The organism is Streptomyces sp. NPDC017890 (assembly GCF_044328675.1).
Classification (GTDB): Bacteria; Actinomycetota; Actinomycetes; order Streptomycetales; family Streptomycetaceae; genus Streptomyces.
In genome coordinates this window covers 170,355-226,945 of the sequence record NZ_JBIRHU010000002.1, presented here as the reverse complement: position 1 = coordinate 226,945, position 56,591 = coordinate 170,355, and the positions used below count along the sequence as shown (strand labels likewise).

Here is a 56,591-nt window from a genome sequence, read left to right as displayed (position 1 = left end):
CGGCGAGGACGACGAGGGCGTCCAACGGCCAGAGCAGGAAGGCGAACAACAGGGCGTAACCGAGTTCCTGCCAGGTCGACCGCTCCCGCAGCCGGGTCGTCAGCCAGGCCCACAGGCCCGCGGCATCGGGCCGCCGGTGCCGGCCGGGTGCGGGATCGCGGTCGACCAGGCGCAGCCGGTGTCGTTCCAGCTGGGCGACGGGTATGCCCGCCAGCGCGGTGAGGACCAACAGCGGCAGCCCCACCACGACGACGGCGAGGACACCGCCCGCGGCCACCGCGGCCACGACCCCCACCAGGGTCACGGCACCGGCGACCACGCCGGTCACCAGGTAGGCGGCCGCGCGCCACGGCCACGCCGACAGCAGGAAACCGGGGCCGGCCATGGCCTGCCACACATTGCGAGGGTGCATGCGGATCACCGTAGAACTCCCGCGTACGGCCGGGCCATCGGTCCAGTGGGCCTCCCCGGGGTATGGCCTGCCCTACCCCGGTTCTCGCCTCTGCCGCACTGCGCCGGGGTGGTCGCAGGCGGTTTCGTGGAGTCACCAGCCCGGCAGCCGACGTAGTGGGGACAGATGAACGGTCAGATGAGCGACGGAGCGGTGCAGTTGCGTTCCGTCAGCAGGCGGTACGGGGCGGGCGACAGCACCGTGACGGCCCTCGACGAGGTCTCCCTCGCCTTTCCCGAGGGGACGTTCACCGCCGTGATGGGCCCCTCCGGCTCCGGCAAGTCGACCCTCCTGCAGTGCGCGGCCGGCCTGGACCGGCCCACGTCGGGGTCGGTGGCCGTCGGCGGCACCGAGCTGACCGGGCTGAGCGAGAGAAGGCTGACCCTGCTGCGCCGTGAGCGCATCGGGTTCGTGTTCCAGGCGTTCAACCTGCTGCCGTCGCTGACCGCCGAGCAGAACGTGGCGCTCCCCCTGCGCCTGGCCGGCCGCCGCCCCTCCCGGGCCCGGGTACGCGACGTACTCGCCCAGGTCGGCCTCGAAGACCGGGCCCGGCACCGGCCCACGGAGATGTCCGGTGGCCAGCAGCAGCGCGTCGCCCTGGCCCGCGCGCTGATCACCCGCCCCGACGTGCTGTTCGGCGACGAACCGACCGGCGCGCTCGACTCGGAGACCGGCCGCGAGGTCCTGACCCTGCTGCGCGGCATGGTCGACCGCGAGGGCCAGACCGTCGTCATGGTCACGCACGACCCGGTGGCCGCCTCCTACGCCGACCGCGTGGTCTTCCTCGTCGACGGCCGGGTCAACGGCGAACTCACGGGAGCCGGCGCCGACACCATCGCCGCCCGCATGACCCGGCTGGAGACCGTTCCCTGCTGAGCACCGCCCCGTGCAACCCGCGCACCCGCCGGGCCACGAACGCCGGCCACGCGGCCGACGCCGACGGAGACCCGACCGGCGCCCCCGACACCACCCCCGACACCGTCCCCACCCGCACGCCCCGGCTGGAGGCCACCCCGTGCTGAGCACCGCCCTGCGCACCCTGCGCACCCGCTGGGTCACCTTCGTCGGCAGCTTCGTCGCGCTGACGCTGGGGGTCGCCCTGCTCACCGTGACGGGGCTGGCCCTGGCCTCCTCGCTGGACGCGCCGGACCGCGCGCCGGAGCGGTTCGCCGCCGCGCCGACCGTGGTCCGGGGACAGGACACCCTGCGGGTGCCGACACCGATCGGCGACCGCACGGAGGAACTCGCGCAGCCGCGGGCCGTGCCCGCCCCTGTCGTGGCGGAACTGGCTCGGCTCGGCACGGTCGTCGAGGACCGGTCCTTCCCCGTACGGGTCCACGGCGGGGCGGCCGACACGGGCGGAACGGCCGACTCGGGCGGAACGGCCGACTCGGGAAGAACGGCCGACTCGGGCGACGCGGCCGACGCCCGCGGGCCCGGTGTCCTGGTGGGTCACCCCTGGTCCACCGCCGCGTTCGCCCCGTATGCCCTCGACGCGGGCCGCGCGCCGCGCACGGCCGACGAGGTCGTCGTCACCGGCGGCTGGGCCGCACCGGGCGAGCGGGTGCGGACCGACCGGGGCACCGTGCGGGTCGTGGGCACCGTGCCCGACCGCGGGTTCGAGGACGCCGTCTTCTTCACCGACGCGCGTGCCGCCCGGCTCGCACCGGTCAGCGTGCAGCTGGTGGTGGCCGACGCGGACCCGGCCGCCGTACGGGACGCGGTGCGCGGCAGCGCGGGCGTCCAGGTGCTCACCGGGGACGACCGGCGGTACGCCGACGCCGACCCCGACCGGGACAGCGAGGCGCTGACCGCGATGAACGCCCTGTTCGGCACGGCCGGTGGCGTCACCGCCTTCGTCTCGGTGTTCGTCGTGGCCTCCACCTTCGCCTTCGCGGTCGCCCAGCGGCGGCGCGAGTTCGGGCTGATGCGCACGGCCGGGGCCACGCCGGGGCAGATCCGCCGCATGGTGATCGCCGAGGCCCTCCTGATCGGTGTGCTCGCCTCGGCCGCGGGATGCGCACTCGGCTCGTACGGTGCGCCGAGGCTGGCGGCGTGGGTGGTCGACGCCGGGCTGGCGCCGGCCTGGTTCGCCATCGGCGACCACACCTGGCCGTACCACATGGCCTTCTGGACCGGGCTCCTCGTCGCCCTGTGCGGCGTGGTCGCGGCGTCCTGGCGGGCAGGCCGGACCGGCCCCACCGAGGCGCTGCGCGAGGCGTCCGTGGACGCCGGGCCGATGACCCCGGGCCGGCGGCTGTGCGGTCTCGGGCTGCTGCTGACCGCCCTGGTGACGCTCGGCATCGCCCTGACCGGCGACCCCGGCGACCTGCTCCACCGCAAGACCTACGTGAGCCGGCCGATGCTGGTGATCACCGCTATGGCGCTGCTCGCACCGGTCGTGGTGCGTCCGCTGACCCGGCTGCTGGCCTGGCTGCCGTCCCGGCTGCCGGGCGCCGCGGGCATGCTGGTGCGCGAGAACGCGGCCGCCGGCGTGCGCCGTACCGCCGCCGTCGCCGCGCCCGTGCTGGTCACGGTCGCCCTCGCGGGCTCGCTGCTCGGCGCCACCGCGACGCTCAACGAGGCGAAGGCCGCCGAGACCCGCGAGCGGACCACCGCCGCCTTCGTGGTCACATCACCGGACGGCGGCACGGGCTTCGACGCACGGACCGTGGAGCGGCTGCGCGCCGTGCCGGGGGCGGAGATCTCGCCGAGCTCGTCGAGCGCGGTGTACGTCCTGGAGGAGGGCGTGGCGCTCATCAGGTCCGACGCGCGCGCCGTCGGCAGCCCCCCGGCCCTGGCCGCCACCACCCGGCTGCCGCTCGCGGCGGGGAAGGCGACCGACCTCGACGACCATTCGATCATCGTCAACGAGGAGTGGGAACGGCACTCCGTCGGCCAGAGCGTGCGGGTGTGGCTCGGGAACGGCACGGAGAAGACGCTGCGCATCGCAGCGGTGATGCACACCGGCACCGGCGACAACGGCGTCTACGTCACGCCCGCCAACGCCCCCGGCGCCGCGGTCGACCGGGTGGACGTCGCCCTCGCCGACGGCGCCGACAGCGAGGCCGTGGCCGCCGGACTGCGCGAGGCGGCGCGCTCCGCCGGCGGGCAGGTGCTCACCGAGGACGAGTGGGTCGCCGCCACCTACCCGCAGACCAACCGCGCGACCCGGCTCGGCCTCCTCCTGGTCCTCGGGATCGCCCTGCTCTACACCGGCATCTCCCTGATCAGCACGATGGTGATGGCCACCTCCGACCGGGTCCGCGACCTGGCGGTACTGCGGCTGGCCGGCGCCACCAACGGGCAGGTACTGCGGCTGGTGGGCGCCGAGTCACTGACGGTCGTCGCCGTCGGCGCGCTCCTGGGGCTGCTCGCCGCCGGGCTCAACCTGGCCGGGATGTGGGCGGCGCTCGGACTGCTCTCGGTACCCGTCACACCCGCACTGCCGTGGGCGACGATCGGTGCGGTCGTGTCCGCCTGCGCGTTCCTCGCGGTGCTCGCCTCGGTCGCTCCCGCGGCCCTGACCCTGCGGCGCCGTCCGGCGGAGCCGGCGGGCGTACGCGAGTGACCTCGCACCGGCGCTTCACAGACCCCCCTCGACCGCCCCGCCGACGCGGCCGCTCACTCCCCGGCCGACGTGAACACCTCAGCCGCCGACACAGCCGTGATCGCCCGAGCGAACCAGACACTCAGGACATCGAGATCCTCACAGCCGACGATGCGCGCGCGCTCCTCCTCGGACACCTCGACGCCACGACCGTCCAGCAGAAACAGGATGTCCTCGGCACGTCCCTCGGCACGTCCCTCGGCACGAAGGCTCTGAGCAGTCTGCGACTGGAAAAAGGAGAGGTCGGCGGCCATGATGTGCCTCCAGAGGTCTGCGGCCGGCGTCTTGCCGAGGCCTTGTTCCGTGAGCTCGATGAAGATGCTTGCGGTGTTCTCGTCGTCGGCCGACAGATCTTTCAGTGCCGTCGCCAGCGCTTTCAGTATGGCATCGGCGTCCGGGTCCCGGCGGTGCAGAGCCGCGGAGAGCACCGTCAGCGGAATGTCACGCGCGGCCTCGTCGGGGCTGTCGATCACGGGCAGGCTGTCCGGCCCCAGCACCAGGGGGCGCACCGTGAGCGAGGGCCACTGCGGAGGCCCGATGTCGACGTGCCGGGCCGCCCAGGACGCGGTGCGGCGGTCGGCACAGACGACCAGGAGGATCGGCGGCAGGCCGTACTTGGCGTGAAGGTGCGACAGGTAGTACGCCCAGCTCGCCGGCTTGTCGGGGTCCGGCTTTCCCTGGGATTCCACAGCGAGGAGGAAGCTCTCGCCGTCCCTGGCGTCCATGCGCAGCAGCGTGTCCAGACGCCGGTCGACGGGGCGGTTCTCGGTGAGGTCGGTGGGGAGGGGCTCCCCGGAGAGCGGGCCGGCGAAGGTGATGCCAAGGCCCTTGACTGCACGGGCGAAGAGAGCCGGATCCTCCTGGAAGATCCGATGCAGCGCCTCATGGGATGAGCTGACCATGCGCCGAACGTAGGCCGATCGGGGGCAACCAGCGTCGGCATATGCCATTGATTGCCGCGATCGAGTGACGCCCGGCCAGAGGCATTGACGCGCGACCGCGGCCGGCCACCGTCCGCCCACGCGAGAGGGGCCCGTACGACCGAAGTCGTACGGGCCCCTCTCAGGCATCAGCCCATGTCAGGTCGGTGGACCGACAAGCAAGCGGAGCTTACTTGTTGATCTTGGTGACCTGGCCGGCGCCCACGGTCCGGCCACCCTCACGGATGGCGAACTTCAGGCCCTCTTCCATGGCGACGGGCTGGATGAGCTCCACCTTCATCTCGGTGTTGTCACCCGGCATGACCATCTCGGTGCCCTCGGGGAGGGTCACGACGCCGGTCACGTCCGTCGTACGGAAGTAGAACTGCGGGCGGTAGTTGTTGAAGAACGGGGTGTGACGGCCACCCTCGTCCTTCGACAGGATGTAGGCCTGGGCCTCGAACTCGGTGTGCGGCGTGACCGAACCGGGCTTGATGATGACCTGGCCGCGCTCCACGTCCTCGCGCTTGATGCCACGGAGGAGCAGACCGACGTTCTCACCGGCCTGGCCCTCGTCGAGGAGCTTGCGGAACATCTCGATGCCGGTGACCGTGGTGGTGGTCTTCTCGGTCTTGATGCCGATGATGTCGACGGTCTCGTTGACCTTGAGGACACCACGCTCGATGCGGCCGGTGACGACGGTGCCACGACCGGTGATCGTGAAGACGTCCTCGATCGGCATCAGGAACGGCTTGTCGACGTCACGCTCGGGCTCCGGGATGGCCTCGTCCACGGCCTTCATGAGCTCGAGGACCGAGTTGCCCCACTCCTTGTCGCCCTCGAGGGCCTTCAGAGCGGAGACCTTGACGACCGGCAGGTCGTCGCCCGGGAACTCGTACTCGGAGAGGAGCTCACGCACCTCGAGCTCGACGAGCTCCAGGATCTCCTCGTCGTCCACCATGTCGGCCTTGTTCAGGGCGACGACGATGTACGGAACGCCGACCTGGCGGGCCAGGAGCACGTGCTCCTTGGTCTGCGGCATCGGGCCGTCGGTGGCGGCGACCACGAGGATGGCGCCGTCCATCTGCGCGGCACCCGTGATCATGTTCTTGATGTAGTCCGCGTGACCGGGGCAGTCGACGTGGGCGTAGTGACGCGTCTCCGTCTGGTACTCGACGTGCGCGATCGAGATCGTGATACCGCGCTGGCGCTCCTCGGGAGCCTTGTCGATCTGGTCGAAGGCCGAGGCCTCGTTCAGGTCCGGGTACGCGTCGTGCAGCACCTTGGTAATGGCGGCCGTGAGGGTCGTCTTACCGTGGTCGATGTGACCGATGGTGCCGATGTTGACGTGCGGCTTAGTCCGCTCGAACTTCGCCTTCGCCACTGGGGTCCTCCTGTGGAGTGGTTCTGTACGCCTTACTCATCGGCGCCAGGTGATCTTTGCTGGAAAGCCCGGGTGCCGGGGGCATTCCACCGGGTTCACGGCGGAATGCCCCATGCAGGCTCCGGGGTCAAGCCTAAAGCGTGAGAACGGGGTCCGTTAAACGGAGTAGCCCGTTACTCGCCCTTGGCCTTCGCGATGATCTCCTCGGCGACGTTCCGGGGAACCTCGGCGTAGGAGTCGAACTGCATCGAGTAGCTTGCGCGACCCGACGTCTTGCTGCGGAGGTCGCCGACGTAGCCGAACATCTCCGACAGGGGCACGAGGCCCTTGACGACGCGGGCGCCCGCACGCTCCTCCATGGCCTGGATCTGGCCACGGCGGGAGTTGATGTCGCCGATGACCTCACCCATGTAGTCCTCGGGCGTGGTGACCTCGACGGCCATCATCGGCTCCAGGAGCACGGGCGAAGCCTTGCGCGCGGCCTCCTTGAACGCCTGCGAACCGGCGATCTTGAAGGCGAGCTCGGAGGAGTCGACCTCGTGGTAGCCACCGTCGATGAGCGTGACGCGGACGCCCGTCATCTCGTAGCCCGCCAGGATGCCGAACTGCATGGCCTCCTGCGCACCGGCGTCCACCGAAGGGATGTACTCCTTCGGGATACGGCCACCGGTGACCTTGTTCACGAACTCGTACGAGGCGTCGCCGCCCTCGATCGGCTCGATCGCGATCTGCACCTTGGCGAACTGACCGGTACCACCGGTCTGCTTCTTGTGGGTGTAGTCCACGCGCTCGACGGTCTTGCGGATCGTCTCACGGTACGCGACCTGCGGCTTGCCGACGTTGGCCTCGACCTTGAACTCGCGCTTCATGCGGTCCACGAGCACCTCGAGGTGAAGCTCGCCCATACCGCCGATGACGGTCTGGCCGGTCTCCTCGTTGGTGTGGACCTGGAAGGACGGGTCCTCCTCGGCCAGGCGCTGGATGGCGACACCCAGCTTCTCCTGGTCGCCCTTGGACTTGGGCTCGATCGCGACCTCGATGACCGGCGCCGGGAAGTCCATGGACTCCAGGATGACCGGGTTCTTGTCGTCGGACAGCGTCTCACCGGTGGTGGTCTGCTTCAGGCCCATGACGGCGACGATGTCGCCGGCGCCCACCGACTCGATCTCCTCACGCTTGTTGGCGTGCATGCGGTAGATCTTGCCGATGCGCTCCTTCTTGCCCTTGACGGAGTTCAGCACCGCGGTGCCGGACTCCAGGCGGCCCGAGTAGACCCGGACGAAGGTGAGCTTGCCGAGGTGCGGGTCGCTCATGATCTTGAACGCGAGCGCGGCCAGCGGCTCGTCCTCGGACGGCTTGCGCTTGATGACGACCTCGGGGTCCTTGACGTCCTGGCCCTCGATGGCCTCGACGTCGAGCGGGGTCGGCAGGTAGCGCACGACCGCGTCGAGCAGGGGCTGGACGCCCTTGTTCTTGAACGCGGTGCCGCAGAACACCGGGGTGACGGTGGTCTCGTCGGACTTGCCGGACGCGATGGTGATACGACGGATCGCGGCGTACAGCTGCTCCTCGGTGGGCTCCTGGCCCTCCAGGAACAGCTCCATGATCTCTTCGTCGTTCTCCGCGACGCCCTCGACCAGCTTGCCGCGCCACTCATCGGCGGCCTCGGTGTGCGTGGCCGGGATGTCCACGGTCTCGTACATCTCGCCCTTGGCGGCGTCCGCGGACCACACGAGCGCCTTCATGCGGACCAGGTCCACGACGCCCTTGAAGTCGGCCTCGGCGCCGATCGGGAGCTGCATGACGAGCGGCTGGGCGCCCAGGCGGTTCGAGATCATCTCCACGCAGCGGTGGAACTCGGCGCCGGTACGGTCCAGCTTGTTGACGAAGCAGATGCGCGGCACGCCGTAACGGTCGGCCTGACGCCACACCGTCTCGGACTGCGGCTCGACACCGGCGACACCGTCGAACACGGTCACGGCACCATCGAGCACGCGCAGGGAGCGCTCCACCTCAACGGTGAAGTCGACGTGCCCCGGGGTGTCGATGATGTTGATCGTGTAGTCGTTGTCCTCGAGCGGCCAGTGGCAGGTCGTCGCAGCAGACGTGATCGTGATGCCACGCTCCTGCTCCTGCTCCATCCAGTCCATCGTGGCGGCGCCGTCGTGGACCTCACCGATCTTGTACGACACGCCCGTGTAGAACAGGATGCGCTCGGTGGTGGTCGTCTTGCCCGCGTCGATGTGGGCCATGATCCCGATGTTGCGGACCTTGGCCAGGTCAAGTGAAGTGGTAGCCATAAGGCTTCAGTCTTCTCTCGGTCTCGATGTGGGTAGCGACTACCAGCGGTAGTGCGCGAAGGCCTTGTTGGACTCGGCCATCTTGTGCGTGTCCTCGCGCTTCTTCACAGCGGCACCGAGGCCGTTGGAGGCGTCGAGGAGCTCGTTGAGCAGACGCTCGGTCATGGTCTTCTCGCGACGGGCGCGGGAGTAGCCGACGAGCCAGCGCAGCGCGAGGGTGTTGGCGCGACCGGGCTTGACCTCGATCGGCACCTGGTACGTCGCACCACCGACACGGCGGGACTTGACCTCGAGGGTCGGCTTGATGTTCTCGAGAGCACGCTTCAGCGTGATGACCGGGTCGTTGCCGGTCTTCTCGCGCAGGCCCTCCATGGCGCCGTAGACGATGCGCTCGGCGGTGGAGCGCTTGCCGTTCAGCAGCACCTTGTTGATCAGGGAGGTCACCAGAGGAGAACCGTAGACCGGGTCGATGATGACCGGGCGCTTCGGGGCGGGGCCCTTACGAGGCATTCTTACTTCTCCTTCTTGGCGCCGTAGCGGCTGCGGGCCTGCTTGCGGTTCTTCACACCCTGGGTGTCAAGCGAACCGCGGATGATCTTGTAGCGAACACCCGGCAGGTCCTTCACACGGCCGCCGCGCACGAGCACGATGGAGTGCTCCTGCAGGTTGTGCCCCTCACCCGGAATGTAAGCGGTGACCTCGATCCCGCTGGTCAGACGCACACGCGCGACCTTACGCAGGGCCGAGTTCGGCTTCTTCGGGGTGGTCGTGAACACACGCGTGCAGACGCCGCGACGCTGGGGCGAACCCTCGAGTGCGGGCGTCTTGTTCTTCTCGACCTTGTCCTGCCGGCCCTTCCGGACCAGCTGCTGGATCGTAGGCACTACTTCTCCGGTTTCTGTGTGCCGAATGGTGAAGCTAACCTGGAACGTCACCGACCCACGCGGTCGGGTGTGTCGAAGCCGCGGACTTTCGCCGCTAGGCGAAAGGGGCGCGGATCACGGTGGCCGGTCAGGACCCCACAGCGGTTGAAGGCACGCACGAGGGCCAGGGCACACCCCAGGCACAAGGCTTGAGCGTACCTATCGCATTCGCTGCGGTCAAAACAAATGCGCGGGACCGGCAGTAGCACCCGATTCGTCCCGCCGTGTCCGGATCGGCGCGGGTGCCTCAGACCCGCGGCACGGGAACGCGCGGCTCGCGCGCCTCACCGGCGTCCGCGCCGGCCCGTCCGTCGGCGGGCGGGGGCGCGTCCGCCGTGTCATGGCGGACGAAATACGTCGGGCGGTTCTGGACAGCCGTGTATATCCGGCCGACGTACTCGCCGAGCAGGCCGACGCAGATCAGCTGCACGGCGCCGATGAAGACGATGCCGGTGAACAGCGACGTCCAGCCCGGCACCGTGGCGCCCATGGCGAACGCGACCAGCGTGTAGACCAGCAGCCCCAGGCAGACGACGAAGGCGCCGGCGCCCAGCCAGGTCGCCAGCCGCAGCGGGGCCGCGGAGAACCCGGTGACGCTGTCGACCGCGAGCCGGATCATCCGGCCCAGCGGGTACTTGGTGCGGCCCGCGGTGCGCGGAGCGCGCTCGTACGTCACCCGCCCGCTCGGGAAGCCCAGCCAGGGCACGAGGAGCCGGTAGACCCGCTGCTGGTCCGGCAGCGCCTTCAGCGCGTCCACGGCGGCCCGGCTGAGCAGCCGGAAGTCGCCCGCCTGCGCGGGGACGGACGGGCCCGCCAGGCGCCGCATGAGCCGGTAGTAGACGCCCGCCGACCACCGCTTGAACCCGGAGTCGCTGCTGCGGTCGACGCGGACGCCGTACACGATGTCGAGCCCCTCCGCGCGGGCCAGGGCCAGCATGTCGGGGATCTTCTCCGGCGGGTCCTGGAGGTCGGCGTCCAGGCTCACCACGTACGCGCCCGACGCCCGGTCCAGGCCGGCGGTGAGGGCCGCCTGATGGCCGGAGTTGCGCCGCAGCGCGACCACGCGCAGTTCCGGCCAGCCCAGCCGGAAGGCGGCGAGCAGCTCCGCCGTACGGTCTCCGCTGCCGTCGTCCACCGCCACGACCTCGTGGGCGACGCCCAGCTCCGCCAGTACCGGCCGCAACCTGCTGACCAGCGCGGGCAGGACCTCTTCCTCGTTGTACATCGGAATGACGACCGACAGCACGATCGCTTCGTGCAGTTCCCCGTCCCGTCCCTCGGGCACCGCGCCTCCCCTCCCCCGAACATCGAGCACAGATGTGCGACTCTTGTGCGATCTTATGGCAGCAACTGACGGTTGAGGGTGGACTGAGGGGGATGACAGCCATGGACACGGCTGCCGACGAAACGGTGACCGACGAGTCGGCGGGCGCACCGGAACGGCTGCCCGGCGAAAGCCGGAAACGCTCCTGGCGGACCTGGCCGCCGACCCTGCCGGACGGCGCGCGCCCCTACCTGGCCCCGCTCGTCCTGTACGGCGTCACGAAGCTCGTCGGCCTCGCGGTCTTCGCCTCCCTGCTGGAGTACGCCGGGGACTACAAGGAGAAGAACCCGCGCTTCGGCGGCGGCGCCCACTGGTGGGACGTCCTGGCCACCTGGGACGGCTGGTGGTACCTCCAGGTCGCCGAGCACGGCTACAGCCCCTCCCTGGTACGGCTCGACTCGGACGGCCTGTTCACGGTCCAGCAGAACTCGGTCGCCTTCTTCCCGCTCTATCCGTCCCTGATCCGCATGGTCTCGGAGACGACGGGTCTCGGCCTGTACGGCTCCGGGATCCTGGTCTCCGTCGTCTTCTCGTTCGTCGCCGCGGCCGGCATCTACGCCGTGATCTCCCTGATCGCCGGTGCCCGGGCGGGCACCATCGCCGCGGGGCTGTGGGCCGTGGCCCCCGGCGCGGGCGTCGAGTGGGCGGTGTACTCCGAGTCGCTGTTCGTCGCCATCGCCGCCTGGGCCTGCTACGCCGTCATGACCAAGCGCTGGGTGGCGGCCGGCCTGCTGGCCTTCACCGCCGGCCTGAACCGCCCCACGTCCGCCGTCCTCATAGGCGCCGTCGGACTCGCCGCGCTGGTGACCCTCGCCCGCCCGGCCACCCGGCGCGAACACGGCATACGCGGCCCGGTGTACGCCATGGTCGTCGCCCCCCTGGGCCTGCTCGCCTACATCGCCTGGGTCGGCTACAGCATCGGCGAGCCCACCGCGTACTTCACGCTCCAGCGCGAGGGCTGGGCGCACTTCTTCGACTACGGCGCCCACACCCTGGACGTGCTGCGCAACATCGCGGTGGGCCGCGGCGACTACCCCTTCGCCTTCTACACCCCCGACGTGCTCTCCGTCCTTCTGGTCCTCGCACTGCCCTTCCTGATCGCCCTGATGTGGCGCCGGCGCCCCCCGCTGGTCCTCGTCGCGTACACCCTGGCGACGATCATCACCGTCCTCGGCACCCAGCAGATGTTCGGCAACACGATGCGCTACCTGCTGCCCGCCTTCCCGCTCCTCCTGGCCCCCGCGGCAGCCCTCGCCCGCCAGAAGCTCCCGGCCCTGACGGTCTTCTTCACCACGGCCGCCCTCGCCTCCGGCTGGTACGCGCACTACGTCCTGTTCGAACTGGGCGTGCCCTAGCAGACCTCGCCGCTCGCCGGCCTCACGGCGAGCGGCGCTTGCGCCGGCACGGCCACCTTTCCCGTCCCGGTCCGTGGAGGGGCCGGCACCCGCGCGGTCTTCCCGGCCGGGGCGAGCGGCGGCGAGCCGCCCGCCCGCACGCCGCCGCTCGAGAAGGGCCCGGCCCGGCAGGACCGGTGTCCGAAAGGCACGCCTGCCCGGCGCCGACCGGACGGGGCCGAGGACATCGGCGTCGTCCGGCGCCGTGAGGACCCGCGCCACCGCCTCCGGCACGCGGACGCCGCTTCCCGTACGCCGAAGGGCGGCCACCCCCGCAGGGATGGCCGCCCTTCGATCAGGCGATCACTCGCTCACTGGTTGTACGGACCGTAGTCGTAGTCCTCCAGCGGAACGGCCTGGCCGGAGCCCGTGCCGAACGGCGAGTAGTCGATGTCGTCGTAGCCGACGGCCGAGTACATCGCGGCCTTGGCCTCCTCGGTCGGCTCGACCCGGATGTTGCGGTAGCGGGACAGGCCCGTACCGGCCGGGATGAGCTTACCGATGATGACGTTCTCCTTGAGGCCGATGAGGCTGTCGGACTTGGCGTTGATCGCCGCATCCGTCAGGACTCGGGTCGTCTCCTGGAAGGAGGCGGCCGACAGCCAGGACTCCGTCGCCAGCGAGGCCTTGGTGATACCCATCAGCTGCGGACGACCGGAGGCCGGGTGACCGCCCTCCTGGACCACGCGACGGTTCTCGGTCTCGAACTTCGTGCGCTCCACGAGCTCGCCGGGCAGCAGCTCGGCGTCGCCCGACTCGATGATCGTCACGCGGCGCAGCATCTGCCGGATGATGATCTCGATGTGCTTGTCGTGGATCGACACGCCCTGCGAGTTGTAGACCTTCTGGACTTCGCCGACCAGGTGGATCTGCACCTGACGCTGACCCAGGATGCGCAGCACGTCGTGCGGGTTGGTGGCACCCACGGTGAGCTTCTGGCCCACCTCGACGTGATCGCCCTCGCCGACCAGCAGACGGGCACGCTTCGAGATCGGGAACGCCGTCTCGTCGCTGCCGTCGTCCGGGGTGACGACGATCTTCTTGGTCTTCTCGGTCTCCTCGATCCGGACGCGGCCGGAGGCCTCGGAGATCGGGGCGACACCCTTCGGGGTACGGGCCTCGAAGAGCTCGACGACACGCGGCAGACCCTGGGTGATGTCGTCACCGGCCACACCACCGGTGTGGAAGGTACGCATCGTCAGCTGGGTACCGGGCTCACCGATGGACTGGGCGGCGATGATGCCGACCGCCTCACCGATGTCGACCAGCTTGCCGGTGGCCAGGGAGCGGCCGTAGCACATGGCGCAGGTGCCGACCTGGGACTCACAGGTCAGGATCGAACGGGTCTTGACCTCCTCGACACCGTGGCGCACGAGCTGGTCGATGAGCACGTCACCGAGGTCGACGTTGGCCGGCGCGATCACCTTGCCGTCGATGACGACGTCCTCGGCGAGCATGCGGGCGTAGACGCTGGTCTCGACGTCGTCCGTCTTGCGCAGCGTCCCGTCGGCCTCGCGGACGGCGATCGGCAGCTTCAGACCGCGCTCGGTGCCGCAGTCCTCCTCGCGGATGATGACGTCCTGGGAGACGTCGACCAGACGACGCGTGAGGTAACCCGAGTCGGCGGTACGCAGAGCGGTGTCCGCCAGACCCTTACGGGCACCGTGCGTGGAGATGAAGTACTCCAGCACGGACAGGCCCTCACGGAAGGAGGCCTTGATGGGACGCGGGATCGTCTCGTTCTTCGCGTTCGACACCAGACCACGCATACCGGCGATCTGACGCATCTGCATCATGTTGCCTCGTGCGCCCGAGTTCACCATCATGAAGATCGGGTTGGTCTTCGGGAAGTTGTCGTTCATCGCCTCGGCGACCTCGTTGGTCGCCTTGGTCCAGATCGCGATGAGCTCCTGCGTGCGCTCGTCCTTGGTGATCAGACCGCGCTCGTACTGCTTCTGGACCTTCTCGTCCTGCGCCTCGTAGCCCTTGACGATCTCCTTCTTCGCCTCGGGAACGACGACGTCGGAGATGGCCACGGTGACACCGGAACGGGTCGCCCAGAAGAAGCCGGACGCCTTCAGGTTGTCGAGCGTCGCCGCCACGATGACCTTCGGGTAGCGCTCGGCGAGGTCGTTGACGATCTCGGAGAGCTGCTTCTTGCCGACCTCGTAGTCGACGAACGGGTAGTCCTCGGGCAGCAGCTCGTTGAAGAGCGCGCGGCCCAGCGTGGTCTTCAGGGTGAAGGTGTCACCCTGCTGCCACTCCGGCTCACCCTCCTCGCGGGCCGGGGGCTCCCAGCCGCGGGGCGGGATGGTGCCCACCGGGAAGCGGATGTCGACCTTCGACTGGAGCGACAGGTCGCCCGCGTCGAACGCCATGATCGCCTCGGCGGCGGAACCGAAGGCACGGCCCTCGCCCTTGAGGTCGCGGCCCTCGCCGTCGGTGGTGAGGAAGAACAGACCGAGGACCATGTCCTGGGTCGGCATCGTCACCGGACGGCCGTCGGCCGGCTTCAGGATGTTGTTCGAGGACAGCATCAGGATGCGGGCCTCGGCCTGCGCCTCCGCGGAGAGCGGCAGGTGGACGGCCATCTGGTCACCGTCGAAGTCCGCGTTGAACGCGGTGCAGACGAGCGGGTGGATCTGGATGGCCTTGCCCTCGACCAGCTGCGGCTCGAAGGCCTGGATGCCGAGGCGGTGCAGCGTGGGCGCACGGTTCAGCAGAACCGGGTGCTCCGCGATGACCTCTTCCAGCACGTCGTACACGACCGTGCGGCCGCGCTCGACCATGCGCTTGGCGCTCTTGATGTTCTGCGCGTGGTTCAGGTCGACCAGGCGCTTCATCACGAACGGCTTGAAGAGCTCCAGCGCCATGGCCTTCGGCAGACCGCACTGGTGCAGCTTCAGCTGCGGGCCGACGACGATGACGGAACGCGCCGAGTAGTCGACTCGCTTGCCGAGCAGGTTCTGACGGAAGCGGCCCTGCTTGCCCTTGAGCATGTCGGACAGCGACTTCAGCGGACGGTTGCCGGGGCCCGTCACCGGGCGGCCGCGACGGCCGTTGTCGAAGAGCGCGTCGACGGCCTCCTGGAGCATGCGCTTCTCGTTGTTCACGATGATCTCGGGCGCGCCGAGGTCGAGAAGCCGCTTCAGGCGGTTGTTGCGGTTGATCACACGGCGGTACAGGTCGTTCAGGTCGGAGGTCGCGAAGCGGCCACCGTCCAGCTGCACCATCGGACGCAGGTCCGGCGGGATGACCGGCACGCAGTCGAGCACCATGCCCTTGGGGCTGTTGCTGGTCTGCAGGAACGCGGAGACGACCTTGAGGCGCTTGAGCGCACGGGTCTTCTTCTGGCCCTTGCCGGTACGGATGATCTCGCGGAGGCGCTCGGCCTCCTCGTCGAGGTCGAAGGACTCCAGGCGCTTCTGCAGGGCAGCCGCACCCATGGAGCCGTCGAAGTAGGTACCGAAGCGGTCGCGCAGCTCGCGGTAGAGCAGCTCGTCGCCCTCCAGGTCCTGGACCTTGAGGTTCTTGAACCGGCTCCACACCTCGTCGAGGCGGTCGATCTCGCGCTGCGCACGGTCGCGCAGCTGCTTCATCTCACGCTCGGCACCCTCGCGCACCTTGCGGCGCACGTCGGCCTTGGCACCCTCGGCCTCGAGCTCGGCCAGGTCGGTCTCGAGCTTCTTGGCCCGGGCCTCCAGGTCGGCGTCACGACGCTGCTCGACCTGCTGGCGCTCGACGGAGACGTGGGCCTCCAGCGAGGGCAGGTCGCGGGTGCGGCGCTCCTCGTCGACGTACGTGATCATGTACGCCGCGAAGTAGATGACCTTCTCCAGGTCCTTCGGGGCGAGGTCGAGCAGGTAGCCCAGCCGCGACGGAACGCCCTTGAAGTACCAGATGTGGGTGACGGGGGCGGCGAGCTCGATGTGGCCCATCCGCTCACGGCGCACCTTGGCGCGCGTGACCTCGACGCCACAGCGCTCACAGATGATGCCCTTGAAGCGGACACGCTTGTACTTGCCGCAGTAGCACTCCCAGTCCCGGGTCGGACCGAAGATCTTCTCGCAGAAGAGTCCGTCCTTTTCGGGCTTGAGCGTGCGGTAGTTGATCGTCTCGGGCTTCTTGACCTCGCCGTGGCTCCACTGACGGATGTCGTCAGCGGTGGCCAGACCGATCCGGAGCTCGTCGAAGAAGTTGACGTCGAGCACTATGCGTCAATCCCTCTCAGGGTTGTAAGTCTTGGGGTCTGAAACGGGGGTCCTGGGGCCGGCCGGAGGCTCAGGGATCTTCATCGCTGAACCTCCGGGCCGGACTCCCGTCAGACCTCTTCGACGCTGCTCGGCTCGCGCCGGGACAGGTCGATGCCGAGCTCCTCCGCTGCGCGGAAGACGTCCTCGTCGGTGTCACGCATCTCGATGGACATGCCGTCCGAGGACAGCACCTCCACGTTGAGGCACAGGGACTGCATCTCCTTGATGAGCACCTTGAAGGACTCGGGGATGCCGGGCTCAGGGATGTTCTCGCCCTTGACGATGGCCTCGTAGACCTTCACGCGGCCGGTCACGTCGTCGGACTTGATGGTCAGCAGCTCCTGGAGGGCGTACGCGGCGCCGTAAGCCTCCAGCGCCCACACCTCCATCTCACCGAAGCGCTGGCCACCGAACTGGGCCTTACCACCCAGCGGCTGCTGGGTGATCATCGAGTACGGGCCGGTCGACCGGGCGTGCAGCTTGTCGTCGACCAGGTGGTGGAGCTTGAGGATGTACATGTAGCCGACCGAGATCGGCTCCGGGAACGGCTCGCCGGAGCGGCCGTCGAACAGCCTCGCCTTGCCGGACGGGAGCACCATGCGCTCGCCGTCGCGGTTCGGGATGGTGTGCTGGAGCAGGCCGGCCAGCTCGTCCTCACGCGCACCGTCGAAGACCGGGGTGGCGACGTTGGTGCCGGGCTCGACCTTGTCGGCGCCGATGACCTGGAGGCGCTGCGCCCACTCCTCCGCGAGGCCGGAGACGTCCCAGCCACGGCTGGCGAGCCAGCCGAGGTGGATCTCCAGGACCTGTCCCGGGTTCATTCGGGACGGGACACCCAGCGGGTTGAGGATGATGTCGACCGGGGTGCCGTCCTCCAGGAACGGCATGTCCTCGATCGGGTTGATCTTGGAGATGACGCCCTTGTTGCCGTGACGGCCGGCGAGCTTGTCACCGTCGGTGATCTTGCGCTTCTGCGCGACGTAGACGCGGACCAGCTGGTTCACGCCCGGCGGCAGCTCGTCGCCCTCTTCGCGGTCGAAGACGCGGACGCCGATGACCTTGCCGATCTCACCGTGCGGCACCTTCAGCGAGGTGTCACGGACCTCACGGGCCTTCTCACCGAAGATCGCGCGGAGCAGGCGCTCCTCCGGCGTCAGCTCGGTCTCGCCCTTGGGCGTGACCTTGCCGACGAGGATGTCGCCGGCGACGACCTCGGCACCGATGCGGATGATGCCGCGCTCGTCGAGGTCGGCGAGGACCTCCTCGGAGACGTTCGGGATGTCCCGGGTGATCTCCTCGGGGCCGAGCTTGGTGTCACGGGCGTCGACCTCGTGCTCCTCGATGTGGATCGAGGAGAGGACGTCGTCCTGCACGAGGCGCTGCGACAGGATGATCGCGTCCTCGTAGTTGTGACCCTCCCACGGCATGAACGCGACCAGCAGGTTCTTGCCGAGCGCCATCTCGCCGTTCTCGGTGGCCGGACCGTCGGCCAGGACCTGGCCCTCGATGATCCGGTCGCCCTCGGCGACGATGACCTTCTGGTTGACCGAGGTTCCCTGGTTGGACCGGGAGAACTTGGCCAGGCGGTACGTGATGTACGTGCCGTCGTCGTTGGTGGTGGTGATGTAGTCCGCGGAGACCTCCTGGACCACACCCGCCTTCTCGGCCTTGACCACGTCACCGGCGTCGGCGGCGGAGCGGTACTCCATGCCGGTGCCGACGAGCGGGGACTCGCTCTTGATGAGCGGCACCGCCTGACGCATCATGTTCGCGCCCATGAGGGCACGGTTGGCGTCGTCGTGCTCGAGGAACGGGATCATGGCGGTCGCGACCGACACCATCTGGCGCGGCGAGACGTCCATGTAGTCGACGTCGTCACCGGGGACGTAGTCGACCTCGCCGCCACGACGGCGGACCAGGACGCGGGCCTCGGCGAACCGCATGTCGTCGCCCAGCGCGGCGTTGGCCTGCGCGATGACGAAGCGGTCCTCCTCGTCGGCGGTCAGGTAGTCCACGTCGTCCGTGACCTGGCCCTCGACGACCTTGCGGTAAGGCGTCTCGATGAAGCCGAACGGGTTGATCCGGCCGTACGAGGCGAGCGAGCCGATCAGACCGATGTTCGGGCCTTCGGGCGTCTCGATCGGGCACATGCGGCCGTAGTGCGACGGGTGAACGTCACGGACCTCGAAGCCGGCCCGCTCACGGGAGAGACCACCCGGGCCGAGGGCGTTCAGACGACGCTTGTGCGTCAGCCCCGACAGCGGGTTGTTCTGGTCCATGAACTGGGACAGCTGGCTGGTGCCGAAGAACTCCTTGATGGAGGCGACGACCGGCCGGATGTTGATCAGGGTCTGCGGCGTGATCGCCTCGACGTCCTGGGTCGTCATGCGCTCGCGCACGACGCGCTCCATACGGGCGAGACCCGTACGGACCTGGTTCTGGATCAGCTCGCCGACGTTGCGGATGCGGCGGTTGCCGAAGTGGTCGATGTCGTCGGTCTCGACGACGATCTCCCGGCCCGACTCGCCGACCGTCTCGGTCTCACCGGCGTGCAGCTTCACCAGGTACTTGATGGTGGCGATGACGTCGTCGGTGGTGAGCACGCCGGCGTCCAGCGGCTCGTCGGCGCCGAGCTTCTTGTTGACCTTGTAGCGGCCGACCTTGGCGAGGTCGTAGCGCTTCGGGTTGAAGTAGAGGTTCTCGAGCAGCGTCTGCGCGGCCTCACGCGTGGGGGGCTCGCCCGGACGCAGCTTGCGGTAGATGTCGAGCAGCGCGTCGTCCTGGCCCTGGGTGTGGTCCTTCTCCAGGGTGGCGCGCATGGACTCGTACTCGCCGAACTCCTCGAGGATCTGCTCGGTGGTCCAGCCGAGGGCCTTGAGGAGGACGGTCACGGACTGCTTGCGCTTGCGGTCGATGCGCACACCGACCATGTCGCGCTTGTCGATCTCCATCTCCAGCCAGGCACCCCGGGACGGGATGATCTTGGCGGAGAAGATGTCCTTGTCGGACGTCTTGTCGATGGAGGAGTCGAAGTAGACACCCGGCGAACGGACCAGCTGCGACACGACGACACGCTCGGTGCCGTTGATGACGAAGGTGCCCTTGTTGGTCATGAGCGGGAAGTCGCCCATGAAGACCGTCTGGGACTTGATCTCGCCGGTCTCGTTGTTGGTGAACTCGGCGGTGACGAAGAGCGGGGCCGCGTACGTGAAGTCGCGGTCCTTGCACTCGTCGATGCTGTTCTTGGGGGGCTCGAAGCGGTGGTCGCGGAACGTCAGCGACATCGACCCGGAGAAGTCCTCGATCGGCGAGATCTCCTCGAAGATCTCCTCCAGACCGGACTTGGTGGGGACGTCCTGACCGGACTCCAGCGCCGACTCGACGCGAGCCTTCCACGCGTCGTTGCCGAGCAGCCAGTCGAAGCTCTCGGTTTGCAGCGCGAGGAGGTTCGGAACCTCGAGGGGCTCCTTGATCTTTGCAAAGGAGATGCGCAGCGGGGCGGTGCTGGCAGCGTTGTTCGTATTCGCGGTCGAGGCATTGCGCGAGGCGGCCAAGAGGGGGTCCTTCCGAGGGCTCGGACTCACTACGCGCGTACCGGCCCCTCTTCCGTGCACGAAGACAGGGGGCGCCTGATGTGGCGAAAAGCCAGGTCAGGCATGCTCTGATCGTCGGTGCTCGGGCGAGGGCAGACCCCTGGTGACGGGCAGGGGGCAACTAACAGGCAGCGCAAAGGGTCAGTGTAGCCACATGGCACACTGATGTCCAGTGCGGGTCTCGATGACCGTGTTCGCTCCTCGTTGTTCTCACCACCTGCGGCAAGGCCTCACCCTCAACGCACCGTGATACTGCCCTCTTCGCCGTGGATCCATGCCTCGGATTCGGATCCTTGTGACGACGCGTCCTGAGAATCGCGCGCTGCGTGCGGTTCGTCAAGGCCCCCCTTGCCCGAACCGCCTGCCCGCCAGGGGCTCTCAGGGCTCCGGCGACGGCACGACGAAGATCACCTTACTCTCCGCCGTCACGCGTGCAAGGCAGCCGCCACCGGACCCCGCGTACGCCGAAGAGCGACCACCCGGATGGATGATCGCTCTTCGGCACTGAGGCGTTACAGGTTCTGACGGATCCGTGAGATCCATGAGACCTGCCAGGCCACTGAGACCAGTGAGGCCATCAAGGCCTGTGAGGTCACAGAGACCTGTGGGGTGTTACTTGACCTCGACGGAGGCGCCGGCGCCCTTGAGGGACTCGGCGGCCTTCTCGGCGGCGTCCTTGGCGACCTTCTCGAGGACGGGCTTCGGGGCGCCGTCGACGAGGTCCTTGGCCTCCTTCAGACCCAGGGAGGTCAGCTCGCGCACGACCTTGATGACCTGGATCTTCTTGTCGCCGGCACCGGTGAGGATGACGTCGAACTCGTCCTTCTCCTCGGCGGCCTCGGCGGCGGCGCCACCAGCGGCACCACCGGCGACGACGACCGGCGCGGCAGCGGCGGCGGTGACGTCGAACTTCTCCTCGAAGGCCTTCACGAACTCGGAGAGCTCGATGAGGGTCATCTCCTCGAACTGGGCGAGCAGGTCGTCCTGGCTGAGCTTCGCCATGATGGCGGTCCTTCCACTAATTCGGCAGGTGCCGGGTGTACGGGGTGAGGCGGGCGTACGTCGGGCCCGCAACGACCCTCACCTCATGCGGCGCACGCGGCGAGGATCGGAAAGCGAGCCGAATTACTCGGCACCGCCCTGCTCGTCCTGCTTGGCACGGAGCGCGTCCACGGTGCGGACGAGCTTCGACGGCAGCGCCTGGAAGACAGAGGCAGCCTGCGACTGCTTGCCCTTCATGGCACCGGCCAGCTTGGAGAGCAGAACCTCGCGGGACTCGAGGTCCGCAAGCTTCTTGATCTCGTCGGCGGACAGCGCCTTGCCGTCAAGGACACCGCCCTTGATGACGAGGTTCGGGTTGTCCTTGGCGAAGTCGCGCAGACCCTTCGCCGACTCCACCGGGTCACCGGTGACGAAGGCGACGGCCGTCGGACCAGCGAAGAGCTGGTCGTCGAGCGTGATCCCGGCCTCGTTGGCCGCAATCTTGGTCAGCGTGTTCTTCACCACGGCGTACTGGGCGTTCTCACCGAGCGACCGGCGCAGCGTCTTGAGCTGCGCCACGGTGAGACCGCGGTACTCGGTCAGCACAGCGGCGTTGGAGCTGCGGAACTTGTCCGTCAGCTCGGCAACCGCGGCAGCCTTTTCGGGCGTCGCCATAGAGCCTCGGCCTCCTTCCGGGTGATTCGGACCGCGCGGACCCGAAGGAGGACTGGGAAAAACGAAACGCCCCGGCGCAGGCGCACGGGGCGTGGCTCAACCGATTGCCATACGCACGAGGCGCGGCTCAAGGGAGCTCATCCACAGTCACCTGCGCGGGTCGTCCGCAGTTCAGCGGATCCTTCGGCCACCGTGTCTCTCGCGAGCGCACGGCAACGACCAGCGGTCTTTGGCTTCCTCAGGAAGGTACCCGAACCAATCGCCGTCAGGCAAATCCGGTCGCGGACCGACGGGCGGGACCGGAACTCAGACCCCGGAGCCGAGCTCCAGCGACTCCAGTTCGGCCAGCTCCTCGTCGAGGTCGCCCTCGCCGTCGGCGATCTCACCCAGCTTCTTGATCATCTCGAACAGATCGAAGGTGTCAGCGGCCGCCGGCACCTCGACCTCGGCCTTGGCTCCGTATTCGGAGAGCTTCATGCTCATGTCGACGGCGCCCTGGGGAGAGTCCATGACGACGTCCATGCGGACCGGCAGGTCGTCGTCGTTGACCCAGACCTCGGTGTCGTAGCCCTTGATGCCGGACTTCTCGACGTTCTGCAGCAGCTGCTCGCGCTCCTTGGGCTCGAGCACGTCCAGGCTCTCGTTGCTCTCCATCATCTCCTTGACGGTGAGCGTGCCCTTGTAGTGCCGGGCCGTCACGCCGCCGACCTTCTCGTCGCCGACGTGCTTGAGATTGGGCGACTCCAGGAGCAGGGCGAGCTGCTCGACCGGACTCTGGTTCATGTTCTCCAGGCCGGACAGCATCGCTCCTCCGGCCTCGGCGCCCGCGGACTCGGCGGCGGCCGCCAGGTCCATCTTCATCCAGCGCTTGCCGTCCATGTCCTTGGCCGCGGCCTCGCCCATGTCCGCGTACATCACGTTGTCCTGCCAGATCATCCGCATCTGCTCCGGGGCGTCCGGCTCGGTGGCCAGCATGGAGCCCTTCATGGTCACGTCCATGACCGTCGGATCCCAGCCCATGACACCGGTCATCGAGACATCGCCGCCGTCCATGGCGGCCGGCATCGACATGGTCATCTCGATCTTGGCGGACTTCGCCTCGGACGTCTTCTCGTACGCCGCGGTCAGAACCTGCTGGACGGTCCGCTCACCGCCGGACGCTCCGTCCTCCTTCTCGGCACCACAGCCGACGGCCCCACCGGCCAGCACCAGAACGGACACTCCGGCGAGGGCCGCCCCGCCTCGCGAGTACACGGAAAGCCTCATCGATTTCCCCCCAAGGAAACGTGACGAACTCATGGCCGAACATGAGAATTCCGTGTGAGCCTAACCGACGGTGTCGGACGGCAGTCCCGAATTACCCGCTCGTCCCTTCCAGCAGCTCCGTGAAGTCGGCGGTGTCCCCGGCCGGCGGGCGTTCGGCGGAGACTGCGACGCCGTAGTCGCTGTAGTACGCGGTCTGGGTCAGCTCCCCGGTCTCCGTCCGCCCCCGCTCGACCTTCTTGACCAGCAGGTCCCGGTCGTCGACCCAGATGTCGACGGTCTGCCCGGTGGCGCCGTCCACCGTGCCGGACCAGTGCGTGGTGCGCCGGCCGCGGGTCGTCTCCTCGCCGACCCTGCGCACGTCGTCGGAGGCCAGCAGCAGCTTCGCCGCGTGGTGGGGCGCGGTGCTGCGCATCTGCTCCGCGAAGCCGGTGCCCGTGTCGCCGTCGAGGTCCTCCAGGTCGGCGTAGACGTATCTGATCCAGTGTCTGCCGCCCGCCCGGTCGGCGAACTCGTCGCCCATCCTGGCGTAGTAGGCGTCGGGCAGGTACCGGGCCTCCATGGCGGTGGTCCCGAGCCGGCGCATGGTCTCGGCGGTCGTGCCGCCCGTGTACGTGATCGTCAGGGTGCCGGTGAGGCCGTCGCGCCAGGCGAGGGCACCGGCCGCGTCCAGGGACAGCTCGCGTCCCATGACGGTCGTGGACTCGACCCGCGCCGAACCCGCCCGTCCCGTGGCCCGCTGCACGGAGCGCAGGGACTGGGCCGATGCGTCGGCCGAGTCGGCGGGCGCGGCGGCCGAGGCGCAGGCTGTGACGCAGGCCAGCGCGGCCGTCGCCGCGATCGAGACGACCGTACGGCGTGCCGTCGTCCTCGTCATGCGTCCCACCCCCGTGCGAGCCCCGTGACCGCACGCTAACCCAGGCCACTGACATCCGTACGGGAAAAGGGGACGGGCCCCGCACCTCGGAAGGTGCGGGGCCCGTGAACCGGTTGGGCGAGCCGTGGCTCAGACCGCCGCCGGGTCCTCCTCGACGAGGAGGTTGCGGGTGCGGTTGGAGTCGACCGGAATGCCGGGGCCCATCGTGGTGCTGATGGCGGCCTTCTTGATGTAGCGGCCCTTGGCGGCGGACGGCTTCAGACGGAGGATCTCCTCCAGCGCCGCGCCGTAGTTCTCCACCAGCTGGGTGTCGTCGAAGGACGCCTTGCCGATGATGAAGTGCAGGTTCGAGTGCTTGTCGACGCGGAACTCGATCTTGCCGCCCTTGATCTCGGTCACGGCCTTGGCCACGTCCGGGGTCACGGTGCCGGTCTTCGGGTTCGGCATCAGACCACGCGGGCCGAGGACGCGGCCGAGGCGGCCGACCTTGCCCATGAGGTCCGGGGTGGCGACGACGGCGTCGAAGTCCAGACGGCCCTTCGCCACCTCGTCGATCAGTTCGTCGGAGCCGACGATGTCGGCGCCCGCGGCGGTCGCGGCCTCGGCACGGTCACCGGTCGCGAAGACCAGGACCCGGGCGGTCTTACCGGTGCCGTGCGGGAGGTTCACGGTGCCACGGACCATCTGGTCGGCCTTGCGCGGGTCGACACCCAGGCGGAAGGCGACCTCGACGGTGCCGTCGAACTTGGTCGTGGAGGTCTCCTTGGCGAGACGGACGGCCTCGAGCGGGGCGTAGAGCTTGTCCCGGTCGATCTTGGCGTCCGCAGCGCGGAGAGACTTGCTGCGCTTGCTCACTACTGCTCCTGTTGGCTTCTGAGGAGTCGTGGTGCGGGCCGAGCAGGCCCTGCCACTACTACTGCTGTCTTACGGGGGTGGAGGTCAGCCCTCGACCGTGACGCCCATGGAACGCGCGGTGCCGGCGATGATCTTCTCGGCGGCGTCCAGGTCGTTGGCGTTGAGGTCGGGCATCTTGGTGGTGGCGATCTCACGGACCTGGTCACGCGTGATCTTCGCGACCTTGGTCTTGTGCGGCTCGCCGGAGCCCTTCTCCACGCCCGCGGCCTTGAGGATCATCTTCGCGGCCGGCGGGGTCTTGGTGATGAAGGTGAAGGAGCGGTCCTCGTAGACCGTGATCTCCACCGGGATGACCCAGCCACGCTGCGACTCGGTCGCGGCGTTGTAGGCCTTGCAGAACTCCATGATGTTGACGCCGTGCTGACCCAGCGCGGGGCCGACCGGCGGAGCCGGGTTCGCGGCACCGGCCTGGATCTGGAGCTTGATGAGCCCCGTGACCTTCTTCTTCTTGGGAGGCATAGCTCTCCGGGTCCTTTCGATTCGGGTCCTGCCGGCATCCGGGGGCGACCCGGACACAGGCATACCGCACAACGATAACGGGTATGGATGTGCGGCTAAAAACCGAGCAGGTCAGACGGTCCCCCGCAAGCGGGAGGCGCCCCCCAGCGGGAGCCCGTCTGACCTGCTCGGAAGCAGTACGTCCAGAGAAGCTAGTTCTTCTGGATCTGGTCGAAGCTCAGCTCGACCGGGGTCTCGCGGCCGAAGATCTCGACGAGGCCCTTGACCTTCTTCGAGTCGGCGTTGATCTCGTTGATCGTGGCCTGCAGCGTCGCGAACGGGCCGTCGGTGACGGTGACCGAGTCGCCGACCTCGAAGTCCAGGACCTGGACCTCGACCTTGCGCTGCGGAGCCGGCTTGCCCTCGGCCTCGGCTGCCTCGCGGGCGGCCTTCTCCTCGGCCTCGGGGGCGAGCATCTTGACGATCTCGTCCAGCGTCAGCGGGTACGGGTCGTAGGCGTTGCCGACGAAGCCGGTGACGCCGGGGGTGTTGCGGACGACGCCCCAGGACTCGTTGGTCAGGTCCATGCGCACGAGGACGTAGCCGGGCAGCTTGTTCTGCCGGATCGTCTTGCGGTCGCCGTTCTTGATCTGGACGACCTCTTCCTGCGGCACCTCGGCCTGGAAGATGTAGTCCTCGACGTTGAGCGAGACGGCGCGCTGCTCGAGGTTGGTCTTCACGCGGTTCTCGTAACCGGCGTAGGTGTGGATCACGTACCACTCGCCGGGGAGGACGCGCAGTTCCTGACGGAGCTTCTCGATCGGGTCGAGCTCGGGCTCGGGCTCGGCGGCCTCGGCGGTCTCCGCGTCGGCGTCCTCGGCCTCCGCCTCCTCGGCCTCCGCGTCGTCACCCGCCGGCTCGTCGGTCTCGTCCTCGGCGTCGGCGGTCTCGTCCTCGGCGTCGGCGGTCTCGTCCGCGTCCGCGACGACGGCGTCGTCGGCAGCCTCGGCCTCGACGGAGGCCTCGGTGTCCTCGTTGTCGGCGCCCTCGAAGGTGCCGGGCTCGTCCTCGACGGACTCGACCGGCTCGATGGCGTCGTTCACGTTCGGGTCAGACACGGTGGCTGCTTCTTCCTGGATACATAGGGGTGGAACACGCGAAAGGGGCGCCGGGTACCTCGGCGCCCTTCGCTCTCGAATCAGCCGAAGACGTACTTGGCGGCGTTACTGAAGCCATAGTCAATCAGAGTCACCAGGCCGATCATGATGACCACGAAGATGATCACCACGGTGGTGTACGTCGACAACTGGTTGCGGCTCGGCCAGACAACCTTGCGCAGCTCCGCCACGATCTGGCGGTAGAAGAGCGCGAGGCGCTTCAGCGGGCCCTTCTTGGCACGCTTGCCGCCCTTGCGCGACTTCTTCTTGGAGTCGGGCGCTTCGTCCTCGGCATCAGGCATGTCGATGGAGCCCACGGCGTCCGTCACTCGTCCTCACCTGATTCCGGGTCGTGGCCGTGCCGCGCCCGGTCTGAGCCGCACGGCGGTGCATTGCTGTACGTACATGCGCACACATCCTGGCGAAGGTGTGTGTAGCAGGGCCGGAGGGACTTGAACCCCCAACCGCTGGTTTTGGAGACCAGTGCTCTACCAATTGAGCTACGACCCTTTGTGTGTCCCCAACGTACCGCATACGCCCGGATGCTTGGTGTGCACCGAGTGAGCGCGGGCCGCTGAAGGCCAACGAGGTGAGAGTGTACGTGCTCAGGCGCCGGGCGTCGAACAGAAAGGGCGTGCGGACTGATGTTCAGGGCTCCGCCCGGTCCGGTGCCGGTCCTGTTCAGTCCGTGAAACCCCGGTGCCCGGGAAGTTTCCTGTCTGGAACGATGGGTCCATGAGCGCTGCAACCCCTCCCACCGAGCGCCGGGTCTCCGCCCGAGTCGGTGCGATCTCCGAGTCCGCCACCCTCGCCGTGGACGCCAAGGCCAAGGCCCTCAAGGCCGCCGGACGTCCGGTGATCGGCTTCGGCGCCGGCGAGCCCGACTTCCCGACGCCCGACTACATCGTCGAGGCCGCCGTCGAGGCCTGCAAGAACCCGAAGTACCACCGCTACACCCCGGCCGGCGGGCTGCCCGAGCTGAAGGCCGCGATCGCCGCGAAGACGCTGCGCGACTCCGGCTACGAGGTCGACCCGTCGCAGATCCTGGTCACCAACGGCGGCAAGCAGGCCATCTACGAGGCGTTCGCCGCGATCCTCGACCCGGGCGACGAGGTCATCGTCCCGGCGCCGTACTGGACGACGTACCCGGAGTCGATCCGGCTGGCCGGCGGTGTCCCCGTCGAGGTCGTCGCCGACGAGACGACCGGCTACCGGGTGAGCGTGGAGCAGCTGGAGGCCGCGCGCACCGAGAAGACGAAGGTCGTCCTGTTCGTGTCGCCGTCGAACCCGACGGGTGCCGTGTACAGCGAGGCCGAGACCGAGGCGATCGGCCAGTGGGCCGTCGAGCACGGTCTGTGGGTGCTGACCGACGAGATCTACGAGCACCTCGTCTACGGCGACGCCTTCTCCGTCTCCATGCCCGCGCTGCTGCCCGAGCTGCGCGACAAGTGCATCGTGGTCAACGGTGTCGCGAAGACGTACGCGATGACCGGCTGGAGGGTCGGGTGGGTCATCGGCCCGAAGGACGTCGTCAAGGCCGCGACGAACCTCCAGTCGCACGCCACGTCCAACGTGTCCAACGTGGCCCAGGCGGCGGCGCTGGCCGCGGTCTCCGGTGACCTGGACGCCGTGGCGAAGATGCGCGAGGCCTTCGACCGGCGCCGCCAGACCATCGTGCGGATGCTCAACGAGATCGACGGCGTGCTGTGCCCGGAGCCCACGGGCGCGTTCTACGCGTACCCGTCGGTGAAGGCGCTCCTCGGCAAGGAGATCCGCGGCAAGCGCCCGCAGGACACGGTCGAGCTGGCCGCGCTCATCCTGGAGGAGGCCGAGGTCGCGGTGGTGCCCGGCGAGGCCTTCGGCACGCCCGGGTACCTGCGGCTGTCGTACGCGCTCGGGGACGAGGACCTCGTCGAGGGCGTGAGCCGGATCCAGAAGCTGCTGGCGGAGGCGCGGGACTGACCGCACTCCCGCGACAGGGCACCCCGGAACGTTCCGGGGTGCCCTGTTTCTTTGTGCGAGCAAGACCACGTCCGGGGAAAGTGCTGTCGGGCCGGGCGTGGCGTGGGGCAGGATCGGTGGATGGAGCGTGTACGTGATCTCTCTGAGCTGCCGAAGGCCCATCTCCACCTGCACTTCACCGGGTCGATGCGGCCCGCGACCCTGCTGGAACTGGCCGACAGACACGGCGTGCGTCTGCCCGAGACGCTGACCGAGGCGCTGGGCCGCGGGGAGTCCCCGAAGCTGCGGGCGACGGACGAGCGGGGCTGGTTCCGCTTCCAGCGGTTGTACGACGCGGCGCGGTCCTGCCTCCAGGAGCCGGAGGACATCCAGCGGCTGGTACGGGAAGCCGCCGAGGAGGATCTGCGGGACGGGTCGGGATGGCTGGAGATCCAGGTGGACCCGACGTCGTACGCGCCGCGGCTGGGCGGGCTGATTCCGGCGCTGGAGATCATCCTGGACGCGGTGGAGACGACCACGCGGGACACCGGGATCGGAATGCGGGTGCTGGTGGCCGCCAACCGGATGAAGCACCCGCTGGACGCTCGGACGCTGGCCCGGCTCGCGGTGCGGTACGCGGACCGGGGCGTGGTCGGGTTCGGGCTGTCCAACGACGAGCGGCGGGGCATGGCCCGGGACTTCGACCGGGCGTTCGCCATCGCGCGGGAAGGGGGGCTGCTGTCCGCACCGCACGGAGGTGAGCTGACCGGTCCGATGTCCGTACGGGACTGCCTGGACGACCTGGAGGCCGACCGGATCGGCCACGGAGTGCGGGCGGCGGAGGATCCGCGGCTGCTGAAGCGGCTGGCCGACCGGCAGGTGACGTGCGAGGTGTGCCCGGCGTCGAACGTCGCCCTGGGCGTGTACGAGAAGCCGGAGGACGTGCCGCTGCGGACGCTGTTCGAGGCCGGGGTGCCGATGGCGCTGGGCGCGGACGACCCGCTGCTGTTCGGGTCCCGGCTGGCCGCCCAGTACGAGATCGCCCGCGAGCAGCACGGGTTCACGGACGCGGAGCTGGCGGAACTGGCACGTCAGTCGGTGCGGGGGTCGGCGGCTCCGGAGGATGTGAAGGGAAAGCTGCTGGCGGGTGTGGACGACTGGATGGCCTCATAGGGGGCGGCGGCACGGGTGGGTGCGATGGGGCACGCCCCGCTCGAGCTGAGCCGGGAGCCGGGAGCCGGGAGCCGGGGGCGGCACCCCGCCTCGCGCCGGGCCGCGTCACCCGTCCCCGCCCGCGCCCAGGCCGGGCGACAGATCAGCAGACCCCCGCGAGCAGCGTCCGGGCCAGTCGCCGCGCGAAGTCGTCCATGGGCGGGCGGGCACCGCTCCGCGTCGCGTCGTACGCGAACGCCCGCTGCGCGCAGGCACCCAGCAGCAGCGACGCGGCGGCGAAGGTGTCCGCGTCGGCACGGACGCGCCCGGCGGCCTGTTCGGCGCGCAGGTAGGCATCGAGACCCTCGATCGGCAGGTGCGGCCCGGTGCCCAGTTCCCGCATCGCGTCGTCGTGCCGTCGCTTGAGCTCCGTCTGCGCGTACAGCGAGGCGGCGATCGGGAAGCTCTGCTCGTAGAAGAGCGCGGCCTGGCGGGCGATCTCCGTGACGTTCTCCTCGAGGGAGGCGCGGCCCGGCTCGGCGGCGAGCTCTCGCAGCAGCGGGGTCAGGCGCGGCAGCCGCTCGGAGAGGACGCGGATGAACAGCTCCTCCTTGCTCACGAAGTGCTTGTACAACGCGGCCTCGGAGCAGTCGGCTCCCCTGGCGATCTCCTTGGTGGTGGCGCGGGCGAGCCCGACGGTCAGCATCAGCTCGTGGGCGGCGTCCAGGATGCGCTCCCGGGCCGGCTTGGCGGGCGACATGGCTGCTCCAGGCGGGGGTTGACGAGTGGGTGAGTACTTACTCACCCTAGAGGAGGAAGGGGTGAGTAAGTACTCACCCACCCAGGTCGTCCACCAGCGCGCGGCCACGCCGCCGCGCGGAACGGAGTACGCCATGAAGCTCACCGTCTTCGGTGCCACGGGAGGCATCGGCCAGGAGATCGTCCGGCAGGCGCTCGACGCCGGACACCGGGTCACGGCCGTCGTACGGGATCCCGCGCGGCTGTCCGTGACCGGCGAACGCCTGGAGGTGTTCCGCGCGGACCTGGGCGACCCGGCGGCTGTGCGGCCGGCGGTGGCCGGGCGGGACGCCGTACTCTCCGGGCTCGGCGCCCGCCGCCGCGCCGACGCCGGGGTCGCGACGCGGCTGACCCGGACGGTGCTCGGCGCGATGGAGGCGGAGGGCGTGCGCAGGCTGCTGGTCGTCAGTGCCGCTCCGGTGGGGCCCGAGCCGCGGGACTCCGGACTGCTGGACCGAGGGGTGCGCGGCGTCGTCTCCGCCGTCCTCAAGGACATCTACGCCGATCTGCGGGCCATGGAGGCGGATGTGGCGCGCGGCGCGACCGACTGGACGGTCGTCCGACCGCCGCGCCTGCAGGACAAGCCGCTCTCCGGCCAGTACCGGACAGCGGTCGGCGGCTTCCCGTCCAAGGGCCGTTTCGCGGGCCGCGCCGACGTCGCCCACGCGATGCTCGCGATGATCGGGGACGCGGGGACCCTGAAACAGGGCGTGGGGGTCGCCTACTGAGGCGTGGCTCCTCGGCGTTGGGTGTCGGCTATCGGGCGTCGGTTGTGGGCGTCGGCGACGAGCTGAGGCTTCGGCTTCGGCTTCGGCTTCGGCTTCGGCTTCGGCTTCGGCTTCGGCTTCGGCTTCGGCTTCGGCTTCGGCTAGAGGCTGACGCCGACCGTCACCGGTTCGTTGACCAGCGTGATGCCGAAGGCCTCGCGGACTCCGGTGACGACCTCGCGGGCCAGGGCGAGCAGGTCCTCCGTGGTCGCGTCACCGCGGTTGGTGAGGGCGAGGGTGTGCTTGGTGGAGATGCGGGCGGGCCCGGTGCCGTAGCCCTTGGTGAAGCCGGCCTTGTCGATCAGCCAGGCCGCGGAGGTCTTGAGGCGGCCCTCGCCGGCAGGGAAGGCGGGCGGCTCGGCGCCTTCGCCGAGGCGTTCGTCCACGCGGGTGCGGAAGGCGGCGAACTCCTCGTCCGTGAGGATCGGGTTGGTGAAGAACGACCCGGCCGACCAGGTGTCGTGGTCCTCGGGGACCAGGACCATGCCCTTGCCGGCGCGCAGCTTCAGCACGGTGTCGCGGGCTGCCGTCAGCGGCACCCGCTCGCCCGCCTCTACGCCGAGGGCACGGGCCGTCTCGGCGTAGCGGAGGGGCGCGGAGAGCCCGTCGGCGTTCTCCAGCTCGAAGCGGACGCGCAGGACGACGTACCGCTCGGGCTCGGCCTTGAAACGGCTGTGGCGGTAGGAGAACCCGCAGTCGGCATTGGTGAGGGTGACCGTCCCGCCGGCTCTGCGGTCGTACGCGATCACCTCGGTGATCGTCGAGGCGACCTCCTGGCCGTACGCGCCGACGTTCTGGATGGGGGTCGCGCCCGCCGAGCCGGGGATGCCGGCCAGGCACTCGACGCCGGCGAGTCCGGCCTCGACGGTGCGGGCGACGGCGTCGGTCCAGATCTCGCCGGCCGCCAGTTCCAGCGTCGTGCCGTCGAGGGAGAGGCCGCGTGTGGCGATGTGCAGGGCCGTGCCGTCGAAGCCCTTGTCGCCGATGACCAGGTTGGATCCGCCGCCGATGAGCAGCAGGGGCGTGCCGGTGTCGTCGGCCTCGCGGACGGTGGCGATCACCTCGGCGTCGGTCGTGGCTGTGACCAGCCGGGTCGCCGGTCCTCCCAGCCGGAAGGTGGTCAGCGGGGCGAGGGGGGCGTCGTGGAGTTCCTGCACGCGCCCAAGAGTACGAGACGGCACCGGCACCCCCGGGCAGCGGGAAACGCCCCGACCGGCCGGCCGGGGCGTTCCTGTCCTCACTTCCGCCCTCACTTCCGTCCTCGTGTCCGTCCTTGAGGCCGTCCTTGAGGCCGTCCTTGAGGCCGTCCGTTCGACCGTCCTCACGTCAGACGGCGTCGCACCTCCGCCCAGCTCACCGGAAGCTCGTCGCTCGACGCCGGCCAGGAGGCGAACTTCGAGTCCCGCATCTCCCCGGCGAGTCCGCGGGAGGTGGGTGCGTGGGTGCCGGAGTGGGCGAAGGCCTTGAGGGCCTCCGGCGACTCCCAGGCGGACAGCGTCCAGAAGGTCCGCTTGAGAGGCTCCGCCTTCAGGGACGCGCCGTACGCTCCGGGCGCGCCCCTGACCTGCCTCCACACGCCGGGCGTGCGCGCCAGGAACTTCAGCGCTCCCCACAGGGTGCGGGTCTCGAAGCGGGAGGCGAAGACGTGAACCTCCGTGGCCTGCGGCGGCCGGTTCGGCACGGTCCAGGGAAGGGTGGGCATGCCGGGCTCCTTTCGTGTCTCGTGCGTCGCTTCTCGTACGACGCTTCTCGTGTGTCTCTTCTTGGATGTCGCTTCTCGGTTGTCGCTTCTCGCGGCGTCAGGCGGTCAGCGGGAGGCCGCTCCCCTTGCCTGGACGAGCTCCGGTCCGGCCGTCGGCTCCGGCCCGTGCTCCTCCCCGGATGCCTGGCCGCCTCGGCGGCGGGACGGGATCAGCAGGGCCGCGACGCCGCCGAGGGCCACCACCCCGGCGCCCACCGCGACCGCGGGCCGCAGCCCGTCGACGAAGGACTGCCCGGACTCGTAGCCGCCCTGCGCCGCGAAGATCGAGCCCATGACCGCGATACCGAGCGCGCCGCCGACCTCGCGCAGGGCGTTGTTGGCGCCGGAGGCGATGCCCTGCTCCTTCGGGGCGACGCTGGACATCACCAGGGCGGAGGCAGGGGCGAAGAACAGGGCCATGCCGATCCCGCTGAGGATCAGTCCGGGCAGCTGGACGGAGTAGGAGGCGTCGGCCGTGATCACGGAGGCGAGGTAGCCGAGGCCGGCCGCCTGGAGGAAGAGCCCTGCTGCGACGACCGGTCGCCCTCCGACTCGGTCGGACAGGATGCCGGCGATCGGCGCGACCAGCATCGGCATGCCGGTCCAGGGCAGCATGCGCAGGCCCGCCTCGGTGGGCGTGTATCCGAGCACGTGCTGCATGTACTGACTGAGCAGGAAGATCGAGCCGAACATCCCCAGGAACATCAGCAGGCTCGCCGCGTTGATGCCGGAGAAGGCCCGGGAACGGAAGAGCCGCATGGGGAGCATGGGGTTCTTGCCATTGCTGCCGTGATGGACGAAGCCGGCCAGCAACGCCACGCCGGCGAACAGGGCGGTCAGCACCACGGGGCTGGTCCAGCCGTCGACGGGCCCGCGGATCAGGCCGTAGACGATGCCGAAGAGTCCACCGCTGGCGAGCAGGGTGCCGGCGAGGTCGAGCGGGGCGCCGGTGCCGTACGACTCGGCGAGGCGGAGACGGGCGAGCGGCAGCAGGGCCAGCCCCAGCGGAACGTTCAGCCAGAAGATCCACTGCCAGGAGATGTGCTCGGTGAGGCTGCCGCCGACCAGTGGACCGGAGGCCACGGCGAGCCCGTTGACGGCACCCCAGATGCCGTACGCCATGCCGCGCCGTTCGGCGGGCACGGCGGCCGTCAGCAGGGTCAGGGTCAGCGGCATCATGATCGCCGCGCCGACGCCCTGGACCGCGCGGGCGGCGATGAGCGAGTCGATGCCGGGAGCCAGGGCCGCGGCGGCGGAGGCGCCGGTGAAGACGGTGAGGCCGATGACGAAGAGCCTGCGCCGGCCGAAGCGGTCTCCAAGGGCCGCGCCGAACATCAGCAGTACCGCGAAGGTGAGCGTGTAGGCGCTCACGGTCCACTCCAGGTCGTGCAGCCCTCCGCCCAGATCCTCACGGATGGAGGGCAACGCGGTGGTGACGACGAGATTGTCCAGGGCCGCCATGAAACCGGCGACGCTGGTGATGACGAGGGCCCAACCCGTTCCCCCGCGACGTGCGTTCTGCTGTGACATCTCTCCCCCAGAGGGTGTCCAGTACTGTCGCTTCACTGTGGTTAGTAATTAATGACTAACTTTCGCGGTCACACGGGGGCACACGAAAGCACGCAGCTCGCGAGCGTTCGCCCGCAAGCGTCCGTAAGCCCCTACGCGCCGCCCTGGCCCCGCTTGACCTGGGCCGAGACATGGAGCCCTTCCCAGATCCGGTGTTCGGCGGGGAAGCCCATGCCGGCCAGAGCATTGATGAGCATCCCGTACGCCATGAAGGTCGTCGTCTCGCCGACGTCGCCGCCGAGGGGCACGTGCACGGTGTCCCAGAGTTCCAGCCAGCCCCTGCGGACCATCTCACCGAACTCGTGATCCCCGGCCGCTTCCGCAGCCGCGACCGTGACGTACACCTGCAACTGCATCTGGAGGCGCTCGGGCTGCTCGGTGATCAGCCGCGTGTAGGCCTCGGCCATGGCATTCAGGGCCGCTTCGCCGCGCAGGCCCTCGGATGCCACCTCGAAGAGCCGGCGCATGTCCTGCAGGCAGCGTTCCGCCACCGCGAGGAAGATGGCCTTCTTGCCCGGGAAGAGGCGGAAGAGGTACGGCTGGGAGACTCCCACCCGCTTGGCGATGGTCTCCGTCGACGTGCCGTAGTAGCCACCCCGGGCGAACTCGCTCATCGCCGCACGGATGACGCTCTCACGCCGCTCCTCTGCGCTCATCCTGACCATGCAAGTAAGTTAGTACTCAATCACTAACTACGTCAAGAAGTGTTGCGGGATGCCTCGCCGCGGCGGTGAGGAGATGCGGCGGCAGGCGCGGGGCACCCTCAGCAGTACGTGAGGGGCGCCCTCCTGAGAGAGCACCCCTTACCTACCGCCGCCTGCCGGGTGGCCGCGGCGGACCCCGTCAGGCGAGTCTCACGATCGCCCGGGACATGCCGAGGACCTTCTGGCCGGCGCTGGTGGCCGTCAGGTCGACGCGGACGGTGTTGTCGTCGAGCTTGACCGCGACCTTGCCGCTGACCTCGATCACGGCACCCTGGTCGTCGTTCGGCACGACCACGGGCCTCGTGAAGCGGACGCCGTACTCCACGAGCGCGCCGGGGTCGCCGATCCAGTCGGTGACCACGCGGACCGCCTCCGCCATGGTGAACATGCCGTGCGCGATGACGTCCGGCAGGCCGACGTCCTTGGCGAATTTCTCGTTCCAGTGAATCGGGTTGAAGTCGCCGGAGGCACCCGCGTACCGCACGAGCGTGGCGCGGTTCACAGGGAAGTTCTGCGCCGGCAGCTCGGTGCCGACCTCGACGTCGCTGTAAGCGACCTTCGCCGTCATGGAATGCTCACGCCTCCTCGGCCGCGCGGGCCACGAGCTTGGTCCAGGCGGTCACGACGTGCTCGCCGGCTTCGTCGTGGACCTCTCCGCGGATGTCCAGGATGTCGTTGCCCGCCATCGACTTGATCGCCTCGATGGTGGAGGTGACCGTGAGCCGGTCACCGGCGCGGACCGGACGGACGTAGGCGAACTTCTGGTCGCCGTGCACCACCCGGCTGTAGTCCAGGCCGAGCTGCGGGTCCTCGATGACCTGACCCGCCGCCTTGAACGTGATCGAGAACACGAAGGTCGGCGGAGCGATCACGTCCGGATATCCGAGCGCCTTCGCGGCCTCCGTGTCCGTGTACGCCGGGTTGGCGTCCCCCACCGCCTCCGCGAACTCGCGGATCTTCTCCCGGCCCACCTCGTAGGGCGCGGTAGGCGGATAGGTCCGCCCCACGAACGACTGGTCGAGCGCCATGGGCTCGCAACCTCCTGCTGCTCTGCGGGCTGTGGGTGCCGCCTCCGGCACCGCTGACCGAAACGACACGAGGCCGCCCCCAAACCTCGGGGACGGCCTCGTGTACGAGCCTGATTTATCGCGTTTCGCGGTGCGCGGTGTGCGCGTTGCAACGCGGGCAGTGCTTCTTCATCTCCAGTCGGTCCGGGTTGTTACGCCGGTTCTTCTTGGTGATGTAGTTCCGCTCCTTGCACTCCACGCAGGCCAGCGTGATCTTCGGGCGGACGTCGGTGGCAGCCACGTGAGTGCACTCCTTGACGAACGGATTGATGGTATTAACGCAAGCAAGAGTAGCCGACTGAAGGACCGACCCCGCAATCGGCTACTTTGTGTAGCGGTGACCGGACTTGAACCGGTGACACAGCGATTATGAGCCGCTTGCTCTACCGACTGAGCTACACCGCTGTGATGCGATCGGATCCCGCCTTGCGGCGGGAACTTCTCACACCAGAGCCCCAAAACGGAATCGAACCGTTGACCTTCTCCTTACCATGGAGACGCTCTGCCGACTGAGCTATTGGGGCGAGCGATGAAGACATTACACGGTCGCCTGCCGTTCGCCCAAATCCGTTTCGCGGCCCCTGCCCCGTCCCGTCCCCCGGCCCGCCCCTGCGCCTGCTCCCCGGTCCCGCCCCGGACCGTGCCCGACCCGTCCCCGGGCTCATCGGCCCTCCGGCGCGCACGGCCCGGCGGCGTCCAGAGGGCTGGGGCCCGGCGTGGCGGGACCGCACCGGTACGACTATTGCGCTCCTCCGCGTCACGGACTGACCACCGTCCTAGGCTCGACTCACTCTGCGTGACCTTGCGTCCCCCACTGCGCAGCCCCGAGCCGGAGGAGTGCGATGCCTGACAGCCAGCCGCAGCCGCCCCACTCGCCCTCCCCCTCGGACCCCGCCGGCCGCGGCTCGCTCCTCCTGTCCGGGGCACGGCTCACCGACGGCCGGACCGTGGACGTACGGCTGCACGGCGGGCGCATCGAGGCGGTCGGCACGGCCGGCAGCCTGACAACGGCTGGAACGTCCGGCTCCGGCACCCGCGTGGACCTCACCGGCTACCTCCTCCTCCCCGCCCCCGCCGAACCCCACGTCCACGGCGACACGGCGCTGACGGCCGACATCCCGGGCCCCGTCTCCTACGATCCCCTGGACGTCCAGCGCCGGGCCACGGAGGCCGCCCTGCTCCAGCTGGGACACGGGGCGACCGCGCTACGGGCACACGTGCGCGTGGGCGACGTTCCGGGGCTGGGCTCGCTGACCGCCGTCCTGCGGGCGCGGCGCTCGCTGCGGGGGCTGACCGAGCTGACCGCGGTGGCGATGCCGAGGCTGCTGACCGGGGTGGCCGGGGCCGACGGGCTGGCGGCGTTGCGGGACGCGGTCAAGATGGGCGCGGACGTGGTGGGCGGGTGTCCGGACCTGGACCCCGATCCGACGGGGTACGTCGAGGCTGTCCTGGAGGTCGCCGCCGAACACGGCTGCCCGGTCGACCTGCACACGGACGCCGCCGCCCCGGCGCGGCTGGCCCGGATGGCGGCGATGGCGGGCGGACTGCGCCACGGGGTGACCCTGGGCCCCTGCGACGGGCTGGGCCGATTGCCCGCCGACGCCGCCTCCCGGGCCGCTGACCAACTCGCCGCGGCCGGGGTGACGGTGGTGTGCCAGCCGCAGGGCGCCTGTGGCGCGCTCGACCACCGCGACGGCACGGCACCGGTACGGCTGTTGCGGGCCGCCGGCGTGCCGGTCGCCGCCGGGAGCGGTGCGCTGCGGGACGTGTCCAACCCGGTCGGGCGCGGTGACCCCCTGGAGGGGGCCTACCTGCTGGCGTCACGCCACGGGCTGCGTCCCGAGGACGCGTACGACGCGGTGAGCGCTGCGGCGCGGGCGGCCCTGGGTCTGCCCGAGGTGCGGGTGGAGGCCGGCTTCCCGGCCGAACTGCTCGCGGTCCGCGGGGACCGGCTGGCGGGGGCGCTGTCCCTGGCGTACAGCCGGATCGTGGTGCACCGGGGGCGCGTGGTGGCACGGACGAGCGCTGTACGGGAGTACGGCGACTCGACGACCGGGAAGGACCTGGGGCTGCCTCGGCAGGGGCGTGGGGAGCGTGGGGAGGCGTCCTGACAGGGGGCGAGGAGCGACCTCGACGGGAGTGGGGGCCGTGTGCGCGCCCGCGTGTGCGCCCGATGAGGCCGTGTGCGCCTGGTGAAACCGTGTGTGCTCGATGAGGCTGAGGCCCTGTGCTCCCGGTGAAGCCGTGTGTGCCCGGTCAGGTTCGTGAGGCCGGACTGGGCCCCACGGGACACGGCCGGAGCCGTGCGGCGAGGGCGGCCGCCGGGGCGTACGGTCGAAGACATGCGCATTGTCATCGCTGGTGGTCATGGTCAGATCGCGCTGCGGCTGGAGCGGTTGCTCGCCGCGCGCGGTGACGAGGTGGCGGGCATCATCCGCAAGGCCGAGCAGGCCGAGGACCTGCGCGCGGCCGGTGCCGAACCGATCGTGCTCGACCTGGAGTCGGCGTCGGTCGAGGAGCTCGCCGAGCGGCTGCGGGACGCGGACGCGGCCGTCTTCGCGGCGGGCGCCGGCCCAGGGAGCGGGGCGGCCCGCAAGGACACGGTGGACAAGGCGGCGGCGGTCCTCTTCGCGGACGCGGCGGTCCGGGCGGGCGTACGGCGCTTCGTGGTCGTGTCGTCCATGGGCGCCGACCCGCACCACCAGGGTGACGAGATCTTCGACGTCTACCAGCGCGCCAAGGGCGAGGCCGACGCGTACGTGCGCTCGCTGGAGGAACTGGACTGGACGATCCTGCGCCCCGGCGCACTGACGGACGACGCCGGCACCGGCTTCGTACGCCTGGAGGCACACACCGGCCGCGGCCCGGTCCCGCGCGACGACGTGGCCGCAGTCCTGGCGGAACTGGTCGACACCCCGGCCACGAGCGGCCTGACCCTGGAGCTGATCAGCGGTTCGACGCCCGTGTCGGTGGCGGTGAAGTCGGTGGCCGGGAACTGAGGACGCGGGGCACCCGGAACTCTCGGGCGTACGGTCAGAACAACGGCAGTTGCCCAGGGAAACCGGGGACGGCGTAACCGTCCAGGGACGGCTGCACCGCACCGAGTTGCGCCGGTCGCCGCGAACCCGGGCAGGAGACGAGCTCGCCACTCGCCCGCGCACCGGAGGGGTCATGGCGCGCGTACCGCCCCGCGACGACGGCGATCTCGCGACGGCACTCTGGGCAGATTCTGCGACGGGAGGACGAGACCATGGGCACCAGTCTGCCCGCAGCGCGAGCACCCTTCGGGGCAACGCATGACGAAAGGCCCTGTGACCTGTCGTTTCAACAGGTCACAGGGCCTTTCGTTCCCGTGTGGCGGCGCCAGGATTCGAACCTGGGAAGGCTGAGCCGGCAGATTTACAGTCTGCTCCCTTTGGCCGCTCGGGCACACCGCCGGGGTTCGCTGCCCTTCGAACCGCCTTTGGCGGCGCTCCGTGGCAACGACGTAAACAATACCTGATGTGGAGGGGTGCTTCGCCACCCGATTGATCGCCGCTCGGGGGCGGCGGGTGGCTAGGCTTGTCCGGATGCGGCCGAGGGCGCCTACCGGGCTCGGCCGGCCGCCGTCGTATGCCGATGCGGGCCCGATACGCGGCCCGACACGCACCCAGATACCACGCACCCAGATACAAGGAGCCACAGGACATGGCCGACTCCAGTTTCGACATCGTCTCGAAGGTCGAGCGGCAGGAGGTCGACAACGCCCTCAACCAGGCCGCCAAGGAGATCTCGCAGCGCTACGACTTCAAGGGCGTGGGCGCTTCGATCTCCTGGTCCGGGGAGAAGATCCTCATGGAGGCCAACTCCGAGGACCGGGTGAGCGCTGTCCTCGACGTCTTCCAGTCCAAGCTGATCAAGCGCGGCATCTCGCTGAAGGCCCTGGACGCGGGCGAGCCCCAGCTCTCCGGCAAGGAGTACAAGATCTTCGCGTCGATCGAGGAGGGCATTTCCCAGGACAACGCGAAGAAGGTGGCCAAGCTCATCCGCGACGAGGGTCCCAAGGGCGTGAAGGCCCAGGTGCAGGGCGAGGAGCTGCGGGTCTCCTCCAAGAGCCGGGACGACCTGCAGACCGTGATCGCCCTGCTGAAGGGCCAGGACTTCGACTTCGCGCTGCAGTTCGTGAACTACCGGTGACCTGCTGAGCCGACGGTGTGACGACGCGTGGGCCTCGCCCGCTCACGAGGTCGGACGGGTGGGCACCCGGCGGTGCCCACCCTGCTCGTCCGCTGCTTCGTCCGCTGCTTCGTCCGCCGGCCTCGTCGGTCGCGTCATCTGCCGGCTCGTCGGCCGGCCCCGGCCCGGGCGCGTTCAGTCGCGCGAGTTGCCGAACAGGAGCCGGTAGCCGATCAGAAGCACCAGGGAACCGCCGATCGCCGCCGCCCAGGTGGCACCGTCGTAGAAGCCCTTGCTGACCGGGTGGTCCAGCCAGCGGGCCGATATCCAGCCACCGATGAACGCGCCCGCGATGCCTATGAGGGTCGTGCCGATGAGCCCTCCCGGGTCGCGGCCGGGCAGCAGAAACTTGGCGATGGCTCCGGCCAACAGTCCGAGGATGATCCAGCTGATGACGGTCATGCCGTGACCCTGCCCTTTCTCACTATGCCTACGCTGTCCCAGCCCTGTGGGCCCGTTCCTCCGCGCGTGTTCATTTCCTCTTGGTGGGGAGGACGTCCCGACCGCGCCCGGTGGTTGCCCTGATCAGTAGGGTGCGACGCATGACACCAGCGGGTTCGGAGTTGCGGCGCACCCTCGGCGTCGGCGACGCCGTGGTCGTCGGGCTCGGTTCGATGATCGGCGCCGGGATCTTCGCGGCCCTGGCGCCCGCGGCCCGCGCGGCCGGGTCGGGGCTGCTGCTCGGCCTCGCCGTGGCCGCCGTCGTCGCCTACTGCAACGCCACGTCGTCGGCCCGGCTGGCCGCCCGGTATCCGGCCTCGGGTGGCACGTACGTCTACGGGCGGGAGCGGCTCGGGGAATTCTGGGGGTATCTCGCAGGCTGGTCGTTCGTCGTCGGGAAGACGGCCTCCTGCGCTGCCATGGCGCTCACCGTGGGCGCCTACGTCTGGCCCGAACAGGCGCACGTGGTGGCGGTCGCGGCCGTGGTGGCGCTGACCGCGGTGAACTACGGCGGCATCCAGAAGTCCGCCTGGCTGACGCGGGCGATCGTGGCGGTGGTCCTGGCGGTACTCGCTTCCGTGGTGGCGGTGTGTCTGGGATCGGGTCGGTCCGATGCCGGAAGGCTGGACATCGGGCTGTCGGGCGGCATCGACGGGGTGCTGCAGGCGGCCGGTCTGCTGTTCTTCGCCTTCGCGGGGTACGCGCGCATCGCGACCCTCGGTGAGGAGGTGCGGGACCCGGAGCGGACCATTCCCCGAGCGATCCCGCTGGCCCTGGGCATCGCTTTGGCGGTGTACGGGTGTGTCGCGGTGGCTGTCCTTTCCGTGCTGGGCCCGGACGGTCTCGGGCAGGCGACGGCACCACTGGCCGACGCGGTACGGGCGGCCGGCGTGCCCGGGCTGGCGCCGGTCGTGCGGGTGGGCGCCGCCGTGGCCGCACTGGGCTCGCTGCTGGCGCTGATCCTGGGCGTTTCACGGACAGCGCTGGCCATGGCCCGGGACGGTCACCTGCCCGGCGCGCTGGCCGCGGTGCATCCGCGTTTTCAGGTGCCGCACCGGGCGGAAGTGGCCGTGGGCGCGGTCGTCGCGGTCCTGGCCGCCACGGTGGACGTACGGGGGGCGATCGGCTTCTCCTCCTTCGGTGTGCTGGCGTACTACGCCGTGGCCAACGCGTCGGCCTGGACGCTGGGCCCGTCGAGGACGGCGCGGGTCGTACCGGCGCTGGGTCTGATCGGGTGCGGGGTGCTCGCGGTCTTCCTTCCGGTGCCTTCGGTGGTCGTAGGCGCGGGTGTGCTGGTGGTGGGTGTGGTGACGTACTGGGCACGGGGGCGGAGGCAGGGGCGGGAAGGGCGGGTCTCGCGGTAAGGCGAAGGGCATCTCGCGGCTGACGCCCCCGAGTCTCGCGGCAGGAGCCTCGGATGAGGCGGGCACGGGTCCACGCTTGCGCGAGTTGACACGTCTGCGAGCCGATGCGGCTGCGCGTCTGCGCGGGCGGCTGCGCGTCTGCGCGGGCGGCTGCGCGTCTGCGCGGGCGGCGTTCGGAGGGCGCGGTCCCCGTCCGGGCGGTGGCGACGCGTGGCTCTGCGACAGGCGTTTCGTCCGGCGTCGGGCCACGTGCCTGGTGGGCCGCCGCAGACGGATCCCGCCGCCGGGTCCCGCCGTGCGTGGGCCCCGCCCTCAGGTCCTGTCCGGCAGGAGCCTCACTACGTGCTGCTCCCGCGTAGGCCTGCCGGGATGCGCGCCCTGTGCCGGCCGGGCTGTCCCGGTGGCGGCTCAGCCCGCCGGGAGCCTGCTGACCGTCTTGCCTCTCAGGATGCCCGGGCAGGCGTTGCACCGGTCGTCGTGGGCCTTCTCGACGTACGTATGGGGAAGCCTGCCCACCGGGCCAACTCCATCCCTTCGTTGGCCTCCTCGTACCAGCCCGTGCCGTCGGCCCAGGCCCGCAGCCAGTCCGCGAGGCTCGGTGCGTCGACGAACCAGGCGTGGTCGACGTCGCCTGAATTGGGCTCGAAGAGGAGGACCGTTGCCTGTGGTGAGCGGCAGTCCACGCACGCGTACATCGCGCAGCCCCAGTGGGATATCGGCAGGACGCCCTCGGGCCAGGGCCAGTCGGGGTCCTTCAGGGCTTCCTCGCGGTTGGCGAGGTATTGGGGTACAGCGGCGGGCTCGCCGGAGGGCGGGCTGTCGAGCAGGGGCAGGAGGCCGTACTCCGGGCCGAAGCCACCGTCCCCTATCCGCAGGTAGAGCTCGGCGAGCAGCGGCGGGAGAGCGAACCCGAGGGCAGCCTCGGCGCGTGACAGCGTCGCCCCGTCGAGGGGCTCGGGCAGGGAAGCCCAGCCCCACGGGCGGGTATTGCGTGCCTTGGCTGCCACCCGTGCCAGCAACTGCTCGTTCTCGGTCATGGGTTCATGATGCAGGCCGCCGCTGACAATCGAGCGGGCCTGTGGACAACCCGGCGGTTGTGGAGAACGACGGCTCCTACCAGCCGGTCCCCCGTGTGCCGGCGCTGGCCGTGAACGGCTGGTCCGTCCGCACGATCTCGCGTCCCAGAGGGAGCAGTGAGACCGGGATCAGCTTGAAGTTGGCGATGCCGAGGGGAATGCCGATGATCGTGACGCACAGCATGATGCCGGTGACGATGTGACCGATGGCAAGCCACCAGCCGGCCAGGATCAGCCACAGCACGTTGCCCAGGCATGAAGGTGCTCCCGCGCCGCGGCGCTCGACCACCGTGTACCCAAAGGGCCACAGGGCGTAGACGCCGATACGGAAAGCCGCGATGCCGAACGGGATTCCGATGATCGTGACACAGAGCAGCGCGCCCGCGATCACGTAAGCGAGGAACAGCCAGAAGCCGCTGAATACGAGCCAAATGACGTTGAGGATGGTCTTCACTGCTGACGACCTGCCATCTTTTCGAGTCGGGCGATTCGCTCCGCCATCGGCGGGTGGGTGGAGAACATCTTCGAAAGCCCCTGTCCCGGGCGGAACGGGTTGGCGATCATCATGTGGCTGGCGGTCTCGATCCGGGGCTCCGGTGGCAGCGGGAGCTGCTTCGTGCCGACTTCGAGTTTGCGCAGGGCTCCGGCGAGGGCGATCGGGTCACCGGTGAGCTGGGCACCGGAGGCGTCGGCCTCGTACTCCCTGGAGCGGCTGATCGCCAGTTGGATGACGGTGGCGGCGAGCGGACCGAGAATCATGATGAGGAGCATGCCCAGCAGACCGGGGCCGTCATCGTCGTTGGAGCGTCCGATCGGGATGAGCCAGGCGAAGTTGACCAGGAACATGATCACCGAGGCGAGTGCGCCGGCGACGGACGAGATCAGGATGTCGCGGTTGTAAACATGGCTCAGCTCATGGCCGATGACGCCGCGCAACTCGCGCTCGTCGAGCAGGCGCATGATGCCCTCGGTACAGCACACGGCCGCGTTGCGCGGGTTGCGGCCGGTCGCGAAGGCGTTCGGTGCCTCCGTCGGCGAGATGTACAGGCGGGGCATGGGCTGGCGGGCCTGGGTGGAGAGGTCGCGGACCATGCGGTACAGCGCCGGGGCCTCGAACTCGCTGACCGGACGGGCCCGCATCGCGCGCAGGGCGAGCTTGTCGCTGTTCCAGTACGCGTACGCGTTCGTGCCGAGGGCGACGAGGACGGCGACGACGAGCCCCGCTCGGCCGAAGAAGCTGCCGATGACGATGATGAGCGCGGACAGTCCCCCGAGGAGTACTGCGGTTCTGAGCCCGTTGTGCCGGCGGTGCACGGTACGCCCTCCAAGTGGTGCAGCAGGGGAACCCTTTGCTTGCTGGTGTCGCTCGCTGTGGTTGCTTCCTGGTCTCCGATGCCACCGGTGCCGTGGCATCACGTCCAGTGGACCCTTCTGTACTGGTCAACGCCAGGCGAAGGCCGCCAGTTCCCTGGCGCTCACGTCGGCGTGCGTGGTCCGTACGGGTGACGGTCGCGGCGTGCGGCACGCGCGCGTGGAAGCCGGGTACCGCACTTGCGCGTACCCGAAGCGGCTGCCGCTCAGAAGAGCCCGGTGTCGGCGAGGCGCAGGATCAGCTGGGGTGCTCCCGAGAGCGCGACGGCGAGGACCGCGGTCACGGTGATCACGGCCGTGAGTGGAAGCGGGGCACCGTGCTTCACGGTCGCGCCCTCAGACGGCCGGAACAGCAGGGCTGTCCATTGGAGGTAGTAGAACAGCGCGATGACGACGTTGACGGCCATGACGACGGCCAGCCAGCCGAGGCCCGCGTCGACGGCGGCGGAGAAGACCGTGACCTTGGCGAAGAGACCGATGATGCCGGGTGGCAGTCCGGCGAGGCAAAGCAGGAAGAACGCCAGGAGCAGGGCTGTCAGTGGGTGGGACGCGTACAGGCCGCGGTAGTCGGCGACACGGTTCAGGGACCTCGTACGGCCCACGAGTGCGGCCACCGCGAAGGCGCCGAGGTTCACCGCGGCGTACATGAGGGCGTAGGCGACGGTGGAGCCGATCGAGCGTTCGGGGTCGTCGGAGTACGCGGCGGCGGCGATCGGCACCAGGAGGTAGCCGGCCTGACCGACCGACGACCAGGCGAGGAGGCGTACCGCGCTGTACGCGCGCGTGGCTTGCTGGCGGAGGGCTCCGACGTTGCCGACGGTCATGGTGAGCGCGGCCAGCGCCGCGAGGGCCGGTCCCCAGACGTCGGCGTAGGACGGAAGGGCGATGACCGTGACGAGGATCAGGCCGGAGAAGCCGACCGCCTTGCCCACGACGGACAGGTAGGCCGCGATCGGCAGTGGGGCGCCCACATAGGTGTCGGGCACCCAGAAGTGGAAGGGCACGGCGGCCGTCTTGAAGGCGAAGCCGACGAGAGTGAGGACGACGCCGGTCTGGGCGAGCGTGGTGAGCTGCCCGTCGACGTGCTGGATGCGTTCGGCCACCTGGGTGAGGTAGAGGGTCCCCGTAGAGGCGTACACGAAGCTGATGCCCATGAGGCTGACCGCGGTCGCGGTGACCGAGGACAGGAAGAACTTCAGGGCCGCTTCGGATGACCTGCGGTCGCCCTGCCGCAGGCCTACGAGGGCGAAGGCGGGCAGGGAGGCGACCTCCAGGGCGACGATGAGGGTCGCGAGGTCGCGGGAGGCGGGCAGCAGGGCGGCGCCCGCCGCGGAGGACAGCAACAGGAACCAGTACTCGCCCTCGGGGAGTCCGCGGTCGGCGTCCTTCACGGCGGTCACCGACAGCAGCGCGGTCAGCAGGGCGCCGCCGAGAACCAGGAACTGGATGGCGAGGGTGAAGGTGTCCGCGGTGTAGCTGCACACGTCGGTGTCGCCGGTCAGGCAGAACGTGGAGCGGTCGCCGTTCACCAGGGGCAGCAGCATGAGTGCGGAGGCGGCGAGTCCGGCGACCGACACCCAGCCCAGCAGCGACTTGCGGGCGTCCTTGACGAACAGGTCCGCGACGAGGACGACGAGACCGACGACCGCCGTGATGGTGGGCGGCGCGATGGCGAGCCAGTCGACGGACTGGACGAGGTTCTGGGCCAGTGGCTGTGACAGAGGCTCGGTGAGGGGCTGGGCCGGGTAGCTCATCGGGTGCCTCCTGAGAGGAGCTGCTGCACGGCCGGGTCGGTCAGCCCGAGGAGGATCTTGGGCCACAGCCCGGCGACGACGGTGAGGACGACGAGCGGGGTCCAGGCGGCGAACTCGTACGTGCGTACGTCCGTGAGCTTCGGGGCCTGCCGCGGCACGGCGCCCATGCAGACGCGGCGGACCACGATCAGCATGTACGCGGCGGTCAGCAGCGTGCCGAACGCGGCGACGGCCATGAAGGTGAGGAAGGCGGGGCGGCTGAGGTCGTCGTGCGGGTCGAAGGCGCCGAACAGGGCGAGCATCTCACCCCAGAATCCGGCCAGCCCCGGCAGGCCGAGCGAGGCGACCGCGGCGAAGGCGAGCAGGCCGCCCAGGCGCGGTGCCTTGCCGTACAGGGCGGCGCCGGTCTCCTCGGCGAGGGCGTCTAGGTCGGTGGTGCCGGTGCGGTCCTTGAGGGCGCCGACGACGAAGAAGAGCAGGCCGGTGATCAGCCCGTGGGCGACGTTGGCGAACAGGGCGCCGTTCACGCCGGTCGGGGTCATCGTCGAGATGCCGAGCAGGACGAAGCCCATGTGGCCGACGGAGGAGTAGGCGATGAGGCGCTTGAGGTCGCCCTTCGCCCCCCGTTTGGCCAGGGCCAGACAGGCCAGAGAGCCGTAGACGATGCCAACGACGGCGAACGCGGCGAGATACGGCGCGAAGGTGTGGAAGCCGTCCGGCGCCACCGGAAGCAGGATCCGGACGAACCCGTACGTACCCATTTTCAGCAGGACGCCGGCCAGCAGGACCGATCCGACGGTCGGCGCGGCGGTGTGGGCGTCGGGCAGCCAGCTGTGCAGCGGCCACATCGGGGTCTTGACGGCGAGCCCGATCCCGATCGCCAGAACGGCGGTGACCTGCACGGATGTGGTCAGCGACCGGCCGTTGTCAGTGGCGAGTGCCACCATGTCGAATGTGCCCGCCGTGATTCCGATCAGGAGCAGGCCGAGCAGCATGACGACGGAGCCGAGGAGCGTGAAGAGGATGAACTTCCAGGCGGCTCCGGCCCGTCCCTCGCCGCCCCAGCGGGCGATGAGGAAGTACATCGGGATGAGGACCATCTCGAAGGCGAGGAAGAACAGGATCAGGTCGAGGACGGCGAAGGTCGCGAGAGTGCCGGACTCCAGGACGAGCAGCAGAGCGACGAGCGCCTTCGGGCTCGGGCCCGAGGCCCGCGGCGTCACCCGCTCATGCTGCTGCTTGAAGTACGAGTAGAGCGCGCACAGGAAGGTCAGCAGCGCCGTCAGGACGAGCAGGGGGAGGGAGATGCCGTCGATGCCGAGGTGGATGCGCACGTCGAGTGCGGGGATCCAACTGATGTCCGTGCCGGCCTGCATCTTCGACGGATGGTCGTGGTCGAAGCCGAGTACGAGGGCGACCACGGCGATGAGGACGGTGCCGGTGACGGTGACGCCGTGCCGCAGCACGGCCTGGTCGGGTGACTTGCCCTTCAGTCCGGGCGGGGCCGGCAGGAGAGCCGCGGCGGCACCCAGGAGCGGGCCGACAACGACGAACGCCAGGAGGAACTGCATCACGGACTCGTTGATATCGATCACGCCTGCTCACGCTCCCGTGGCGACGAGGACGGCGGCGACCGCGAGGACGACGGTGCCGGCGAGCAGCGCGCTCACATAGGTCTGCAAGTTGCCGGTCTGGGCACGCCGTACGGCTGTCCCGAACCATCGGGGCAGGGTGCCCGCTCCGCGCACGTAGGTGTCGACGACCTCGCGGTCGAGGAACCGGACGAGGCTCGCGCCGGCCAGTACCGGGCGGACGAAGAGGTTCGTGTACGCCGAGTCCAGGTGGAAGCCGACGGCTGCGTGCCGGTGCAGCGGGCCCAGCAGGAGCCGTCCGGGGTCCGACGGGTCGGGGGCGTGGGCGACATCGCCGTAGGCGGGCTTGTGACTGGCGATGGCCTCGGTCTCCACCAGCGCGGCGTCGCCCTCCGGGTGAGCCGCGACCGCACCCAGTGGAGTGCGGCCCGCGAGCGCCGCGGTGTGGCGCCAGGCGGCGTAGGTGACGATGCCGCCGACCAGCGCCACGCCCGTGCCGAGCACGGAAGTGGTGAGCGTCGGGGTGAGGTCGTGGCCGTCGAACCAGTCGGGCAGGAGGCGGAATGCCAGCCCGCCAAGGGCGAGCGAGGGAACGGCGAGCACCCAGAGCACGGCGTTCATGACGACCGGCTGCCTGCCGTGGTCGGGGGCCTCGGTGCCCCGCCCGCGGAAGGCCAGCAGCCACAGGCGCATCGCGTACGCCGCGGTGAGCAGGGCCGTGACCAGGCCGGCGACGAGGACGGTCCAGCCCGCGGCGCCGGGCGCGTGTTCGGTGTGGCCGGTGGCGACGTGCTCCGCGACACCGAGGACGGATTCCTTCGAGAAGAAGCCGCTGAAGGGGGGGATCGCGGCGAGCGCGAGCAGGGCCACGGTCATCGTCCAGTAGGCGTCGGGGACACGGTCGCGCAGGTTCCGCATGCGGGACAGGGCGGCCAGCGAGTTGGTGCCGGCGGCGTGGATGATCACACCGGCGGCGAGGAAGAGCAGCGCCTTGAAGGCACCGTGCGTGAGGAGGTGGAAGACGGCGGCGCCACGGTCGCCCGCGGCGAGGGCGCCGGTCATGTAGCCGAGCTGCCCGATGGTCGAGTAGGCGAGGACGCGCTTGATGTCGTCCTGGGCGAGCGCGGCGAGCGCCGAGCCGACCATCGTGACGGCGGCCATGACGGCGAGGACGACCATTGCGGCCCGTGATGCCTCGAACAGCGGAAGGAGCCGGGCGACGAAGTACACACCGGCGGCGACCATCGTCGCGGCGTGGATCAGCGCGGAGACGGGCGTCGGGCCCGCCATCGCGTCGGGGAGCCAGGTGTGCAGTGGGAACTGCGCCGACTTGCCCGCCACCCCGGCCAGGAGCAGCAGGGCCATCAGCGTCGGATGGTCGAGCGAGCCGCTCGCCACCGCGCCGAGGACCTTGGTGATGCGGAAGGAACCGACGTCGGTGGCCAGTGCCAGCAGGCCGATCAGGAAGGGGACATCACCGAGCTTGGTCACCAGGAATGCCTTCAGGGAGGCGGCGCGCGCCTCCGGGGTCTCCCAGTAGTGGCCGACCAGGAAGTACGAGCAGATGCCCATGATCTCCCAGCCGACCAGCAGCACCATCAGGTCGCCCGAGTAGACGACGAGGAACATGGCGGAGGTGAAGAGGGAGACGAGAGCGGCGTACGAGGGGTAGCGGGGGTCGTCGCGCAGGTAGCCCGTCGAGTAGATCTGCACACAGGTGGCGACGCTGCCGACCAGGACGGCGACGAGGGCGGCGAAGCCGTCGATGTGCAGGGCGAGTTCGATGGGCACCGAACCGGTGGGCGTCAGCTCCGTGACGGCGTCGACGGCCCGGCCGCCGCCTTGGCGGGCCGCGACCACTACGGCGAGGACCAGAGCGGTCAGCGTCGGCAGGACGGCGAGCGGGCGGACGAACCCGGGCGCCGTGCGGCCCAGCAGAAGGCCTGCGGCCGCCCCCAGGAAAGGGAGGAGGGGGACGAGTGCGGCGAGGTTGGTCGTGGTCACGCGGTGGCCTCAGCCTTCTCGGCGGCCGCCCCGGTCGCGGGGGCATCGGGGTCGGGGCCGTCCGGCTCGTGGCCCTCGGCGGTGTCGCGGAGCTTGTCGATGTCCGAGGTGCCGTGGTTGCGGTGGACGGCGAGCACGATGGCCAGGCCGATGCCGATCTCGGCGGCCGCGATGGCGATGATGAACAGGGTCAGTGCCTGGCCGGAGTGCAGGGTCTCCTCGGCTGCGTTGCTGAGCCAGACGTCGAAGGCGACCAGGTTGAGGTTGACGGCGTTGAGCATCAGCTCGACCGACATCAGGACCAGGATCGCGTTGCGACGGGCGAGGACGCCGTACAGGCCTGTGCAGAACAGGAGGGCGGAGAGAACGACGGGATAGGCGAGGTGCATCAGCTGACACCACCCTTGTCGGCACGGTTCGGGCCGGTCGGCCGGTCGGCTTCGGTCCTGCGGCTGGTGGCGGCGGCACGGCTGGTGTCGGCGGCAGGGCCGTTGTCGGTTGCACGGCCGTTGTCGGTTGCACGGTCCGACTTCGCCTTGCGGGACAGGACGATCGCGCCGACCAGGGCGGCGAGGAGGAGCACGGAGAGGGCCTCGAAGGGGAGGACCCAGTTCTGGAAGAGGCTCGCCCCGGTCACGGCGGTGGAGCCGGCGGCCTGGCCGTCCAGGTCGATCCAGGTGGTGCGGAACGCGTCGACGACGACCCACACCAGAGCCGCGGCGGCGGCAACGGCCACGGTGAGGGCGGCCCAGCGGTTGCTGGAGTCGGCGTCCGGGGACCGGCCGATGGGGGCCCTGGTGAGCATCAGGCCGAACAGGATGAGGACGACGACTGCACCGACGTAGATGAGGACCTGCACCCAGGCGATGAACTCGGCGGTGAGCAGGAGGTACTCGACGGCGAGGCCACCGAGGGCCACCACCAGCCACAGGGCGGCGTGGACGAGCTGCCGGGTGGTGACGGTGACGACGGCGGCGCCGAAGGTGACCAGGCCGACGAGGAGGAAGGCGATCTCGACGCCGGTCGGCGAGAGGAAGCCGTGGGATTCGGCGGCCGTTGTCGTGAAGTCCGCGGCGAGGTGGCCGACGGTCGCTGCGAGGGTCATTCCCGGCCCTCCTGCTCCGGCTGGTCGGACGTGGGCCTCGGCTGGTCCGACGTGGGCCTCGGCTGGTCCGTCTGCTGCTTGGAGTCGCCCATCGGGCGGGTGGGCTGCTCGGCGGCGCGGGCCTGCTCGTCGGCGTGCGGTTCGGCCGGCCGGGCCGCTTCCTGCTGGGCGGCCAGTTTGTCGGCGGTCTTGCGTGCGGCGGCGAGTTCCTTCGGTTCCTCCGCGCCGGGGTCGAGGGCGGGCGGGGCCGGGACCGTCCACATCCACTCGCGGAGCTTGTCGCGCTCGTGGGTGAGATCACGGATGTCGGTCTCGGAGTACTCGAACTCCGGGGACCAGAACAGGGCGTCGAAAGGACAGACCTCGATGCAGATACCGCAGTACATGCACAGGGAGAAGTCGATGGCGAAGCGGTCCAGGACGTTGCGGCTGCGATCGCGTCCGCCGGGGGTCGCCGCCGGGACCGTCTCCTTGTGGGAGTCGATGTAGATGCACCAGTCCGGGCACTCGCGGGCGCACAGCATGCAGACCGTGCAGTTCTCCTCGAACAGGCCGATGACCCCGCGGGTCCGGGGCGCAAGCTCGGGCTGGGCGTCCGGGTACTGCTCGGTGACGGTCTTCTTGGTCATCGTGCGGAGGGTGACGGCCAGGCCCTTGGCCAGACCCGAGCCGGGGATGGGGGGCATGGTTACTGGATCACCACCTTGACGATGCCGGTGAGGGCGATCTGGGCGAGGGAGAGGGGGACGAGGAGGGTCCAGGAGAGCTTCTGGAGCTGGTCCTCGCGCAGGCGCGGATAGGTCACGCGTAGCCAGATCACGACGAAGGCGAGGACGGCCGTCTTCAGCAGCGTCCACACCCAACCGAGGCCGTCGGAGCCCCAGGGGCCGTGCCAGCCGCCCAGGAAGAGGACGGTGGTCAGGCCGCACAGGACGACGATCCCGGCGTACTCGGCGAGGAGGAACAGGGCGAAGCGCAGGCCGGTGTACTCGGTGTAGGCGCCGAAGATGATCTCCGAGTCGGCGACCGGCATGTCGAACGGGGGCCGTTGCAGTTCGGCCAGCCCGGCGACGAAGAAGACGATCGCGCCCACGATCTGCCAGGGCAGCCACCACCACTCGAAGGCATCGAGGATGCCGACGAGCGAGACCGTGCCGGCCGCCATCGCCACGGAGGCGGCGGTGAGCAGCATCGGGAGTTCGTACGCGAGGAGCTGGGCGGCGGTGCGCAGGCCGCCCAGAAGGGAGAACTTGTTGGCGGAGGACCAGCCGGCCATGAGCGAACCGAGGACGCCCACGCCCATGACGGCGAGGACGAAGAAGATGCCCGCGTCGACGACCTGACCGACCGCGCCCTCTCCGGGGCCGATGGGGATGGCCAGGAGAACCAGGAGGTACGGCAGGAGGGCCACAGCGGGGGCCAGTTGGAAGATACGGCGGTCCGCGTCGGCGGGGACCACGTCCTCCTTCTGTGCGAACTTCACCCCGTCCGCGACGAGCTGGGCCCAGCCGTGGAAGCCGCCGGCGTACATCGGGCCGAGGCGGCCCTGCATGTGGGCCATCACCTTGTGCTCGGTCTGGCCGACGATCAAGGGGAAGGTGAGGAAGACGACGAAGACGATCAGGAGGCGCAGGGTGACGTCGAGCGCGTCGTTCACTGCTGGCCTCCTGAGGAGTTCGGGCGGTTCGGGTTCTGGTTCTGGTTCTGGGTCTGGGTCTGGGTTTGATCCTGGTTCTGGGTCTGGTTGGTACCGGGCTCGTTCGGAATCTCCGTGGCTTCGGGAGCCTCGGGGTTTGGAGCCGCCTCGGGGTTCGGGGACGCCTCGGGGTTCGGGGACGCCTCGGCGTCCGGGGTCGTGTCCGGCTGCCGTTCCTTCGCGCGACGCGACTCAGACGCTGCCTCGTCAAAGGCAGGGCGGGCGTGATGCCACGGGGCGTCCGGGCTGCGGGGGGCGGAGGGGGCCGGTTGCGGGGCCGGTTCCTCGGCGGTCGGGGAGGGAGCGGTGTCGTCGCCGGCTGGGATGGCGGGGCCGACGGCCAACTCGTCCGGCGTCTCAGTGCCGGAGGCGGAGGGGGTGTCAGGGGTTGAGGGTGTGCCGGGGGCTGCGCGCCGGCTCGCTGAGCCCTCCGACGCGCTCCGGGTGCGCCGGGAACCCGCGGTGCCGCCCGATCCGGCCCGCTGCGACGCCGAGTCCTCACCGGCGTCGCGCGCACGTCCAGTCGGCGGGGCAGCCGCCCCGGCACCGTCCAGCCCAGCCGAGCCCTGTTCGACCGATCCCTGCCCCTCCGAGCCCTGCCCAGCCGAGCCCTGCCCAGCCGAGCCCTGCCCAGCCGAAGTCGCCGCGGTGGGCTCGTCCGCCGGGGCGCCCGCCCGCTGGGAGGCGGATCCCTCGCTCGCGCTCCGCGCACGCCTGACCGGCGGGGCAGCGGAGGACTCGGCGGCCGGGGGCGTCTGACTGGCGGAACCCTCCGCCGCCGTGCGGGAACGGCGCGGAGAGGCCGGGGTGTCGGCACCGGCTGCCGTCTGACTGGCGGAGCCTTCGGTGGCCGTGCGGGACCGGCGGGCCGGTCGGTCGCCTGCCGCCCGGGCCGGACGTTCCCCCGCCGCACGCCCTGCCCCGCGTGCCGGGCGCCCAGGAGCGGGGGGCAACTGGCCCTTCAGCGGGCCCCACTCGTTGGGATCGGGGACGCCCGGCGGCAGCATCTGGCGGCGCCGGGGACCGCCGTGATCGGACTCGCCCGGCTCCTTGGCCCCGGGCCAGGCCTTGGCCACGCGGGCGGCGAGGACGAAGTCCTTCCGCAGGGGATGGCCCTCGAAACCCTCCGGCAGGAGCAGGTGGTCCAGCGCGGGGTGGTCCTCGAAGACGACGCCGAACATCTCGTGGGTCTCGCGCTCGTGCCAGGCCGCGCCCGCGTACACCGCGACGGCGGTGGGCAGCACAGGGGCCTCGTGCGGCACCGTCGTACGCACCAGCAGTCGGCGCACCGGCCCGAGAGCCGCGACATGCGCCGCGACGCGAAAACCCGTGCCCGGTTCGTCGACCGCGCTCAACCAGTCGAAATACGTGCAGCCCAGCCGGTCACGGGCGGTCTCCAGGGCGGAGATCCAGGACGCCGGTGGCACGTCCACGGTGAGGAGGTCGTACGTCTCCTCGGCCGTGGCCCCGGTACCGAAGAGTTCCTCGGCGTCGGCGGGCAGCCAGCCGACCGCGGTCATCGTGCCTCCCCCGAGTCCGAGGCCCGGTCCACGGCGGAGTCCGGGGCGGGGGCGGCGTCGGCGTCCGGTGCGGGGGCGGCGTCGGAACCGGCGGCGGCGTCAGGAGCCGGAGGTCGCACCAGGCCGCTCCGCAGTGCGGCCGCCGACGGCCGCGGTGCGCTCCCGTACCGCTCCCCCAGCGACTCCCGCGCGATCTTCTCCTGGAGCTTCAGGATCCCCTGGAGCAACGCCTCGGGCCGCGGTGGGCAGCCGGGAACATAGACGTCGACCGGGATGATCTGGTCCACACCCTTCGTCACGGAGTAGGAGTCCCAGTAGGGGCCGCCGCAGTTGGAGCAGGCCCCGAAGGAGATGACGTACTTCGGCTCGGGCATCTGTTCGTACAAACGCTTGACGGCCGGCGCCATCTTGTCGGTCACCGTGCCCGAGACCACCATCAGGTCGGCCTGGCGGGGGCCCGGCGCGAACGGGATGACGCCGAGCCGGATGAAGTCGTGGCGGGCCATCGACGCGGCGATGAACTCGATCGCGCAGCAGGCGAGGCCGAAGTTGAAGACCCAGAGGGAGTAGCGGCGGCCCCAGTTCAGGACCACCTTCATCGGCTCGGGGGCGAGGCGGGCGAGCGCGCCCAGCCTCTTGGGCTCGGGGAGCGGCACGGGTCCGGAGGGGTTCACGTCCACGACAGGACGCCCTTCTTGTATGCGTACAACAGCCCTACGGCGAGGAAGCCGAGGAAGATGAACATCTCCACGAGGGTCGTCGCGCCGTAGCCGGGGTCGGCGAAGACCGTCGCCCAGGGGAAAAGGAAGATCGAGTCGACCGCGAAGATGACGTAGAGGAACGCGTAGACGTAGTAGCGGACCTGGGTGTGGGCCCAGCCCTCGCCGACGGGGTCGACACCGCACTCGTACGTCAACAGCTTCTCGGGCGTCGGGACCACGGGCCGCAGCAGGCGCCCGGCTCCGAAAGCGACGGCGACGAAGAGCACGCCCACCACGGCGAGCAGTCCGACGACCGAGTAGGACTGGAAATAGTCTGCGGCGAGCCCGACGCCCGCGTCGGAGACGGTGGCGTCAGCGACGGTCACATGGCCGGCGCTCACATCGCCGACGGTCGGTTCCGGCACCTGCGTCCCTCGCTCCCTGTCCTGAACGCTGCTGTTCGACGATCTGTACGCACGGGAGTCTAGGGCCTGATAAAGGGACGGTAAGCAGCCCGTCGCACCTTGAGACGCGAGGGGTGGGGTTTTCCTCAGTGCATCCCGGCGGTCCACCTCATGGCGCGGCGCCGCACCGCACGGCACGCTGACTCGTATGACCGAACGCCTCTCGACCACGACCCCCGCCAGGACCACCGGCGCAGCGACCGGTGACCGCCTGCCGCCGGCCCGTTTCGCATACGACCGGCACACCTGGAAGGAGATCGCCCACCTGCTGGCGAACTTCCCGGCGGCGCTGCTCGGATTCAGCTACGTCATGGTGATGCTGTCCGTCGGCGTCGGGTTGACGGTCACGGTGGTCGGGCTCCCGCTGCTGGCGGCCGGGCTGCTGGGCGCGCGACAGCTGGGCAAGCTGGAGAGGGCGCGGGCCCGGGCGCTGCTCGGGGTACGGGTGGACGAACCGAGCCGGCTGCCGTGGCGGAGCGGGGACGGGTTCTTCGCACAGTTGTGGATGTCGTTGAAGGACCCGGTGGGCTGGCGCACCGTCCTGTACGACGTCATACGGCTCCCCTGGGGCATCCTCACCTTCGTCATCACACTGACGTCGCTGTTCGTGCTGTGGCCGGTGCTGCCGTTCGTCGCGCGGGGCCTGGCCAACGCCGACCGGGCGATGGTCCGCGGGCTGCTGTCCCCGTCCGACGAGCTGGAGCGGCGGATCGCCGAGCTGGAGTCGGACCGGGGGATCGTTGTGGACACGGCGGCGGCCGACCTGCGGCGCATCGAGCGCGACCTGCACGACGGGGCACAGGCCCGCCTGGTCAACCTGGCCATGGGACTGGGCCTGGCCAAGGAGAAGCTCCTGGAGGACCCCGACGCGGCGGCGGCCATGGTCGACGAGGCGCACGGCGAGGTGAAACTGGCCCTGCAGGAGCTGCGGGACCTGGCGCGCGGCATCCATCCCGCCGTCCTGACCGACCGCGGCCTGGACGCGGCGCTCTCCTCGGTCGCCTCCCGCTGCACCGTGCCGGTCAAGGTGACCGTCGACCTCGCGGAGCGCCCCGCGGCGGCCATCGAGGGCATCGCCTATTTCACCGTCT

General features: G+C 69.8%; 51 protein-coding genes and 4 tRNA genes (2 of these 55 cut by a window edge). 11 read left to right on the top strand and 44 right to left on the bottom strand.

What is annotated here, in order from left to right; all coding sequences use genetic code 11:
* Nucleotides 1-412 carry the 5' end (the start) of a sensor domain-containing protein gene (locus tag ACH4F2_RS03910; RefSeq protein ID WP_398131083.1) on the bottom strand. The gene continues 881 nt to the left of window position 1, outside the view, so the window shows 412 of its 1,293 coding nt (coding positions 1-412); the start codon lies at nt 410-412; the stop codon falls past the left edge of the window.
* 177 nt (nt 413-589) lie between these two features.
* Here ACH4F2_RS03910 and ACH4F2_RS03905 point away from each other — a divergent pair, with 177 nt between their 5' ends.
* Nucleotides 590-1,327 carry an ABC transporter ATP-binding protein gene (locus ACH4F2_RS03905; protein ID WP_398131082.1) on the top strand — a complete coding sequence of 246 codons (738 nt, stop codon included), beginning with the start codon at nt 590-592 and terminating at the stop codon, nt 1,325-1,327.
* Between the two features lie 139 nt (nt 1,328-1,466).
* The gene (locus ACH4F2_RS03900; protein WP_398131081.1) at nt 1,467-4,022 is read left to right on the top strand and encodes an FtsX-like permease family protein; all 2,556 of its coding nucleotides are present in this window, start codon (nt 1,467-1,469) and stop codon (nt 4,020-4,022) included.
* A 53-nt stretch (nt 4,023-4,075) separates the two neighbouring features.
* Here ACH4F2_RS03900 and ACH4F2_RS03895 read toward each other — a convergent pair whose 3' ends face one another.
* The 6 genes from ACH4F2_RS03895 to ACH4F2_RS03870 all read right to left on the bottom strand — a co-directional run bounded on the left by ACH4F2_RS03895 (nt 4,076) and on the right by ACH4F2_RS03870 (nt 10,873).
* On the bottom strand, nt 4,076-4,963 hold the full coding sequence (locus ACH4F2_RS03895) for a hypothetical protein (RefSeq protein ID WP_398131080.1): 888 nt from the start codon (nt 4,961-4,963) through the stop codon (nt 4,076-4,078).
* 208 nt (nt 4,964-5,171) lie between these two features.
* A complete protein-coding gene (gene tuf / locus ACH4F2_RS03890) occupies nt 5,172-6,365 on the bottom strand; it encodes an elongation factor Tu (protein WP_398131079.1) in 1,194 nt (397 codons plus the stop codon).
* Between the two features lie 173 nt (nt 6,366-6,538).
* Nucleotides 6,539-8,665: an elongation factor G gene (gene fusA, locus ACH4F2_RS03885; protein ID WP_398131078.1), complete on the bottom strand. Its 2,127-nt coding sequence runs from the start codon at nt 8,663-8,665 to the stop codon at nt 6,539-6,541.
* 39 nt (nt 8,666-8,704) lie between these two features.
* Nucleotides 8,705-9,175, bottom strand: a complete 471-nt coding sequence (rpsG, locus tag ACH4F2_RS03880) for a 30S ribosomal protein S7 (RefSeq protein WP_003974303.1) — start codon at nt 9,173-9,175, stop codon at nt 8,705-8,707.
* Nucleotides 9,176-9,177: 2 nt separating this feature from the next.
* Nucleotides 9,178-9,549 carry a 30S ribosomal protein S12 gene (gene rpsL, locus ACH4F2_RS03875; RefSeq protein ID WP_003948652.1) on the bottom strand — a complete coding sequence of 124 codons (372 nt, stop codon included), beginning with the start codon at nt 9,547-9,549 and terminating at the stop codon, nt 9,178-9,180.
* A gap of 286 nt (nt 9,550-9,835) precedes the next feature.
* Nucleotides 9,836-10,873, bottom strand: coding sequence for a glycosyltransferase family 2 protein (locus ACH4F2_RS03870; protein ID WP_398131077.1), 1,038 nt, complete (start codon nt 10,871-10,873; stop codon nt 9,836-9,838).
* Nucleotides 10,874-10,974: 101 nt separating this feature from the next.
* On the opposite strand from ACH4F2_RS03870, the gene ACH4F2_RS03865 reads away from it, so the two are divergent.
* Nucleotides 10,975-12,267 carry a hypothetical protein gene (locus tag ACH4F2_RS03865; protein ID WP_398131267.1) on the top strand — a complete coding sequence of 431 codons (1,293 nt, stop codon included), beginning with the start codon at nt 10,975-10,977 and terminating at the stop codon, nt 12,265-12,267.
* Nucleotides 12,268-12,617: 350 nt separating this feature from the next.
* Here the strand turns inward: ACH4F2_RS03865 and ACH4F2_RS03860 are convergent, their stop codons facing one another.
* The 11 genes from ACH4F2_RS03860 to ACH4F2_RS03810 all read right to left on the bottom strand — a co-directional run bounded on the left by ACH4F2_RS03860 (nt 12,618) and on the right by ACH4F2_RS03810 (nt 26,968).
* Nucleotides 12,618-16,517 (bottom strand): DNA-directed RNA polymerase subunit beta', encoded by a 3,900-nt coding sequence (locus tag ACH4F2_RS03860; protein ID WP_398131076.1) that lies wholly within the window; start codon nt 16,515-16,517, stop codon nt 12,618-12,620.
* A 110-nt stretch (nt 16,518-16,627) separates the two neighbouring features.
* Complete coding sequence (gene rpoB, locus ACH4F2_RS03855; RefSeq protein ID WP_003974309.1) at nt 16,628-20,113, bottom strand: DNA-directed RNA polymerase subunit beta; 3,486 nt, start codon at nt 20,111-20,113, stop codon at nt 16,628-16,630.
* Between the two features lie 651 nt (nt 20,114-20,764).
* A complete protein-coding gene (gene rplL, locus ACH4F2_RS03850; protein ID WP_063482831.1) occupies nt 20,765-21,154 on the bottom strand; it encodes a 50S ribosomal protein L7/L12 in 390 nt (129 codons plus the stop codon).
* A gap of 123 nt (nt 21,155-21,277) precedes the next feature.
* The gene (gene rplJ / locus ACH4F2_RS03845) at nt 21,278-21,808 is read right to left on the bottom strand and encodes a 50S ribosomal protein L10 (RefSeq protein ID WP_073725156.1); all 531 of its coding nucleotides are present in this window, start codon (nt 21,806-21,808) and stop codon (nt 21,278-21,280) included.
* Nucleotides 21,809-22,114: 306 nt separating this feature from the next.
* Nucleotides 22,115-23,074, bottom strand: coding sequence for a hypothetical protein (locus ACH4F2_RS03840; protein ID WP_398131075.1), 960 nt, complete (start codon nt 23,072-23,074; stop codon nt 22,115-22,117).
* Nucleotides 23,075-23,165: 91 nt separating this feature from the next.
* Nucleotides 23,166-23,948, bottom strand: a complete 783-nt coding sequence (locus tag ACH4F2_RS03835) for a hypothetical protein (protein WP_398131074.1) — start codon at nt 23,946-23,948, stop codon at nt 23,166-23,168.
* A gap of 129 nt (nt 23,949-24,077) precedes the next feature.
* Nucleotides 24,078-24,803, bottom strand: coding sequence for a 50S ribosomal protein L1 (rplA, locus tag ACH4F2_RS03830; protein WP_398131073.1), 726 nt, complete (start codon nt 24,801-24,803; stop codon nt 24,078-24,080).
* Between the two features lie 84 nt (nt 24,804-24,887).
* On the bottom strand, nt 24,888-25,322 hold the full coding sequence (rplK, locus tag ACH4F2_RS03825) for a 50S ribosomal protein L11 (RefSeq protein ID WP_006130605.1): 435 nt from the start codon (nt 25,320-25,322) through the stop codon (nt 24,888-24,890).
* Between the two features lie 191 nt (nt 25,323-25,513).
* Entirely contained in the window at nt 25,514-26,419 is a 906-nt protein-coding gene (nusG, locus tag ACH4F2_RS03820) for a transcription termination/antitermination protein NusG (protein ID WP_398131072.1), read from the bottom strand.
* A gap of 80 nt (nt 26,420-26,499) precedes the next feature.
* A complete protein-coding gene (gene secE / locus ACH4F2_RS03815) occupies nt 26,500-26,787 on the bottom strand; it encodes a preprotein translocase subunit SecE (RefSeq protein ID WP_398131071.1) in 288 nt (95 codons plus the stop codon).
* A 108-nt stretch (nt 26,788-26,895) separates the two neighbouring features.
* Nucleotides 26,896-26,968: transfer RNA gene (locus tag ACH4F2_RS03810), tRNA-Trp, on the bottom strand.
* Nucleotides 26,969-27,193: 225 nt separating this feature from the next.
* Between ACH4F2_RS03810 and ACH4F2_RS03805 the strand changes: the two genes are divergently transcribed.
* Together ACH4F2_RS03805 and ACH4F2_RS03800 are read left to right on the top strand one after the other, a co-directional pair.
* Nucleotides 27,194-28,420, top strand: a complete 1,227-nt coding sequence (locus tag ACH4F2_RS03805) for a pyridoxal phosphate-dependent aminotransferase (protein WP_398131070.1) — start codon at nt 27,194-27,196, stop codon at nt 28,418-28,420.
* A gap of 120 nt (nt 28,421-28,540) precedes the next feature.
* A complete protein-coding gene (locus tag ACH4F2_RS03800; RefSeq protein WP_398131069.1) occupies nt 28,541-29,572 on the top strand; it encodes an adenosine deaminase in 1,032 nt (343 codons plus the stop codon).
* Nucleotides 29,573-29,714: 142 nt separating this feature from the next.
* Here the strand turns inward: ACH4F2_RS03800 and ACH4F2_RS03795 are convergent, their stop codons facing one another.
* Complete coding sequence (locus ACH4F2_RS03795) at nt 29,715-30,311, bottom strand: TetR/AcrR family transcriptional regulator (protein WP_398131068.1); 597 nt, start codon at nt 30,309-30,311, stop codon at nt 29,715-29,717.
* A gap of 133 nt (nt 30,312-30,444) precedes the next feature.
* Between ACH4F2_RS03795 and ACH4F2_RS03790 the strand changes: the two genes are divergently transcribed.
* On the top strand, nt 30,445-31,077 hold the full coding sequence (locus ACH4F2_RS03790; protein ID WP_398131266.1) for an NAD(P)-dependent oxidoreductase: 633 nt from the start codon (nt 30,445-30,447) through the stop codon (nt 31,075-31,077).
* A 140-nt stretch (nt 31,078-31,217) separates the two neighbouring features.
* Here ACH4F2_RS03790 and ACH4F2_RS03785 read toward each other — a convergent pair whose 3' ends face one another.
* The 9 genes from ACH4F2_RS03785 to ACH4F2_RS03745 form a co-directional block, all read right to left on the bottom strand.
* Nucleotides 31,218-32,273 (bottom strand): UDP-N-acetylmuramate dehydrogenase, encoded by a 1,056-nt coding sequence (locus tag ACH4F2_RS03785; RefSeq protein ID WP_398131067.1) that lies wholly within the window; start codon nt 32,271-32,273, stop codon nt 31,218-31,220.
* Nucleotides 32,274-32,437: 164 nt separating this feature from the next.
* Nucleotides 32,438-32,818 (bottom strand): DUF3291 domain-containing protein, encoded by a 381-nt coding sequence (locus ACH4F2_RS03780; protein WP_398131066.1) that lies wholly within the window; start codon nt 32,816-32,818, stop codon nt 32,438-32,440.
* A gap of 105 nt (nt 32,819-32,923) precedes the next feature.
* Nucleotides 32,924-34,387: an MFS transporter gene (locus ACH4F2_RS03775; RefSeq protein ID WP_398131065.1), complete on the bottom strand. Its 1,464-nt coding sequence runs from the start codon at nt 34,385-34,387 to the stop codon at nt 32,924-32,926.
* 131 nt (nt 34,388-34,518) lie between these two features.
* Nucleotides 34,519-35,091, bottom strand: a complete 573-nt coding sequence (locus tag ACH4F2_RS03770; protein ID WP_398131064.1) for a TetR/AcrR family transcriptional regulator — start codon at nt 35,089-35,091, stop codon at nt 34,519-34,521.
* A 178-nt stretch (nt 35,092-35,269) separates the two neighbouring features.
* A complete protein-coding gene (locus tag ACH4F2_RS03765) occupies nt 35,270-35,698 on the bottom strand; it encodes a MaoC family dehydratase (protein WP_398131063.1) in 429 nt (142 codons plus the stop codon).
* A 7-nt stretch (nt 35,699-35,705) separates the two neighbouring features.
* Nucleotides 35,706-36,158 (bottom strand): MaoC family dehydratase N-terminal domain-containing protein, encoded by a 453-nt coding sequence (locus ACH4F2_RS03760; RefSeq protein ID WP_398131062.1) that lies wholly within the window; start codon nt 36,156-36,158, stop codon nt 35,706-35,708.
* Nucleotides 36,159-36,273: 115 nt separating this feature from the next.
* Complete coding sequence (gene rpmG, locus ACH4F2_RS03755; protein ID WP_003948671.1) at nt 36,274-36,438, bottom strand: 50S ribosomal protein L33; 165 nt, start codon at nt 36,436-36,438, stop codon at nt 36,274-36,276.
* A gap of 91 nt (nt 36,439-36,529) precedes the next feature.
* Nucleotides 36,530-36,602, bottom strand: a tRNA-Met gene (locus tag ACH4F2_RS03750).
* 46 nt (nt 36,603-36,648) lie between these two features.
* A tRNA-Thr gene (locus ACH4F2_RS03745) sits at nt 36,649-36,721 on the bottom strand.
* A 318-nt stretch (nt 36,722-37,039) separates the two neighbouring features.
* On the opposite strand from ACH4F2_RS03745, the gene ACH4F2_RS03740 reads away from it, so the two are divergent.
* On the top strand, nt 37,040-38,308 hold the full coding sequence (locus ACH4F2_RS03740) for a hydrolase (protein ID WP_398131061.1): 1,269 nt from the start codon (nt 37,040-37,042) through the stop codon (nt 38,306-38,308).
* A 231-nt stretch (nt 38,309-38,539) separates the two neighbouring features.
* On the top strand, nt 38,540-39,196 hold the full coding sequence (locus ACH4F2_RS03735) for an SDR family oxidoreductase (protein WP_398131060.1): 657 nt from the start codon (nt 38,540-38,542) through the stop codon (nt 39,194-39,196).
* A gap of 34 nt (nt 39,197-39,230) precedes the next feature.
* Here the strand turns inward: ACH4F2_RS03735 and ACH4F2_RS03730 are convergent, their stop codons facing one another.
* Together ACH4F2_RS03730 and ACH4F2_RS03725 are read right to left on the bottom strand one after the other, a co-directional pair.
* Complete coding sequence (locus ACH4F2_RS03730; RefSeq protein ID WP_398131059.1) at nt 39,231-39,449, bottom strand: hypothetical protein; 219 nt, start codon at nt 39,447-39,449, stop codon at nt 39,231-39,233.
* 103 nt (nt 39,450-39,552) lie between these two features.
* Nucleotides 39,553-39,634 (bottom strand) — tRNA-Tyr (locus tag ACH4F2_RS03725).
* Between the two features lie 250 nt (nt 39,635-39,884).
* On the opposite strand from ACH4F2_RS03725, the gene ACH4F2_RS03720 reads away from it, so the two are divergent.
* Entirely contained in the window at nt 39,885-40,373 is a 489-nt protein-coding gene (locus ACH4F2_RS03720) for a YajQ family cyclic di-GMP-binding protein (RefSeq protein ID WP_159329740.1), read from the top strand.
* Nucleotides 40,374-40,547: 174 nt separating this feature from the next.
* Here the strand turns inward: ACH4F2_RS03720 and ACH4F2_RS03715 are convergent, their stop codons facing one another.
* Nucleotides 40,548-40,814 (bottom strand): GlsB/YeaQ/YmgE family stress response membrane protein, encoded by a 267-nt coding sequence (locus ACH4F2_RS03715; RefSeq protein ID WP_398131058.1) that lies wholly within the window; start codon nt 40,812-40,814, stop codon nt 40,548-40,550.
* 140 nt (nt 40,815-40,954) lie between these two features.
* Between ACH4F2_RS03715 and ACH4F2_RS03710 the strand changes: the two genes are divergently transcribed.
* A complete protein-coding gene (locus ACH4F2_RS03710) occupies nt 40,955-42,217 on the top strand; it encodes an APC family permease (RefSeq protein WP_398131057.1) in 1,263 nt (420 codons plus the stop codon).
* Between the two features lie 443 nt (nt 42,218-42,660).
* Here the strand turns inward: ACH4F2_RS03710 and ACH4F2_RS03705 are convergent, their stop codons facing one another.
* From ACH4F2_RS03705 to ACH4F2_RS03645, 13 genes are all read right to left on the bottom strand, one after another.
* Nucleotides 42,661-43,254, bottom strand: a complete 594-nt coding sequence (locus ACH4F2_RS03705) for an SMI1/KNR4 family protein (protein ID WP_398131056.1) — start codon at nt 43,252-43,254, stop codon at nt 42,661-42,663.
* 76 nt (nt 43,255-43,330) lie between these two features.
* On the bottom strand, nt 43,331-43,747 hold the full coding sequence (locus ACH4F2_RS03700; protein ID WP_398131055.1) for a YccF domain-containing protein: 417 nt from the start codon (nt 43,745-43,747) through the stop codon (nt 43,331-43,333).
* Entirely contained in the window at nt 43,744-44,607 is an 864-nt protein-coding gene (gene htpX / locus ACH4F2_RS03695; RefSeq protein ID WP_398131054.1) for a zinc metalloprotease HtpX, read from the bottom strand. The genes ACH4F2_RS03700 and htpX overlap by 4 nt, the downstream gene beginning before the upstream one ends.
* A 263-nt stretch (nt 44,608-44,870) precedes the next feature.
* Nucleotides 44,871-46,418 (bottom strand): NADH-quinone oxidoreductase subunit N, encoded by a 1,548-nt coding sequence (locus ACH4F2_RS03690; protein WP_398131053.1) that lies wholly within the window; start codon nt 46,416-46,418, stop codon nt 44,871-44,873.
* Nucleotides 46,415-48,013 (bottom strand): NuoM family protein, encoded by a 1,599-nt coding sequence (locus tag ACH4F2_RS03685; protein WP_398131052.1) that lies wholly within the window; start codon nt 48,011-48,013, stop codon nt 46,415-46,417. The genes ACH4F2_RS03690 and ACH4F2_RS03685 overlap by 4 nt, the downstream gene beginning before the upstream one ends.
* 6 nt (nt 48,014-48,019) lie before the next feature.
* A complete protein-coding gene (locus tag ACH4F2_RS03680) occupies nt 48,020-50,014 on the bottom strand; it encodes an NADH-quinone oxidoreductase subunit L (protein ID WP_398131051.1) in 1,995 nt (664 codons plus the stop codon).
* Nucleotides 50,011-50,403: an NADH-quinone oxidoreductase subunit NuoK gene (gene nuoK, locus ACH4F2_RS03675; protein ID WP_398131050.1), complete on the bottom strand. Its 393-nt coding sequence runs from the start codon at nt 50,401-50,403 to the stop codon at nt 50,011-50,013. The genes ACH4F2_RS03680 and nuoK overlap by 4 nt, the downstream gene beginning before the upstream one ends.
* The gene (locus ACH4F2_RS03670; protein WP_398131049.1) at nt 50,403-51,119 is read right to left on the bottom strand and encodes an NADH-quinone oxidoreductase subunit J; all 717 of its coding nucleotides are present in this window, start codon (nt 51,117-51,119) and stop codon (nt 50,403-50,405) included. The genes nuoK and ACH4F2_RS03670 overlap by 1 nt, the downstream gene beginning before the upstream one ends.
* The gene (locus tag ACH4F2_RS03665; protein WP_398131048.1) at nt 51,116-51,805 is read right to left on the bottom strand and encodes a 4Fe-4S binding protein; all 690 of its coding nucleotides are present in this window, start codon (nt 51,803-51,805) and stop codon (nt 51,116-51,118) included. The genes ACH4F2_RS03670 and ACH4F2_RS03665 overlap by 4 nt, the downstream gene beginning before the upstream one ends.
* A 2-nt stretch (nt 51,806-51,807) precedes the next feature.
* Complete coding sequence (locus tag ACH4F2_RS03660) at nt 51,808-52,776, bottom strand: NADH-quinone oxidoreductase subunit H (protein ID WP_398131047.1); 969 nt, start codon at nt 52,774-52,776, stop codon at nt 51,808-51,810.
* Nucleotides 52,773-54,335 carry an NADH-quinone oxidoreductase subunit C gene (locus tag ACH4F2_RS03655; RefSeq protein ID WP_398131046.1) on the bottom strand — a complete coding sequence of 521 codons (1,563 nt, stop codon included), beginning with the start codon at nt 54,333-54,335 and terminating at the stop codon, nt 52,773-52,775. The genes ACH4F2_RS03660 and ACH4F2_RS03655 overlap by 4 nt, the downstream gene beginning before the upstream one ends.
* A complete protein-coding gene (locus ACH4F2_RS03650; protein ID WP_398131045.1) occupies nt 54,332-55,015 on the bottom strand; it encodes an NADH-quinone oxidoreductase subunit B in 684 nt (227 codons plus the stop codon). The genes ACH4F2_RS03655 and ACH4F2_RS03650 overlap by 4 nt, the downstream gene beginning before the upstream one ends.
* Nucleotides 55,006-55,461, bottom strand: a complete 456-nt coding sequence (locus ACH4F2_RS03645; protein ID WP_398131044.1) for an NADH-quinone oxidoreductase subunit A — start codon at nt 55,459-55,461, stop codon at nt 55,006-55,008. Before ACH4F2_RS03645 ends, ACH4F2_RS03650 begins: the two co-directional genes overlap by 10 nt.
* A 187-nt stretch (nt 55,462-55,648) precedes the next feature.
* Here ACH4F2_RS03645 and ACH4F2_RS03640 point away from each other — a divergent pair, with 187 nt between their 5' ends.
* Nucleotides 55,649-56,591 carry the 5' portion of a sensor histidine kinase gene (locus ACH4F2_RS03640; protein ID WP_398131043.1) on the top strand. Its footprint extends 287 nt past the window's final position, so 943 of the gene's 1,230 nt are visible here — the first part of the coding sequence; the start codon lies at nt 55,649-55,651; its stop codon lies beyond the right edge, outside the window.

Bases quoted from the DNA above. Each gene is read 5' to 3' on its own strand.
- ACH4F2_RS03730 (WP_398131059.1), bottom strand. From the start codon at position 39,449: ATGGTCTCGTCCTCCCGTCGCAGAATCTGCCCAGAGTGCCGTCGCGAG.
- ACH4F2_RS03865 (WP_398131267.1), top strand. From the start codon at position 10,975: ATGGACACGGCTGCCGACGAAACGGTGACCGACGAGTCGGCGGGCGCA.
- rplJ (WP_073725156.1), bottom strand. From the start codon at position 21,808: ATGGCGACGCCCGAAAAGGCTGCCGCGGTTGCCGAGCTGACGGACAAG.
- ACH4F2_RS03775 (WP_398131065.1), bottom strand. From the start codon at position 34,387: ATGTCACAGCAGAACGCACGTCGCGGGGGAACGGGTTGGGCCCTCGTC.
- ACH4F2_RS03805 (WP_398131070.1), top strand. From the start codon at position 27,194: ATGAGCGCTGCAACCCCTCCCACCGAGCGCCGGGTCTCCGCCCGAGTC.
- ACH4F2_RS03690 (WP_398131053.1), bottom strand. From the start codon at position 46,418: ATGAGCTACCCGGCCCAGCCCCTCACCGAGCCTCTGTCACAGCCACTG.
- rplK (WP_006130605.1), bottom strand. From the start codon at position 25,322: ATGCCTCCCAAGAAGAAGAAGGTCACGGGGCTCATCAAGCTCCAGATC.
- ACH4F2_RS03795 (WP_398131068.1), bottom strand. From the start codon at position 30,311: ATGTCGCCCGCCAAGCCGGCCCGGGAGCGCATCCTGGACGCCGCCCAC.
- ACH4F2_RS03760 (WP_398131062.1), bottom strand. From the start codon at position 36,158: ATGGCGCTCGACCAGTCGTTCGTGGGGCGGACCTATCCGCCTACCGCG.
- ACH4F2_RS03835 (WP_398131074.1), bottom strand. From the start codon at position 23,948: ATGACGAGGACGACGGCACGCCGTACGGTCGTCTCGATCGCGGCGACG.
- ACH4F2_RS03710 (WP_398131057.1), top strand. From the start codon at position 40,955: ATGACACCAGCGGGTTCGGAGTTGCGGCGCACCCTCGGCGTCGGCGAC.
- ACH4F2_RS03765 (WP_398131063.1), bottom strand. From the start codon at position 35,698: ATGACGGCGAAGGTCGCTTACAGCGACGTCGAGGTCGGCACCGAGCTG.
- ACH4F2_RS03840 (WP_398131075.1), bottom strand. From the start codon at position 23,074: ATGAGGCTTTCCGTGTACTCGCGAGGCGGGGCGGCCCTCGCCGGAGTG.
- fusA (WP_398131078.1), bottom strand. From the start codon at position 8,665: ATGGCTACCACTTCACTTGACCTGGCCAAGGTCCGCAACATCGGGATC.
- ACH4F2_RS03770 (WP_398131064.1), bottom strand. From the start codon at position 35,091: ATGGTCAGGATGAGCGCAGAGGAGCGGCGTGAGAGCGTCATCCGTGCG.
- ACH4F2_RS03895 (WP_398131080.1), bottom strand. From the start codon at position 4,963: ATGGTCAGCTCATCCCATGAGGCGCTGCATCGGATCTTCCAGGAGGAT.
- ACH4F2_RS03665 (WP_398131048.1), bottom strand. From the start codon at position 51,805: ATGCCCCCCATCCCCGGCTCGGGTCTGGCCAAGGGCCTGGCCGTCACC.
- ACH4F2_RS03670 (WP_398131049.1), bottom strand. From the start codon at position 51,119: ATGACCCTCGCAGCGACCGTCGGCCACCTCGCCGCGGACTTCACGACA.
- ACH4F2_RS03790 (WP_398131266.1), top strand. From the start codon at position 30,445: ATGAAGCTCACCGTCTTCGGTGCCACGGGAGGCATCGGCCAGGAGATC.
- nuoK (WP_398131050.1), bottom strand. From the start codon at position 50,403: ATGCACCTCGCCTATCCCGTCGTTCTCTCCGCCCTCCTGTTCTGCACA.
- ACH4F2_RS03780 (WP_398131066.1), bottom strand. From the start codon at position 32,818: ATGCCCACCCTTCCCTGGACCGTGCCGAACCGGCCGCCGCAGGCCACG.
- ACH4F2_RS03720 (WP_159329740.1), top strand. From the start codon at position 39,885: ATGGCCGACTCCAGTTTCGACATCGTCTCGAAGGTCGAGCGGCAGGAG.
- rplL (WP_063482831.1), bottom strand. From the start codon at position 21,154: ATGGCGAAGCTCAGCCAGGACGACCTGCTCGCCCAGTTCGAGGAGATG.
- ACH4F2_RS03740 (WP_398131061.1), top strand. From the start codon at position 37,040: ATGCCTGACAGCCAGCCGCAGCCGCCCCACTCGCCCTCCCCCTCGGAC.
- ACH4F2_RS03735 (WP_398131060.1), top strand. From the start codon at position 38,540: ATGCGCATTGTCATCGCTGGTGGTCATGGTCAGATCGCGCTGCGGCTG.
- rpsG (WP_003974303.1), bottom strand. From the start codon at position 9,175: ATGCCTCGTAAGGGCCCCGCCCCGAAGCGCCCGGTCATCATCGACCCG.
- ACH4F2_RS03715 (WP_398131058.1), bottom strand. From the start codon at position 40,814: ATGACCGTCATCAGCTGGATCATCCTCGGACTGTTGGCCGGAGCCATC.
- ACH4F2_RS03705 (WP_398131056.1), bottom strand. From the start codon at position 43,254: ATGACCGAGAACGAGCAGTTGCTGGCACGGGTGGCAGCCAAGGCACGC.
- ACH4F2_RS03655 (WP_398131046.1), bottom strand. From the start codon at position 54,335: ATGACCGCGGTCGGCTGGCTGCCCGCCGACGCCGAGGAACTCTTCGGT.
- ACH4F2_RS03905 (WP_398131082.1), top strand. From the start codon at position 590: ATGAGCGACGGAGCGGTGCAGTTGCGTTCCGTCAGCAGGCGGTACGGG.
- ACH4F2_RS03800 (WP_398131069.1), top strand. From the start codon at position 28,541: ATGGAGCGTGTACGTGATCTCTCTGAGCTGCCGAAGGCCCATCTCCAC.